Origin of the sequence: Embleya sp. NPDC008237, from assembly GCF_042956465.1 — a bacterium.
Classification (GTDB): domain Bacteria; phylum Actinomycetota; class Actinomycetes; order Streptomycetales; family Streptomycetaceae; genus Embleya.
Window position 1 is genome coordinate 175,809 of sequence record NZ_JBIBGL010000002.1, and the last position, 57,671, is coordinate 233,479.

34 protein-coding genes, 3 tRNA genes and 2 pseudogenes (1 of these 39 only partly in view) are annotated in these 57,671 nt (G+C 67.9%); 20 read left to right on the forward strand and 19 right to left on the reverse strand.

All coding sequences use genetic code 11. The features are described from left to right. Positions 1–147 precede the first annotated feature (147 nt). Complete coding sequence (locus tag ACFZBU_RS04070; protein WP_391581909.1) at positions 148–621, reverse strand: carboxymuconolactone decarboxylase family protein; 474 nt, start codon at positions 619–621, stop codon at positions 148–150. A gap of 866 nt (positions 622–1,487) precedes the next feature. On the opposite strand from ACFZBU_RS04070, the gene ACFZBU_RS04075 reads away from it, so the two are divergent. From ACFZBU_RS04075 to ACFZBU_RS04085, 3 genes are all read left to right on the forward strand, one after another. Continuing rightward, positions 1,488–1,667: a hypothetical protein gene (locus ACFZBU_RS04075; RefSeq protein WP_391581910.1), complete on the forward strand. Its 180-nt coding sequence runs from the start codon at positions 1,488–1,490 to the stop codon at positions 1,665–1,667. Then, positions 1,664–3,463, forward strand: coding sequence for a ferritin-like domain-containing protein (locus ACFZBU_RS04080; RefSeq protein ID WP_391581911.1), 1,800 nt, complete (start codon positions 1,664–1,666; stop codon positions 3,461–3,463). Before ACFZBU_RS04075 ends, ACFZBU_RS04080 begins: the two co-directional genes overlap by 4 nt. A gap of 916 nt (positions 3,464–4,379) precedes the next feature. After that, a complete protein-coding gene (locus ACFZBU_RS04085) occupies positions 4,380–5,294 on the forward strand; it encodes an MBL fold metallo-hydrolase (RefSeq protein WP_391581912.1) in 915 nt (304 codons plus the stop codon). Between the two features lie 118 nt (positions 5,295–5,412). Here ACFZBU_RS04085 and ACFZBU_RS04090 read toward each other — a convergent pair. Together ACFZBU_RS04090 and ACFZBU_RS04095 are read right to left on the reverse strand one after the other, a co-directional pair. Beyond that, positions 5,413–5,850 (reverse strand): annotated as a pseudogene (locus ACFZBU_RS04090) (transporter substrate-binding domain-containing protein); the annotation flags it as partial. A 48-nt stretch (positions 5,851–5,898) separates the two neighbouring features. Continuing rightward, positions 5,899–6,402, reverse strand: a complete 504-nt coding sequence (locus tag ACFZBU_RS04095) for a hypothetical protein (protein ID WP_391581913.1) — start codon at positions 6,400–6,402, stop codon at positions 5,899–5,901. Between the two features lie 1,174 nt (positions 6,403–7,576). On the opposite strand from ACFZBU_RS04095, the gene ACFZBU_RS04100 reads away from it, so the two are divergent. The 5 genes from ACFZBU_RS04100 (at position 7,577) to ACFZBU_RS04120 (ending at position 13,468) form a co-directional block, all read left to right on the forward strand. Then, positions 7,577–8,257: an HNH endonuclease gene (locus tag ACFZBU_RS04100; RefSeq protein WP_391581914.1), complete on the forward strand. Its 681-nt coding sequence runs from the start codon at positions 7,577–7,579 to the stop codon at positions 8,255–8,257. Positions 8,258–9,128: 871 nt separating this feature from the next. Next, the gene (locus ACFZBU_RS04105; RefSeq protein WP_391581915.1) at positions 9,129–10,343 is read left to right on the forward strand and encodes an ABC-three component system protein; all 1,215 of its coding nucleotides are present in this window, start codon (positions 9,129–9,131) and stop codon (positions 10,341–10,343) included. Next, positions 10,340–10,825 (forward strand): three component ABC system middle component, encoded by a 486-nt coding sequence (locus ACFZBU_RS04110; RefSeq protein WP_391581916.1) that lies wholly within the window; start codon positions 10,340–10,342, stop codon positions 10,823–10,825. Before ACFZBU_RS04105 ends, ACFZBU_RS04110 begins: the two co-directional genes overlap by 4 nt. Continuing rightward, positions 10,822–12,765, forward strand: coding sequence for a DUF3732 domain-containing protein (locus ACFZBU_RS04115; RefSeq protein WP_391581917.1), 1,944 nt, complete (start codon positions 10,822–10,824; stop codon positions 12,763–12,765). Before ACFZBU_RS04110 ends, ACFZBU_RS04115 begins: the two co-directional genes overlap by 4 nt. Positions 12,766–12,934: 169 nt before the next feature. Next, positions 12,935–13,468, forward strand: a complete 534-nt coding sequence (locus ACFZBU_RS04120; RefSeq protein WP_391581919.1) for a tyrosine-type recombinase/integrase — start codon at positions 12,935–12,937, stop codon at positions 13,466–13,468. A 253-nt stretch (positions 13,469–13,721) separates the two neighbouring features. Here ACFZBU_RS04120 and ACFZBU_RS04125 read toward each other — a convergent pair whose 3' ends face one another. After that, positions 13,722–14,849: an ATP-binding protein gene (locus tag ACFZBU_RS04125; protein ID WP_391581921.1), complete on the reverse strand. Its 1,128-nt coding sequence runs from the start codon at positions 14,847–14,849 to the stop codon at positions 13,722–13,724. Between the two features lie 176 nt (positions 14,850–15,025). On the opposite strand from ACFZBU_RS04125, the gene ACFZBU_RS04130 reads away from it, so the two are divergent. Further along, positions 15,026–17,110: a DUF262 domain-containing protein gene (locus ACFZBU_RS04130; RefSeq protein ID WP_391581922.1), complete on the forward strand. Its 2,085-nt coding sequence runs from the start codon at positions 15,026–15,028 to the stop codon at positions 17,108–17,110. Positions 17,111–18,794: 1,684 nt separating this feature from the next. On the opposite strand, the pseudogene ACFZBU_RS04135 reads toward ACFZBU_RS04130, so the two are convergent. The 7 genes and pseudogenes from ACFZBU_RS04135 to ACFZBU_RS04165 all read right to left on the reverse strand — a co-directional run. Continuing rightward, positions 18,795–19,507, reverse strand: a pseudogene (locus ACFZBU_RS04135) (IS5 family transposase); the annotation flags it as partial. Between the two features lie 383 nt (positions 19,508–19,890). Beyond that, positions 19,891–21,036 (reverse strand): hypothetical protein, encoded by a 1,146-nt coding sequence (locus tag ACFZBU_RS04140; RefSeq protein ID WP_391581923.1) that lies wholly within the window; start codon positions 21,034–21,036, stop codon positions 19,891–19,893. Positions 21,037–21,383: 347 nt separating this feature from the next. After that, on the reverse strand, positions 21,384–21,683 hold the full coding sequence (locus ACFZBU_RS04145) for a hypothetical protein (RefSeq protein ID WP_391581924.1): 300 nt from the start codon (positions 21,681–21,683) through the stop codon (positions 21,384–21,386). 570 nt (positions 21,684–22,253) lie between these two features. After that, positions 22,254–25,667 (reverse strand): HelD family protein, encoded by a 3,414-nt coding sequence (locus ACFZBU_RS04150; protein WP_391581925.1) that lies wholly within the window; start codon positions 25,665–25,667, stop codon positions 22,254–22,256. 93 nt (positions 25,668–25,760) lie between these two features. Continuing rightward, positions 25,761–26,132 carry a hypothetical protein gene (locus tag ACFZBU_RS04155; protein WP_391581926.1) on the reverse strand — a complete coding sequence of 124 codons (372 nt, stop codon included), beginning with the start codon at positions 26,130–26,132 and terminating at the stop codon, positions 25,761–25,763. Then, positions 26,129–27,094, reverse strand: a complete 966-nt coding sequence (locus ACFZBU_RS04160) for an AAA family ATPase (protein WP_391581927.1) — start codon at positions 27,092–27,094, stop codon at positions 26,129–26,131. Before ACFZBU_RS04160 ends, ACFZBU_RS04155 begins: the two co-directional genes overlap by 4 nt. Positions 27,095–27,196: 102 nt before the next feature. Beyond that, the gene (locus ACFZBU_RS04165; protein ID WP_391581928.1) at positions 27,197–28,510 is read right to left on the reverse strand and encodes an AAA family ATPase; all 1,314 of its coding nucleotides are present in this window, start codon (positions 28,508–28,510) and stop codon (positions 27,197–27,199) included. A gap of 445 nt (positions 28,511–28,955) precedes the next feature. Between ACFZBU_RS04165 and ACFZBU_RS04170 the strand changes: the two genes are divergently transcribed. The 7 genes from ACFZBU_RS04170 to xerC all read left to right on the forward strand — a co-directional run bounded on the left by ACFZBU_RS04170 (position 28,956) and on the right by xerC (position 42,543). After that, positions 28,956–31,175, forward strand: a complete 2,220-nt coding sequence (locus ACFZBU_RS04170) for an N-6 DNA methylase (RefSeq protein WP_391581929.1) — start codon at positions 28,956–28,958, stop codon at positions 31,173–31,175. Between the two features lie 90 nt (positions 31,176–31,265). Next, positions 31,266–33,275 carry an N-6 DNA methylase gene (locus ACFZBU_RS04175; RefSeq protein WP_391581930.1) on the forward strand — a complete coding sequence of 670 codons (2,010 nt, stop codon included), beginning with the start codon at positions 31,266–31,268 and terminating at the stop codon, positions 33,273–33,275. Further along, positions 33,272–34,561, forward strand: a complete 1,290-nt coding sequence (locus ACFZBU_RS04180) for a restriction endonuclease subunit S (RefSeq protein WP_391581931.1) — start codon at positions 33,272–33,274, stop codon at positions 34,559–34,561. Before ACFZBU_RS04175 ends, ACFZBU_RS04180 begins: the two co-directional genes overlap by 4 nt. A gap of 2 nt (positions 34,562–34,563) precedes the next feature. Further along, entirely contained in the window at positions 34,564–37,764 is a 3,201-nt protein-coding gene (locus ACFZBU_RS04185; RefSeq protein ID WP_391581932.1) for a type I restriction endonuclease subunit R, read from the forward strand. A 292-nt stretch (positions 37,765–38,056) separates the two neighbouring features. Next, the gene (locus ACFZBU_RS04190) at positions 38,057–38,671 is read left to right on the forward strand and encodes a hypothetical protein (RefSeq protein WP_391581933.1); all 615 of its coding nucleotides are present in this window, start codon (positions 38,057–38,059) and stop codon (positions 38,669–38,671) included. 251 nt (positions 38,672–38,922) lie between these two features. After that, positions 38,923–40,512, forward strand: coding sequence for a protein kinase (locus tag ACFZBU_RS04195; protein ID WP_391581934.1), 1,590 nt, complete (start codon positions 38,923–38,925; stop codon positions 40,510–40,512). 867 nt (positions 40,513–41,379) lie between these two features. Further along, the gene (gene xerC, locus ACFZBU_RS04200) at positions 41,380–42,543 is read left to right on the forward strand and encodes a tyrosine recombinase XerC (protein ID WP_391581935.1); all 1,164 of its coding nucleotides are present in this window, start codon (positions 41,380–41,382) and stop codon (positions 42,541–42,543) included. Here the strand turns inward: xerC and ACFZBU_RS04205 are convergent. Continuing rightward, a tRNA-Pro gene (locus ACFZBU_RS04205) sits at positions 42,522–42,598 on the reverse strand. The genes xerC and ACFZBU_RS04205 overlap by 22 nt on opposite strands. A gap of 113 nt (positions 42,599–42,711) precedes the next feature. On the opposite strand from ACFZBU_RS04205, the gene ACFZBU_RS04210 reads away from it, so the two are divergent. The 4 genes from ACFZBU_RS04210 (at position 42,712) to ACFZBU_RS04225 (ending at position 47,617) form a co-directional block, all read left to right on the forward strand. Beyond that, positions 42,712–43,686, forward strand: coding sequence for a hypothetical protein (locus tag ACFZBU_RS04210; RefSeq protein ID WP_391581936.1), 975 nt, complete (start codon positions 42,712–42,714; stop codon positions 43,684–43,686). A 211-nt stretch (positions 43,687–43,897) separates the two neighbouring features. Next, positions 43,898–44,683 (forward strand): helix-turn-helix domain-containing protein, encoded by a 786-nt coding sequence (locus ACFZBU_RS04215; protein ID WP_391581937.1) that lies wholly within the window; start codon positions 43,898–43,900, stop codon positions 44,681–44,683. 37 nt (positions 44,684–44,720) lie between these two features. After that, complete coding sequence (locus ACFZBU_RS04220; RefSeq protein ID WP_391581938.1) at positions 44,721–45,641, forward strand: DMT family transporter; 921 nt, start codon at positions 44,721–44,723, stop codon at positions 45,639–45,641. Positions 45,642–46,333: 692 nt separating this feature from the next. After that, entirely contained in the window at positions 46,334–47,617 is a 1,284-nt protein-coding gene (locus tag ACFZBU_RS04225; RefSeq protein ID WP_391581939.1) for a M28 family peptidase, read from the forward strand. Between the two features lie 241 nt (positions 47,618–47,858). On the opposite strand, the gene ACFZBU_RS04230 is transcribed toward ACFZBU_RS04225, so the two are convergent. The 7 genes from ACFZBU_RS04230 to ACFZBU_RS04260 all read right to left on the reverse strand — a co-directional run. Next, complete coding sequence (locus tag ACFZBU_RS04230; protein ID WP_391581940.1) at positions 47,859–50,300, reverse strand: endonuclease/exonuclease/phosphatase family protein; 2,442 nt, start codon at positions 50,298–50,300, stop codon at positions 47,859–47,861. 326 nt (positions 50,301–50,626) lie between these two features. Beyond that, positions 50,627–50,697, reverse strand: a tRNA-Cys gene (locus ACFZBU_RS04235). A 92-nt stretch (positions 50,698–50,789) separates the two neighbouring features. After that, positions 50,790–50,860 (reverse strand) — tRNA-Cys (locus ACFZBU_RS04240). Between the two features lie 220 nt (positions 50,861–51,080). Beyond that, positions 51,081–51,980 carry a glutathione S-transferase C-terminal domain-containing protein gene (locus ACFZBU_RS04245; protein WP_391581941.1) on the reverse strand — a complete coding sequence of 300 codons (900 nt, stop codon included), beginning with the start codon at positions 51,978–51,980 and terminating at the stop codon, positions 51,081–51,083. After that, a complete protein-coding gene (locus tag ACFZBU_RS04250) occupies positions 51,977–53,875 on the reverse strand; it encodes an FAD/NAD(P)-binding protein (protein WP_391581942.1) in 1,899 nt (632 codons plus the stop codon). The genes ACFZBU_RS04245 and ACFZBU_RS04250 overlap by 4 nt, the downstream gene beginning before the upstream one ends. A gap of 568 nt (positions 53,876–54,443) precedes the next feature. Next, positions 54,444–54,626: a hypothetical protein gene (locus ACFZBU_RS04255; RefSeq protein ID WP_391581943.1), complete on the reverse strand. Its 183-nt coding sequence runs from the start codon at positions 54,624–54,626 to the stop codon at positions 54,444–54,446. Positions 54,627–54,800: 174 nt separating this feature from the next. After that, positions 54,801–57,671, reverse strand: the final stretch of a protein-coding gene (locus tag ACFZBU_RS04260) for an RHS repeat-associated core domain-containing protein (protein WP_391581944.1). The gene runs 3,450 nt beyond the window's last position; 2,871 of the gene's 6,321 nt are visible here — the last part of the coding sequence; the start codon falls outside the window, past its right edge; its stop codon occupies positions 54,801–54,803.

Here is a 57,671-nt window from a genome sequence, read left to right on the forward strand (position 1 = left end):
GCGGGGCCGGGGGCGGGCGGGGGCGGGCGCGCCCCCCCCACCCCCCGCCCCCCCCCGCCGGCGCCCGGCGTCCCGCGCCGGGGGGCGCCGGGGCCCCCCCCCCCCCCCCCCCACCTCTCGGCTACCGCCACTCGTGTGCCGGACGGATCAGCCGAACTGGCCGGGCTGGTAGTCCCCGGCGGGCTGCTGGTTGATGATGTTGATGCGGTTGTAGGCGTTGATGACGGCGATGAGCGAGATCAGTGCGACGAGCTGGTCCTCGTCGAAGTGCTTGGCGGCATTCGCCCAGGCCTCGTCCGTGACACCGCCGGCCGCGTCCGCGATCCGGGTACCCTGCTCCGCCAGCTCCAGCGCGGCGCGCTCGGCGTCGGTGAAGACCGTGGCCTCCCGCCAGGCGGCCACCAGGTTCAGCCGCTGCCCGGTCTCTCCCGCGTGGGCGGCGTCCTTGGTGTGCATGTCGGTGCAGAAACCGCAGCCGTTGATCTGGCTGGCACGAATCTTCACCAACTCCTGCGTCGTGCCGGGCAATGTCGAGTCCAACAGCACCTTGTTGGCCGAGTTGACATGCTTCAGCACCTTGCCGCCGAGAGAATTGCCGAAGTAGTCGAGACGTGCATTCATGGGGAGATCTCCTTGCCGGTTTTCGGTTACGTGCTACTGACCGGGCGACCCGGGCATCTGTGACATCCCCTCGTGGGTGTGTGTCTCGGTCGGTGTGCACGGACACGGTTCAGCGGTGTCCATGCGTCGGGTGGGCGGATCCAGGCGCCGGGCCGACCACATGGGGTGTGCGGCAAGCGGTTCCTCGCTGCGGGCGTCTCCGGCTGCCGGCGCATGCCGCTGCCACTCGCACTGACCGGGCAGCCGGCGAAGCTGTGCACATACGCACCCGCTGCGGGCCGAGCGTGCGCCGCAGGCCCGACGAGTCGGTGTGAACGAAAGGACGAGGCGACGTTCGCGAGGGTGAGTCACAACATCTGCGACTGTTCGGTCCAGCCGACAAGCCGAGACTGCCCTCGGCGTGCGCCGAGCGGCCGACCCGGAGAACGCCGGGACGTCTACCGTGCGTTGGCCGAGGCGACCGATCCCGGGTTCGACCTGGACCGGATTCCCGACGCGCGTGAGCAACTGCGCTCCGCGTACGAAATGTTGCATGTCAGGGTCGTGATTCGGGCTCGCGAGTCGGGGTCGTGATTCGGGCTCGCGAGTCGGGCTCGCGAGTCGGGCTCGTGATTCGGGCTCGCGAGTCGGGCTCGCGAGTCGGGGTCGTGATTCGGGTTTGCGAGTCGGGCTCGCGAAGCCGGTTGCCGACAGGAAAGAAGCGGGTGGCCCGCACGGATGTGACGCGGGTGCCGGCGGTCCGACCCCGGACAAGATGACGCATCCCGACTTGTCACATCGGTACGGGCTGCCCGGTCTTATCTCTCGTCCGGGTGGCGACGAAGTCCCCGGGAACAGGGAGGATCCGGCATGAAGATCGTGGTCACATGACCCCCGTCACCGGCAACGACGAAGACGACGAGTTCGACCTGGGAACGAGGATGGCACTCGGTGGCCTGATCGGCGCACTCTTCGACGACGGGGAGGCAGCGCCGGACCGGCGTTCACCCGAGCCGACCTCACCGGAGGAAACCGACCCGACGACCCGCGAAACGAGGGATCTGTGAACCACACGGCGCGGCGGCGACCCGACGACGTCTGCGCGGCGCCGCAGATCGCCACACTCGCGGATCTACGTGAACACCTGCAGTGGGCAATCGAGTTGGAGCATGCGACCTTGCCGCAGTACCTGTGTGCGCTGTACTCGCTGGAACGGGAACGAAACCCCGATGCCGTCCGGGCCGTGACCGGGGTCTTCGTCGAAGAGATGCTGCACCTGGCATTGGTCGCCAACCTGCTCAACGCGGTGGGCGGCCGGCCGGAGCTGGACACGCCGCGGATGTTGCCGCGGCACCCGCGACGGTTGCCGCACGGCGACCCGTCGCTGGAACTGTCGTTGCTTCCCTTCGGGCCCGCGGCGCTCGACCGGTTCCTCCGGCTGGAGCAGCCCGCGCCGCCGGACGCACCGGCGCAATCGGACCGATACGCGACGATCGGTCAGTTCTATGCCGCGATCGAGGACGGGCTGCGCGAACTGTGCGCCCGGCTCGGCGAAGAGGAGGTCTTCCGCGGCGATCGCGCCCGTCAGGTGCGGGAGTGCCATTTCCGGTACACCGCCGGCCGACTGGTCGAAGTCACCGACCTGGCCTCGGCATCGGCCGCATTGCAAGAGATCGTCGACCAGGGCGAAGGCCTGCTGCGTGGCCAGGTATGGGACGGTGACCAAGAGGTTCACCACCCCGAGCGGGAAGAGGTGGCGCACTACTACCGCTTCCAGGAGCTCCGGATCGGCCGCCGCTACCGGCGCGGCGACACGCCGCAATCCGGGCCGACCGGCGAACCGCTGCACGTGGACCCCGAAGGCATCCGCCGGATGCGGCCCAACCCGCGCCTTGACGACCACCCGCCGGGCAGCCCGATCCGTGCGGCGCAGGACGAGTTCAACCGCACGTACTGCGCCCTCCTGCATCAACTGGAGGAGGCGTTCGACGGCAGCCCGCAGCTGTTCCCGGTCGCCACGGGCACCATGTACCGCCTGCGGACGCAAGCCGAAATCCTGATGGCGATGCCGGACGGAGCGGGCACGACGGCCGGACCGACGTTCGACTACGTCCCGCCCGAGCTGCGCGGCGGACCGCCGAGCCAGGGACGGAGAGTCGTCGTGCTTCCCGACGGCCCGTACCTCGTCCACGGCGGCACCGCGCTGCGCCGCAAGACCAAGATCGTCTCCCCGGAGAACCAGGACGCGTTGACCTGGAAGACGGGCCCCGACCTGGAGACCGAGCCCACATACGCCCTGTGCCGGTGCGGCCACTCCCACACGAAGCCGTTCTGCGACGGAACCCACGCCCACATCGGGTTCGACGGGACCGAGAACGCCGTCGTCACGCCCTACCGCGAACTTCGGCACGTCCACGACGGCATCGGCATCTCGCTACAGCGTGTCGGCGAACTGTGCGTCCACGCCGCGTTCTGCGTCGGTGCCAAGCGGCCGATCGCCAAGATGCTCGACGACACCGACGACCCCGATGTGCGCTCCGACATCATGGGGCGGGTCGACCACTGCCCCTCCGGTTCCTACACGTACGCCCTGGAGCGCGATGGCGAAACCATCGAGGTCGACCTGCCGCAGGCCGTCTCGGTCCTCGAAGAAGAGGAAGGCCTGGCCGGCCCGCTGTGGGTCACGGGGGGAGTTCCGGTGCTTCGCGCGGACGGCAAGTACCTGGAAACCCGCAACCGGACGACCCTGTGCCGGTGCGGCCACTCCTCGACCAAACCGCTGTGCGACGGCACCCATCGCACGATCGGCTTTCGCGAGGAACCGAACGCCGCACACACCCCGAAGGAAGGGAAGACGCCGTGACCGACCACATCCTCGAACCTGCGCCCCGGTAGATCGCCCGACACCACGGCCAAGGCCCCTTCCGCTACGAGCCGGGGCCGGAGGGGGCCGCACGGTGCCGGACGGGCCCGCACGGTGCCGGACGGGGCCAGCAAAGTGCTGGACGGGGCCCGCACCGTGCCGGACGACATCCGGTCCCATCCGGTGGTCAAACCCGACGTCGACGACAAGTGGCCCACCGTGCCGGTCGATGTCGGCGCTGCACATGTGCGGATTGTCCAGCCCGTCGGGACGGCGGAGGGGTTCCTGCCGATCATCCTGTACGTGCACGGCGGAGGCTGGGTGCCCGGCAACGCGGACACCCGTGACCGGCCGGCCCGCGAGTTCGCCGTCGGCGCGTACCCGCCGTGGCGTTGGTGGAACACGACCGCTCGCCCGAGGTCCGCTACTCGGTCGCGATCGAGCAAGCGTACGCCGTCACGCGCCTCCTGGCCGCGGATGGTGCCGGAGGACGTTCGTGCGCCAGTAGCCATATGACCCCGTCACGGATTCCGCCCAAGTCACCGCCAACCACCGCGAGTTCGCCGACAGATCCATCCGACCGCGAAGGCCGTGGCCTGGTTCCGGTGGGGTTCCGGTGGGGGCTCGACGAGGCACCCCGACGCCGAAGTGCGCGCGGTGGCTCGTGACTTCATATCGGACCCCCGAAACCGGTGAAGCCCCTGCTCGGCCGGGCCCTCGCATCGTCTGCTATGGGCCGCATCCTCCCACCCCTAGGTGAAGCCGGGCACCCGGAGCCACGTGAGCCGGGAAAAGGCCGACCACGGCCTGCGGGTGTCACAAACCCGGGTGCCGTCCGGTCCTAAGGGACGACTGGACGTTGTGCCCCACGGCGCCGTCGATGTCTTCGATTCACACGCTTGCAGAGGAGAACACCATGAGCCAAGTCCACCTCGCACACTCTCATGCACCGGGGCATGACGACCTGGTTCCCTCGCGCTACCCGCTGAAGGTCGGCGACATCGATGTGACGGTGATCAGCGACGGCGTGCTGCCGATCACCACCACGACGCTGGCCACCAACGCCGCCGAGGAGGAACTTGCGGCCTGGCTCGGTGACATGTTCCTGCCGCCGGAGGTGTGCAACTGGCCGCTGAACGTCGCCGTGGTGCGCAGCGGTGACCGGACCATCCTCGTCGACGCCGGTCTGGGGACGGAGTTCCCGGGCTTCCCACGCGCCGGACAACTGGCCATGCGACTGGACGCCGCCGGGATCGATCCCGCGTCCGTGACCGACGTGGTGCTCACCCACCTGCACATGGACCACATCGGCGGGCTGCTCGTCGAGGGGCTGAGGGGCCGGCTGCGCCAGGACCTGCACGTCCACCTGGCGGCGGCCGAGGCCGAGTTCTGGGACGAGCCCGACTTCTCCCGCACCGTCATGCCGACACCGGTGCCGGGTGTGCTGCGAAAGACCGCCGCGCAGTTCCTGGACGTGTACCGCAGCCAGTTGCGGCCGTTCGAGACGGAGTACGAGGTGGCGCCGGGAGTGGTGATGCAGCGCACCGGCGGGCACACCCCCGGCCACAGCATCATCCGCCTGGAGTCCGGCGGCGACCGACTGACGTTCGCCGGCGACGCCGTGTTCCAGACCGGGTTCGACAAGCCCGACTGGCACAACGGCTTCGACCACGACCCCGAGAAAGCGGCCCGCGTCCGGTTCGCTCTCCTGACGGAGCTGGCGGCGAACGGCGGGCAACTGCTGGCCGCCCACCTGCCGTTCCCGTCCGCCTGCCACGTGGCGGTCGCCGGCAACGCCTTCCGTTTCGTACCGACCGTCTGGGACTACTGACCGCACTTCGGTCGGCGCCGACACGTGAGCAGCGCACGAGAGGCCGGCAGGCACGATGGACACGGTGCTTTGCGGGAGGTCCTGTGAGAGTGTCGTGAAGGCCGAACTGCCCGCTGCCGTGCACACCTTGCGGCCGGCCATCGAAGCGCAGAAGCCGGTGAGCGTCGAAGCCGGTGATCGCCCGGTCGTCGGTCTTGATCAGGAGTCCCTGCCCGCTGAGGAGATACGGGCCGGCGATCCCGACACTGTTCTTGCGTTCGTCGGCGATGACGTACAGGCAGACGTAGTAGTCGACTTCGCCCTTGATGATCGCGCTCAGTCGGTCCGGGCCGTCCACCGGTTCGAACCGGAAACGGTCCGGGCCGAACCCGAGACAGGCCGCGACAATCTCGGCGACCTCGATGTCGAAGCCCGCGTATTGCCCGGTCGCACCGTCCTTCGGATGCTCGATCAGGACCACTACACCGTGGACCCGGGTAACACCTGGTTCAGGGCGTGCGACCCGAGCCGGACGGAACTCCTCTGCACGATGGCAAAGCCCTGACCGACAGCTCACGGTCGGGCCGCCCTGCGCCTCGTGAACACGAGGCGTAGGGCCCGATGCTCAGTGAATCGGGGTCCAGTGCGCGAAGGCGTCCAGCATTCCGGGACGCTCGGGGTTGTCCCAGATCAGGCAACCCCATACGAGTCCGGGCACATCGTCGCGCATCAGGTTCGCGGGGCCGTCCGTCAGGGTGCGCAGAACGGCTTCGAGGTAGGCGGAGATCGACGGGCAGACCGCCTCCGTCACCGGCTGCTCCACGATCGACCAGTCTCCGACGCCGACGTCGCCGGCATAGCGACCCTGCTCGGGTCCGGCTTCGTCCCGGGTGAGCCAGGGGAGTACGCGGGCTCCGCCCCACATGTCGCCCGGCGCGCTCCGCCCGAGCATGGCGAGCCTCAAGTCCACAGCCTGCGCCAGGGAGAACATCACTCCGTGGGGCAGGAAAGCCCCGGAGCCGACCTCACCCTGCTCGTCATTCTCGATGTACTGGTGTTCCGTGCCACCGCACAGTCGCCAAAGCGCGTCCAGTTCCACGGGCAGGCCGAACCCGAGGTGCTGCTTCATCCGAGAGTCCGCAGCGGCGATCTCCTCGTCGGTCGCGGGCGGCAGAATCGAGGCATACGAGAGGGGAGCATGCTCGGCAAGCCACGCGGTAAGGGCCCGCCAAGCCACTGTGACCCGCTCGGCTTCGTCACTTGACCGAACCGACATTCGGCAACGCTACAAGGAGTCACATCGGCTTCACCACAGCCGAGGCTGGAGCCACCGCGAAAGGGGCGGGGTGGCGCCTTCGGTGACCTGCGTATCGACCGCGAGCGCACAATGCGCCGGTGTGCCTCCGATCGTCCCTGCCGTGCGGTCTCGGCCCAGGCGCGCACGCGCGGGCAACGCTTCCGGGGTCGGAGGGGACGAGCATGGTGAGCGCGTTCCGACCACCCACGTCGACGGCGAACCGGTTGAACTCCTGGACACGTCGGGGGATCCGCGCCGGCTGCCCGACGAGGCCCACGTGCCGAATTCGAGGACGCCACCGAGCCCGACGAGACAGGCATGGCGATCCGGCGGTCGAACAGCCCGGCTGGGAGCAACGTCCCGAACCAGAGCGAACTGCTCGGCTGAACAAGATCAACAAGGAATGTGAGAAATTGTGAGACGGTCGCCCCTGGAAATGACCAAGGACCCTGCCTCATCGAGGTGAAACAGGGCCCTGACCTGCGCCGGAGCGCGCAAACACCGTCGGGACGACAGGATTTGAACCTGCGACCCCTTGACCCCCAGTCAAGGAGACGGGGCATTTCCGCAGGTCAGGGGCACTTTACTGCTCAACGCGACGTTCGATTTCCAGTATATCGTGCCGTTTCGTGCATGGCGTGTGGTCCACAACTGGTCCACAGCGTCCGAGCGTTGGTGCCGTGCGTTCGTCTGGGTGCAGCGGTTTCGCATCGGAGTTCGACGACCCGAGCGACCAAGTCCTCCGGATCGTTGCTGGGTTCCTCGACCGGCAAAGGCATCCAACTTTTGGCAGCCCCGGCGGCGAGCAGTCGATTCTCGTTGTAGATGTAGTACTCGCGCATTTGTACGACCCGAACCACGCGTCCGGGTGGTTGTCCAGGCGCCGACAGATCAGCCGCCCACCGCCGAGCAGCCTCCATCCGCCCATGTCGAGTCGATGGCACACGCTCTGCATGTCAGTGCTTCCTCCTACGATCCCCGCGACCGAGTCACGGGAAGGATGCGGGTGGACAAGATCCGTCGTGGTGAGCGAGGTAAGCAGAAGACCTGGGAATGGCTCATGGTCCTGACAGCGCAGCGCGGACTCTGTACTTACTGTGGGCGGTCGCCTGCTACGACACTCGACCACGAGAAGCCCATCACAGATGGAGGACCCGATATCTGGTGGAACTTCGTTCCGGCCTGCGATGACTGCAATCGCTGGAAGAAGGGTCGCACCGCCAAGAGTTGGGTGGCGAACCTGGACCTGCACCACAGGTATCCGAAGGCGGGCTTCGCAACGCGAGCCATGCGTCCCGAGGTCTACGCCGGCATCACGAGGCGCGTTGAGCGCGTGCAGCGGGAGATAGCAGACACGGATCGCCGTGAGTGGTTCCGGTTGCACTACGGGACCGAACGGCATCAGAACAAGACGGAGTTGTCCAAGATCCTTGAGAGCTGCAAGGAAGAGTTGCGGGGCTATCCGCATCATCCCTGGCGAACGCCGAACCTCGGCACCTCTCGAAAAGTTTGTACTCGCCTGATGTGCTGTGGCTACCACCACCCGAAGGCGAAGTGGATGACTGCCTTCCTGGAGGGTGAGGAGTACGACGGCTTTCGGCGAGCTGTCTTCAACGAGCGCGCCCATGAGGGCGACGTACTGGGACGCCTCGTCAGGGAGTATCTCGCCGATAAGGATCGTGATTGAGGCGACGGAGCAGCGTAGTTGCGGCGGGAAGGCAGCATCCTGCCGGGTGCCGTCGGGACGCACCGAGAGGTCGGCAGGCTGGGCCCGCGGAGTCGAAGCTGGGTGCTCTGAACACTCCGGGTGTGGCTGCCTCGGGTAGGCCCAGGCTGCGGATGGGATAACCATGGGCAGCTTCGTAGTCCGAGTTGCCGGCGGGCCCGCACTCGACCATCACCGCTTACGGGAACTCGGTCACAGCGGAGCGGATTTCGTGAGTATCCACCTGCCGATGCTTCTCCACTCGTGTTGGCCACCCGAAACAGGTCTCGACGACACGACACTCGTTGCCTTCGCCCTCCGACCGATCCTCGTTTAACACCAGACGAACGGACAACACCGCACCCGACATCGCAATCGTCAACTCGCACAGCTTGCTCGGCATCGTCGTTGCCGCAATCGCTCCGGGTGATACGGCGAACCTGGATCCGACCTGCGTTGGAGACGCGACCCTGGCCCGTGTCTGAGTTGGCCCGGCGAACGCGCTGACGACGCCCACTCGTGTCAGCGCCGCTCTGGACGGTGCTCCCGCGGATCGAGCGCAGGCGGGCACCCATGTGCTTGTCCCGGCGGGTCTGCTGCCGCGCCCCGGTGCGCCGCGCGGCATCACCGACGCCCAGGCCGAGGAGATGGTGGTCCGCACCCTGTATGACGGTGCCGGGACCACGACATCATGATCACCGCTTACCGAACGGTTTGTCCGGGCCAGGGTCCCGCGCACCGGCCGGCGATGCCGCGTTGGGAATCGATTCGTCTTCCGATTTCCACAACCGGACGCTGTGCTGCCGATACGCTCTCGTGACGCAGGGTATGCCGGGTCGGGGGCGGGGATGCAATGAGCGGCAAGTCCGATCCCTTCGAGGCTTCTGCGGCGGCGCTCGGCTATCTGTATCAGTTGCGCATGGCCCTACTGGTGTGCGTCGAGCATCTCCAAACAGGTCTGGACTGGACAGTTGCCGTCGAGGCCGGCGACGACATCGAAACGGTCAGCGACACGGCCACAAACTGGTGGCAGCTCAAGCACCGCGCGCCTGGCACACGGATGACCGATGCCAGTAGCGACCTCTGGAAGACACTGCGCATCTGGGCCACGGCGGTCTCCGAGCAGCAGGTGGACCTGGAGCGGACGAACCTGTTTCTGCTGACGACTGGGATTGTGCCGACGGGATCCGCCGGTTCCTTCCTGGTGCCCAATCGGCCGGGCGGAGCGAGAGACGAAGCCGAAGCGCTCAAGCTGCTCAACACGGCGCGTGCAAACTCCGCTGCCAAGAGTTCGGCAGCCAAGGCCAACTTCGCTGCCTGGGACGCCTTGGACGCGAACCAGCGGTTGAGCCTGCTCAAACGTATCCAGGTGCTCGACGAGGCCAACGACATCACGAAGGCCGGCGAACAGCTGCAGGGCCGGGCCGCGCTGGTTGTCGGGCATATCCACGCATCGGCCTTCCTACAGCGGTTGGAAGGATGGTTTCTCCAGCGCTGCATCGCCCACCTGGCAGGCACAGGATCCGGGCCGGTCACAGGCGTTGAATTCGATGACATCTTCGACCAGCGGCGCAATCAGTTCCGCCCCGACAACCTCCCCATCGATGTCGACGTCGTCGACCTTCACGGCGAGGCGGCCGAGCACACGGAAAAGACCTTCGTACGTCAACTGACACTTGCCGGCATCGGCAACGCGCGCATCCGGATGGCCGTGAGGGACTACGTCCGCGCGTATGAACAGCGCTCTCGGTGGTCCAATGAGAACCTCCTCCGCCCCGGGGAACTCGGCGAGTATGAGAGACGCCTGGTCGAAGAATGGCAGAGACGTTTCAACGTGATGATCGACGACCTCGGCGAAGACGCAGCCGAATCAGAGATGCGCAGGGAGGCAAAGAAGATCTACGCCTGGGTCGAACAGGACGCCCGGTACAGAATCCGGCCCGGATGCGACGAAGCGTTCGTGACCACCGGCTCCTACCAAATGCTTGCGGACGAGGAACGGGTCGGCTGGCACCCGGACTTCGAAGCCAGGCTCATGGCCCTACTGGAGCCGGCGGAAAGCCGGTGAGCAGATCTGTGGACCTCAGTCGCGAGGAACGGGCCCTGTTCAACCCGGCATTCATGGCCCTCGTCAGCTGCCGTGTGGTGCAGGGCCACCAGAAGACGGGACCTTGCCCGCTGCCGGTCGCCATTACGTCAGCAGTGATGGCTCTGCAGCCGGCGATCCGGGGGCTCTTGCCGGGGACCACCGCGGCCAGCGTGGCAAAGTGGGTCGAGGAGAACCAGGCCATCCGTGTCGTCATGGCGGCCAACGCGCCGGGGCTGGCCAACATGGTCCGCCCTGGCATCCTTTTCGCGCTCCAGACTCAGCTGCTCAGCCTCGACGAGAGGGCACGCCTGACCCTGCGCCACCGTGCGATACCAACCGCGATCACCGGAACCTCCGATACGGTCATCGCGATTCAAAAGACCGCTCAGATGCTCGGCCGCTGGCTACCCACCGGCGGGAGTACGGCTACGGTCCTGACTCTGCTCGGAGTGCGCCTATGACCTACCAGATCAAATCATTGGCCCTGTACGGGCACCGTCCCGAGCAGCTGCGCATCCTTGCGTTGAACCCAGGCCGCCTCAACATCATCACCGGAGACTCCCGCACCGGGAAAACGTCAATCTGGACCATCACCGACTACTGCATGGGCAGCACCGACTACCCCGTCCGCGCCGGCAAAGTCCGTGATTACACCAGCGTCTTCGCCCTGCAACTTGTGCGCGGCGAACAGCAGTTGTTCATCGCTCGTCCGGCTCCCGAGAACAGCACCAGCCCAGCTCCGCGACTGTGTCTGCAGTTCCAAAACGCGGGGGCCCCGCCGCCGCCCCGCGACGGCATCGACTTCACCTTTCCTCTCGAGGCAGCCCGACGTCTACTCAGCGAGTTCTGCGGCATCGACCGGACCGTCCGCATCCCAGCGGCGCGCGGCACCACCATGTCGCCGTCAATTCGTCATGCCTTGTTCTTTTGCCTCCAAGCACAGAACGAAATCGCCAATCCTGACCATCTCTTCCACTCCCAGGGACACGAGTGGCGACCACAGGCCATCCGCGACACACTGCCATACTTCTTGGGAGCGGTCGAACCCGAACAAGCGGTGCGTCGTGCTCGACTCAAGCAGCTACGCGCCGAACTGAAGAACGTAGAGCGCCAAATTGCCCAGGCTATCCAGGCCGCTCCCGCGCCTGGGCAGGCCCGCGGACTGATAGCCGAGGCGGAGAGCGCGGGCCTCTTGTCCGAGCCGGTCGACGACATCGTCGGCTTCGACGAAGCACTGCGGATTCTTGCCTCCGCTCTCACCCGCACACTCGGTGAACTCGAGTATCCCGACTCCACCGACCACCGCGCCGTCCTGGACCGCGAGCGGCGGGAACTCCGCTCTCGGCATCAGCAGATCAGGTCGCGCATCACCGACCTTCGCCAAACATTGACCGAGGAGAACGACTACCTGGTTCAGGCCCGTGATCAGCGCGAACGACTCGCCTCGCTCGGCCTATTGCGGACCGCAGTCGACGCCACGAGCCCGCACTGTCCGGTGTGCGACAGTGTGGTTTCCTCGGCGCAGGAAACCACGCTGAGAATCCGTGAGGACCTGGAACGTCTGGATTCCGATGTTGCCTTCGTCAGCGACGACGCCCCTCTCATCCAAGGCATGATTGCTGTCGAGGAAGAGCGACTTCAGGAACTGCGTGCAGAGCTGGTCCGCAACCGCGAACATCGCGAAGCGCTTGACGCCGGCCTGCGTGAGGCCGCCCGCTTCCGCAGCCAGTCCCTACGCGCGGCGTCCGCCCAAGGCAGGATCAGTCTCTTCCTCGAAAACGCGGCCCGTGCCGAACACGCTCCGCCCGTCACCGACACACGCGAGGAACTGAAGCGGGAAATCGCCGACCTTGAGGAAGTACTCGGCTCGGACATGCAGGCCGATCGGCTAGCCAGCTGCCTCTCGTTGATCAACCACAAGATCACCACGAAAGCACGCATGTTGGGCTTGGAACACTCCGAATACCCGGTGCGACTGGACCTCCGCCGGCTCAGCGTCGTGGCGGACACGCCGCGGGGCCCGGTGCCGCTGAGCGACATGGGCAGCGGGGAGAACTGGCTGGGCTATCACATCGCCGCCTTGCTCAGCCTGCATGAGTGGTTTGACGAGCAAGGACGTCCCCTACCCCGAGTTCTGGTCCTCGACCAGCCTTCTCAGGTGTACTTCCCTTCCGACTACGACGGGCCTCAAGTGGATCTCGCGGGAGAGGACCGCGCCTCACTCCTACGGGTCTACCAGGCCATTACCGACACGGTGAGTCGTCTCGGCGGGAGGTTCCAGGTGATCGTGATGGAGCACGCGGACCTGGGGGACGACAGCTTCCGGGCTGGAGTCGTCGAACGATGGCGCGGCGGACAGGCGGCTCTCATCCCACCTAACTGGATTCTCCAAGACGACTGAGCCGACATCGCACCCGATGCCCGTGCGCGTGGCTGAGCAAAACAAGGGGGGCGGGCGGGACTCACCGGGATGAGGGTCGAGTACCGTGCGCGTGGCAGCCACCCTTCGTGGGCGTGCTCACCCGAGCGGCTCGCGCCGTGTGGACCCTGCCGATTCGTTCACCGGTCTCGTGTTCACGCGTGACGACGGTCGGCCGTTGCGGCCGCAGACCCTGCTGGACCGCTTCCGCCACTGGTTCGCCCAGGCGGGGGTTTTGCGGATCACGATGCACGACCTGCGGCACCTCGCGGCGACGCTGACGATCACCGCGGGCGTGCCGTTGACGGTGGTGTCCAAGACGTTGCGGCACTCGACGTTGTCGACCACGGCGAACATCTACGCCCACCCGACCCGTCAGGCCGCCCACGGCGCCGTCGACGCCATCGAGGAGGCCCTCGCCGGTGCCGAGGGAGTGGACGTGGCGAGGCACCCGCCGAATCGGTTGCGACCACATCGCGACCACCCGGCCCGGCTCCGAGATCTGTTCAAACCGCTCTACACGGCGGCGGTGGCGGGCCGATCGCTCGTGAGCCCCAAGGCCGAGCGCCGGTCGTGCGACCACACTGCGACCACCACGCCCCGAGAAGCGGAAAAGGCAGTCCTCCCATCTCTGAGAAGACGACCTCCGACCTGCGTAGACGCTGGTCGGGACGACAGGATTTGAACCTGCGACCCCTTGACGGGGTAAGGGGACCTTTCATGCTTGATACGACGTGCGTTTTCTTTTGCATCGTGCCGCTTCGCGCATGGCGTGTGGTCCACAACTGGTCCACGGAAGAGCCGAGTTTGCGGAGCTGGCGCAGCATGACGGCCTCGGGCACGAGGTGGTGCCACGCGGTGGACGTCAGACGTTGGGTCGGCACCTGTATTCGGTTGTCGAACCTGGCTACGGCGCGGATTCGCGATCGGCTTGGTGCTCAGCTGCGCCAGGCGGCGATCACGTCGTCGGGCCCCCAGTTCAGGCCGATCGGGTCGGTGGGCACGTCGAGAGCGAGGCCGGACAGCGAGACGACCGCCAAGGTGGTGACACCGAGTTCGAATCCGGGGACCTGTGGAGCCGCCCCGGCCAGATCTGCCATGTCATGCCGGTCGAATGGGTTGGCCAGCCACTTGACGGATCCGACCAGGCGCACGTGGCGCGCTACAGGCGCGCGGTCGACGGCCACCAGGTCCACTTCGGGGTCGAAGGTCCGGTTCCACCAACCGCTAACTGCCCCGATGTCGTCCCAGCCCAATGCGCCTTCCCCTGCGGCGAGTTCGAGTGCCTCGCGCACCAGTGGCTCGACGGCTCGTCCGCGCCACGTCGACCAGCGGCGTTCGACGAGGCGGAACGCGCTGGCGGGGCGGCCTCGTCGGACCTGTTCCTGTGCTCCGCGCAGGATCGCGAGGTACAGCCGTAGGTTGCTGTCGTCGACGCGGTACAGGGCGGGTTTGCCCGGTCGGGTCGACAGCGGCTGGTCCATCGCCAGGACCCGTTTCTCCTCGACCAATTTGCGTAGCAGTGGCGACAACGAGCCCGACGGGATAGCCCCGCTGCGGCCCCCGGCAGTCGAGGCGATGTTCGCGTGGGTGCGGTCGCCCCCACCGACCGCCTCGAGGACGCGCCGAGCTTGATCCGGCGCGGGGAACTCGGCCAGGAGGGAGGACTCGGGGATGCCGAAGACCGGCGAAGCTGGGTCGGCGCACTCGGCTTCCAGGAACGCCAACGCCGGGGTGGCGTGCGGCCATGCGCGAAGGACGCCGGGCAGGCCGCCGCACACCAGATGCGCGTCTATGGCGTCGGCCGCGTCCAGTCCCAGCGCGTCCGCGGTCTCGGCGGGGTTGAGCGGGCCGAGTACGAGGTTGTCGGCGCGCCCGTAGAAGGGTCGGTCGTACGCGGTGAGCCGCTCCATCATGTGCAGATCGCTGCCGAGCAGGAGAAGCAGTACCGGGCGGCGCGACAACAACCGATCCCAGGCGGTCTGCAATGCGCCGTCGAACACGGAATCCTGCTCCGCGAGCCACGGCACCTCGTCGATCACCACGACAGCGGGACGGTCCGGCAAGGCAGCGTAGGTACATGGCGTCGGGATGCCCGTGTGGAGTCCAGGGGTGCCCGTGCCGTTTCCGGGTCCCCGCGAAGTCGAGTAATCTCACATGATTCGTGACAGTCGGTCACCGGTTGCACAGCCCGAACGAGCGTGGACTGCGCCGGTCATCGACAATCGGGGGAGGCCTGAAGATGGCTCGAACGCTCTACAAGGACACGACGGGTGGGGTGGATCATCTCGTTGCCGAGATCCGCCGAGGTGACATCGCGCTACCGGAACTCCAACGCCCATTCGTATGGAAGGCGACCCAGGTCCGCGACCTGTTCGACTCGATGTACAAGGGATTCCCTGTCGGTTCCCTGCTGTTCTGGCTGACCGGCGCCGAACCCGGCGCACGGCAGATCGGAACCAACATCAAGGACCACGCGCCTCGTGCGCTGGTCGTCGACGGGCAGCAACGGCTCACCGCGCTGTACGCCGTGCTGACGGGCGAACCCGTCCTTCGCGGCGACTACAGCACCGGGCGCATCCGCATCGCCTTCCGGCCGGCCGATGCCACCTTCGCCGTCACCGATGCCGCGATCGAGAAGGACCCGGAATACCTGGCCGACGTCAGCACGCTGTGGCAACCCGGCAATCGCAAGCCCACGATCCGCCGCTTCATCGACGGGTTGACCGAGAAGAGGGAACTCGACCAGGACGAACGCGACCGTTTGGAAACCGCGCTCGAAGAGCTTCACGACCTGAACAAGTCCACCTTCAAGGTGGTCGAACTCGACGCCGACATCGACGAGGAGCAGGTCGCCGAGATCTTCGTCCGGATCAACAGCGAGGGCGTCAAGCTCAATCAGGCCGACTTCATCCTCACGCTGATGTCGGTCTACTGGCCCGCCGGACGCGTCGAGCTGGAGCGGTTCTGCCGCGATGCCCGTGAACCGGTGCTCACCGGTGCGTCGCCGTTCAACTGGTACATCAGGCCCGAGGCGGATCAGCTGCTGCGTGTCACCACGACGCTCGCGCTGCGTCGGGCAGTGCTCAAACAGGTGTATACGATCCTGCGAGGGCGCGACCCCGAGACGGGCAAGCCGTCCGCAGACCTCAGGAAGGTGCGGTTCGCCGGGCTCCAAGCAGCCCAAAAGCGCGTACTCGACCTGACCAACTGGCACGAATTCCTTCAGTGTCTGGAACGCGCCGGGTACCGCGGTAGCAAGATGATCTCGTCGGACAACGCCGTGCTCTTCAGTTACCTCATGTGGCTCATCGGGCGCGTCGACCATCAGGTTCCGCTGGATCGACTGCGAGAGAGCATCGCGCGGTGGTTCTTCATGGCCCAACTGACGAGCCGCTACTCGGGATCCTTCGAGACTCGGGTGGAACAGGATCTCAATCGGCTGCACGCCGTACCCAGCGGTGACGCCGCCGCATATCTGGCGGTTCTGGACCGAACCGTCGAGGCCACGTTCACCCCGGACTTCTGGAGCATCACACTGCCCAACAGTCTGGAGGCATCCGGCGCGAAGTCACCCGCGCAACTCGCCTACGTCGCAGCGCTCAACGTGCTGGACGCCGAGCCGTTGCTGTCCACGACGAGGGTGCGCAGCCGCATGGACCCGGCGGTGCTCACCAAGAAGGGCATCGAGCGCCATCACCTCTTTCCGAGGAACCACCTGAAGAAGACCGGCGTCAACGACACCCAGCGGATCAACCAGGTCGCCAACATGGCACTCGTCGAATGGCACGACAACATCGAGATCTCCGATCGTCCGCCGGCCGACTACTGGCCGAGCGAACTCGCCTCGACAGCGATGACGTCGGAGCGCTTGGCGCGCCACATGTACTGGCACGCCCTGCCACAAGGGTGGGAGTCGATGAGCTACGACGATTTCCTGCCGGCTCGTCGGACGCTGATCGCCGAGGTCGTACGCGACGCGTACGCGCGACTGCGCGAACCGAACTACGCCCCCACCTATCCGACGGTATCGGCGACGAACCCTCCACAGGAGAGGTGGATTCGCCTCGGCGACCTGATCGACGCGGGACTGCTCACACCACCGACGAGGCTCACGCCCGCACGTGACGGCCAGGGCGTCGAAGCGGTGGTTGACGCCCGCGGCCGGATCGCCCTCGACGGCGAGGAGTTCGACTCCCCGTCACCGGCCGCCTCGCGGAGCGCCGGCGTCAGCACGAACGGGTGGCTCTACTGGAACGCACACCTGGACGACGGACCGGTACTGCTCGACGAACTGCGCAGCGAGTACCGACGCAAGCGGTCCTGACGGGTCGAAGTCCGGCCGTCCCGATGTAAAAGTCGTCGCAATGGTGGTATCGCCCGAGAAGCTGGCCATGGCTGACACGATCAGCTGGCGAAACGTCACCGGGCCCGCGTCGGCACGTTTGGGTGGCGGGTCTCGATGAGACCGGGGACGTGCCGGTGGTTGTTGTGCTGGGGGAGCGTGGAAGCGGCAAGACCGTTGCCTTGGAGCAGGAACGAGACCGTCTGGATGCTGCCGGGGTGCCGAACGCCTACGTCCATTTGGGCAGGGACGCATTCGACTGAGGTGCCCTTGACCTTCCCGAGGACGGTTCGTGTCCGGATGCTGGAGCAGCACGCGATGTCGGTCGTTTTCGGAGCCACGCATGGTGAACGTGCCCACCGGAGTAGAAGCCTCGGAGCCGTGGATCATCGGCGCTCCGCGGTGCCGGCGCGCATCCGAGATGCCTGATGCTCGTGGAGGAGCCGAAGGCGTCGCGTGGACCCTGTGCGATGTCGTGGCGCACTTGACCGGCGGATGGCTTACCGCGAGACAGCTCTTTGAAGGCGAACAGTGATGAAGTATGACCGGAAGGTGTCGGTTCCGAGTCTCTTATGCGATCAAAGCGGGCATTCGTGTCGCCGTGAAATTCGGCCGGAGGTTCGCCGGGGTCGCAATTGGTCCACGGATGGTCCATGGCGACCCGGGATCAACCCGTGCGCTCGTGTGGTGGCCTGAACCAGCAAGAGGCGTTGACCTGGGCTTTTGCCCCTGTCAACGCCTCTTGAACACCGTCGGGACGACAGGATTTGAACCTGCGACCCCTTGACCCCCAGTTGGGCGAGAGGAGCGTTTTCGCAGGTCAGGGGCATGGTGCCACTCGACGTGACGTTGGTTCGGTAGTATTTCGTGCTGTTTCGTGCATGGCGTGTGGTCCACAACTGGTCCACGCGCCACGGGGCCTTCGGTGCCTCTCTTGGCATACTCGGGGCTGGACCCTCGCATGCGGTATGCGGATGTCCGGCCGTACACGGTGCCGGACGTCTTCGCGGAGTTGGCCGGTCTGGCCGAGGGCGTCGTCGTGTTGCCCACATTCCTGGACTGGACTCCCAAGCGGTCCTACGACCTGGCGGACGACGCCGATGTGTGGCTGCTGTACGAGACGGTGCTTCGTGAGGCGATGCACATCGAGGAACTCGGTCGCCACGTGAACCGCGAAATGCTGTCTCACGTGTGGCCTCGGCTGTGGTTGCCGCTGTGCCTGAGGGTGATGTGGGAAGGTTCCCCGACCTGGGACATGGATCCCCTGCACGCCAGGCTCGCCCGCGTCAGTCTCGTTGCTGCGGCCTCCCACGGTTTCGTCCTGGCGGGCGGCTACGCGGTCCAGGCCCACGGTTTTCTCCAACGCATCTCGGACGACGTCGCCCCGTTTACCGACGTCGCCGACCCTGTGGCGTTCGCCGAGGCAGTGGATCGTGTGGCCGAGGCCTATCGGGCCGACGGCTTCACGATCGACGTCGAACTCCTCCTGGGTGGTACCGAGCTCCGCGTATCACCGGACGAGGATCTGCGGAGGCTGCCAGACCTGAGGCCGACCGCGTCGGCGAGGATGTCCATCGCCCATGGCGGACATCCATCCGTGGGCGCTTTCAGCGGTCCCAACAAAAGGCGCTCAACGAACCGATGGGTGATGAGGCAGGCGGCGGGCCATGAAGGCTTCGTGGATGTCGTCACGTCGTTTCCACCGGATACGGAGACAGCGGAAGCCATGGAGCCACGAAAGGGTGCGTTCCACGACCCAACGGACTTGTCCCAGACCGGATCCGTGGGGATGCCCGCGTCGGGCGATCATCGGTTTGACACCGCGCGCCCACATGAGGCGACGGTATTTGTCTTGGTCGTAGCCGCAGTCACCGAAGAGGATGTCGCGCCGATGTCGTGGACGTCCCACCCGTCCGCAGACGGGGGGACCTTGGCGAACAGGGGCGGAAGTTCGGTGACGTCGTTGCGGTTCCCGCTGGTCAGGGACAGTGCGAGCGGGATCCCTCGCTTTTCGACCAGGACATGGCGCTTGCTGCCCGATCGTGCTCGGGCCGCTTTCGGGCCCCGCCGAGCGGCCCGGACGTGACTGGAGTCGATCACCGCCCGCGACCAGTCGAGCTGTTTCGCGGCCTCGCGAGAAGGATTGCGTGGAGCCGATCCCACACCCCGGCCTCGTTTCACGCCGCGAGACGCCGCCAACACGTCATTCCTGACCCGAGGCCCAACTCCTGCGGCAGGAACTCCCACTGGATCCCGGTGCGCAGGACGAAAGGGATCCCGCACAGTGCCCGCCGATCCGGCACCTGAGGACGCCCGGGTGTCAGCTTTGAGGCGGGCCAGCAACGGCTCGATCAGGGACCACAGTTCGTCCGAAACGATCCACGGACGCGACTCACCTCGGCGCACAACCGAATCAACGACCCAAGGAGCCGGCAGTCACGTCAAACCCGCCATTTGTTAGGACCTCTCAGAGCGCGGCAGTTTGGGCGGGATGCCGCTCAAGTCTGGGCGGTGGAAACCTAGTGCCGCGCCCGGCAACGTTCACCCCGTCGCGGCGCCCGGCACGGCACCTCGCCGCCCCGCCGAAACGTCCGAGTACTCCAGTACGAGAACGTTCCGGCGGCACGCCGATGCACCGCACCGAACACCGCGACGGGGCAAACGTTGCCGGGCGCGGCACTAGCCGTGGACGAAAGCACCGCGACGGCGCTTGGCGCGGATCCCCGTCGAGAACGAGGCGTGTACGAGTGCGGGGAGTCCCTTCATCGCTGCGTAGGCCATCCGATGTTCAATCCCAAGAATTGCTTGATGACGGAATTCAAGGCCTCGGTTTCATCCGGATCCATGAACGTCTGTGCGGGCAAATGGTCGAGCTCAAGGGGCCCGACTCCGCTCACGATATCGTCATATGCCGAAGCAATAGCGGCTCCGATGAAAAGGTCTGTGGCTTCATCCATCGTGAGCTTGCTTTTCGGCCACGCCAGCACCCCACTGTCAACGACGCGAAGGGGGGCGAAAAACCACCAAGGATGGTCGTCGGCTTCGGAATCCAATAGGCGAACGCCGTCAGGGTCGACCATCAGAGAGCCGAAGTGGCTGATGGACCTGACATCTCTGACGCGCTCACGGTTGAGTAGCGAGGAGAAGAGAAGTGTCATTCTCGCGATTCTTTCTGCAAAGTGCCGCCCGGGGCTCGCCGTATCGCGCAGAGTGGAGTCTGCAGAGAGATTGGAGTCGATTGAACCTACGCGTATGTCAGTGTGACGGGTGATCGCGCTGAAGAAGTCGGTGACCTGTTGCGGCGTCGGACGGACCGATTCTTGCTCGGAGTGCTCATATGTCCGGCGCTCCCGAAGAGTTATAGCTGCGAACATGAAGCGGTATGGGGGGTAGAGTTCGCGCCAGTCGATGGTATCGAGGTCGGAATGCAGGCCAGGAAGGGGTGGATTTAGGGCGAAGTCGATGAGGGCCAGTACGTCGGAGTGTGAAAGTCTCCTGCCCGCTAGTTTCTCGGCAAGACGATATGGCGCGCCATATTCGCCCCGCAGGTTGATTTCCCACATTCTGGAGAGGCTGCGATCCATCATCCGCGGATATGGCCCACGGAAGTGGTAATGTTCATCGAGTAGCCCTGCGCACTCAAATAGCAGCAGGGTTGTGATGGGCTCATCTCCCCCCAGTAGCGGCCCGAAGCCGTGCATGCGTGTGAAGTCATCGGGTTTTCGCGTCAGCATCCCTTGGCCTTGCCACTGGCCCCAGACCGTGTCCAGCGCCAAAGAAATCGAAGCCTGCTCCCGGGCGGTATCCATGTCGCGCCAGTAGAGAGGCTCCGTGCCCAGGATGAGTGCATAGGTACGGTGCAGAACGAGCCACAGTCGAGCGTGTTCGGCCACTGCGGGTCCGAACATGCGGGATTCCCGTGAGTTCCTGCTAAAAAGCCGCTGCCCGCGAGATCGAAAGTTTTCCAGCGCGGATAAATCTCTCGTGTCCATGCTCCTGAGGGCATAGTCGGCCAGGGAGTCCCTCGTGCTTCTCAACAAGTTCAGCAGGATTCCGATCGTGGAACCCTGAAAGCGCACCCAGTGGCTTGTCTCATGCGTGTGACGCAAGTTCCACGACATGACGGATGCCAGGAGATCGTGAGGGTTGTCTCGTGGGCGTTCCAGGAAGAGAAGCTGGCTCCGCAGGTGTAACTGGGCACCCATGGTGCTGTGTAGAACAGGCCTTGGATTGGCTACTGAAGGACTGCGATGATTCAACGCTCCTGCTCCTGCTCTTCGTCATTTGGATTGGTGGGCTCGATCGGTTGGATGGGCCCGCGGTCGCGAGCGCGATTTACAAGGGTTCGAACCAGGTCGTAAATTCCATTTGTTGCCACCCCGGCAGCGATGCTGATTGCGATCTCAACAATTTGCCCATGGTGGAGTGAAGCGGCGTCATCGGTTTTTTCGATCAGGGTGACGGTGCAGTGGTCCGCGAGCCGAGGGTCTTCGCGGATTTCCTCTTCCAGGAGTCGAAGATTTGCGGTTTCACCCAGGTATGCCAGCGTATTCATGATCGGATCATATGCGTCGAGGTAGGATGGCGTCGGTGTTTTCGCTCATCCCGACCGGTTGCATCGAGGGGGATCGACATCCGCAACGCGGCCCCGACGCGGTGCGACATCGCGTCGGCGGGTCTGCGCCGGTATGTGGGTGCTCGTGACTGAGCGGGCAGCTGATCACCACCTCCCGCACAACGGGGGAAGTGCAGAGCGCCTTACACGTTGGCACGAGGTACGGCGAGGTGCCCAAGGCCCGGGTAGGTGTGGCTGTGTGTGGCATCCGGTTCAATCGGGGCCAGGGGCATCAGTCGTGAGTATTGACCTTGAGAGGCGATCCCTACGGTTCCTGTCGGGCCGCCGCGTTGCTTTGCGACGTGGAGGTCCGCTTCGCTGGCGCGCGGCGAGAGTATGTCGTGGGCGTCGTCGTGGTGAAGGAGGATGACGTTGGCCTCGTCCAGGGGGGAGGGTCCGAGGTCGGACAGACGGGGCGTCAGAACTGTTCGCCTTCACTCCCAAACCACGCGGCATCACCGGCGCCTGCTTCGCCTGCTTCCGCGGGCGAAAGAGGGAACTGATCGACGACTATTGGTGATTACTCACCCCGGAGGAGCCAAAGGCGGTGTCCGCGTTCTCGCCGCCCCAGCCGGTCGGGCTGCGCCAGATGACGTTGACGCGGAAGACGTCACGCACCGTTTCCACGGACCAGTCCTCGACGGGTGGTTCGGGGAGGACGAGGTAGAGACCATCCGCCGGCGTGGGCAGCGTGTGGTTGATCTCGAGCAGGCGGGTCGCGCCCGATCGCAGGTCTGCGTAGGTGGAGCCGCCTGCGCCCAGGGCCTCGTAGAGGAAGAGACCGTGCCGGGTGGCGCAGCTGACGTCGACGACCGGGGAGTCGGCCGGCTGGAGGTCCGCCCAGAGAAGTGTCGCCTTCAGGGCATGGCGGACCGCCTCGTGCTTCCTGCAGGTACGGTCGGCCCGGGCAGCCGCTTCGAGCGCGCGGAGGAAACCATCCTTTGTGGTCGCGGCCGGTGTTGAGGCGGTGGCGTCCGCGGTGGTCATGTGTGCGTCTTCCTTCTGCTCGGGTTGTGTCGGGGCGACGGGGAGCGCGTCGTCGGAGTTCGGCGTCGTCGCCGTGTCGAAGCGCTCCCGAAGCTCTCGCCGTGCTTCGGCGAGGGGCCCGGCCCAGCCGGAAGCGTCCAGCCCTTCCGCGAGCCGACCCGCGTCGAAGGTGCCCTCCTTGAGCGCACGGTTGGTCGTGGCGGCGAGGTCGCGAAGAACTTCGAGTCGTTCTCTGCCCGGATCACCGAACAGGTGCAGCACGTCGACCCAGTCGGCCTGGTCCCGGCGAAGGATGCGGTTGGCCATGCCCTGGAGCTCGGAGAGGCGGTTGCGGGCCTCGGGAACGTCGCCGTCGCTGCCGGTCAGCTCTCCCAGCACGTTCAGCGCCGCGATGTAGCGCCCCGCCATTCGTTCCGAGACGGGCGACCGGCCACGCTGTTCGGCGGTGAGCACCGTCTGGCTCGTGTCGTTCGCGAACACCCAGCAGTCCAGCTCGTCACCCCGGCGTGGGGGAACCGAGCCCTGCCGTACGGTGAGCACGAGCGGCCGACCGATCACCGGGGACAGCGGCCTGACCTTGTACCGCCCGCCGGAGATGGGGCCCACGACCTGGACCCGGACATCGCTGCCGATCCGGGGAAGACTTTCCGCCGCGCCCGCCGGTCGGGTGTCTGATGTCGAGGGTTCGATGCCATCCGCATCCGCAGAGGCGGTGAGCGCCGTTGGCAGTGGGGCGGTGTGCAGGACTGTGAGGCTCTGGGTGCTGCGGGTGAGGGCTACGTACAACTGGCGCAGGCCTGCGGGGCCGCGCCCGGCGATGGTGGCGGGCTCGACGACCAGGACGTGGTCGTACTCCATTCCCTTGGCCTGGGCGGCGGCCAGTACGGACACGGCCTCGCGATGCTGCTCGCCGACGGCGTCGCCCTCGTCGATCCCGCGGCTGATCGCCTCCAGCCAGTCCGAGTCGTCGGGAACGATGACGGCCACGGAGCGGGGGGTGCTGCCATCGCTGGTGTCGACGAGCCGGGCCACGTGGGCGACGGTGTCGTCGAGCAGTTTCCAGGGTTCGGTCGCCACGGTGCGTACGGCGTCCGCTCCCGCCTCCCGGACGGCCTGGGGGTAGGGCAGGGTCGGAGCGATCGCGTGTGCGAGCGGGGCGACGAACTCCATGATTTCGGCGGGGACACGGTAGCTTGTGGTGAGTTGGGCCACGCTCCAGTCGCCGTGGTCGGAGAGGAGCGCGCCGAGCAGATCCCAGCTCGTCGGGATGTGGGCACCGGTCGCCTGCGCGAGGTCGCCCAGAACGGTCATGGAGCCGCCCACGGCACAGCGCCGCCGCAGGGAGCGGGCCTGCATGGGGGTGAGGTCCTGGGCCTCGTCGACGACGATGTGGCCGTATCGCGGTGGGGTGTCGCCGCTGATCAGCACGCGGAGCTCTTCGAGGCAGACATGGTCGTCGAGGGTCCACGGTTCGGCGCCGGCGCCGGCGGCACGGGCTCGCAGCAGGACCGCCCGCTCGTGCTCGTCGAGGATGCCGTCGGCGCAGTCCCGCAGGAGGTCGGACGAGTCGTAGAGGCTGCGTAGGGCCTCTCGGGGGCCGGGAGACGGCCAGACGCGTTCGACGAGGCGCTCGACCCGACGGTTGCGCTCCAAGTCGCGGCGAATCGTGCCGGCCTGCCCACGGCGCGGCGCGATGTCGGCGAGCTCCTGCAGGAGCCGGTCGACGAAGAGGCCCCGGAAACGATCGCGCCGATTCCGGAACGGCCCGTCACCGGCGTGGGCCCGGTCGAGGAGGGCGAGGACTTCGGACTTCGGCACGCGAAGGGTCGTGCTGCCGGCGGTGACGACGATCGCGGGCTCGTCACCCTCGAAGGAGGGATCGACGGTGAGGCCGTCGAGAGCCTCGGGGCGGTAGTCGCTTTCGACGCGACGCCGCAGCACGGCTGCCATGCGGTCGTCCGACTTCACGACGCGCGCCTTCGGCGGGTCGGCGCCGAGGATCTCGCCCTCCCACAACCGGTCCAGCTGGACTGCGTTGACGTCCCGGGTGCCGAGGGTGGGGAGGACCTGGCCGACGTAGTCGAGGAACCGCTGGTGGGGGCCGATGACGAGGATGTCCCGGGCCTTGAAGTGCTCGTTGTTGACGAGCCAGGTCACCCGGTGGAGACCGACCGCCGACTTGCCGGTACCGGGACCGCCCTGCACGACGAGGATGTCCGACGGCGAACCCGTGACCAGCTCCATCTGGTCGCGGCGAATGGTCTCGACGATGTCCCGCATCCGGGCGCCGCGCGACCTCTGGAGTTCGCGCAGGAGGAAGTCGTCCGGCTGGAGCCCCTTCCGCCGCCGCTGTGGCACGACGTCCCCCGGAGTGGGGGCCGGAGTACGTACCGGAGTGGGGGCCGCATCCGCCGTATCGTCGTCGGCGGCCCGGCGGGGCTCCGGTACGGCGACGGGCTCGGGTGTCGGTACGGCCGAGGGAACGGGAACGGGTGTCGGCAGGACGATCTCGTCGAAGTAGCCCTCGACGACCCGCTGCACACAGCGGAGCTGCCGGCGCAGGACCACCTCGTCCGGCTTCTCGGGCCGGGTCTCGATCCACTTCTTCGCCAGGGGGCTGGTCCACAGCAGGACCACCGGCTCGTGCGAGGCGTCGTGCACGCCGCGCCGCCCGATGTACCACGGCCGGGGCTCTCCCCCCGGGTCCTCCGGCGCATCGACGCGGGCGAAGACCAGGGCTTCGGCACCGAGCCCTCCGTACGCCTCGGCCCGCGCCGTGGTTTCGGCCCGGTTGGCGATCCCGTCCTTGCCGCTCGCCGAGGCGGTGGCGGCCGAAGTGCCGCTCAGTTCGGCCAGTTTCGTGGTGTAGCAGTCGTACGCGTGGTCCACCGCCCGCTGCTCGCCGGCGAGGATCTCGTCCCGAGTGGTGGTGCTCATGTGCGTCCTCCCTGCGGTGCCGGGGGACACCGCCACGGGCATGTGCCCGTACCCCGCTGAAACAACTATCAGAAACCGAACGGCGACGAACAGTCAGTGGATCAGTTCTCGGATGAGGTCGTCGGCCTCGGTTCGCCAACCCCGTACTTGGTCGTACGTGGGCCCGAGCTCGTACAGGTGGTAGTGGCACCCCAGGCTCAGCCGGGACCAGAGGGACTTCGCCCGTCGGGCCGTCTCCGTCGACGCGACGGAGTGCAGGAGGAGCAACTTGGCCCGCCCCGTGGTGCGAGACAGGCCGGGCGTCGCGGCTTCCAGCGCTCGGTCGACGCAGAGCTCCAGCCCGGTCCGCAGTGCGAGGCAGGCGCCACGGTACCGGCCGGCGGTCGTGGCGTCGGCGAATTCGCCGTCGAGGAGGCGGTCGGCCGTGAACAGCAGACCTTCCACGGAAGCGGAGGGAGGAGTCATGCGGTCACCTCCGGCTTGCAGATCTTCTGCGCCAGATTCTCGACGTCCGTGACGAAGCGGTGGGGGTCGGGGATCGAGGTGCCGTCGGGATGGGCTCCCTTTTGGCACCGCTGGATCAGGGAGCACGCCAAGCTTCCGTAGCGGCGGCGCACCTCCTCCTTGACGTCGTTACCGCGCCTCACGTCGCCGAAGAGGGCGAAGGCCGCGACCTCCTGAAACCTTTCCGCGCTGTCGATCGCGGCCTGGAGGTCGTGTTCCGATCCGCCGGTGCGATGGTGGCGGATCCACGCGGCCTCCAGGAAGGCGTTCTCCAGGGCGATGCGGCACAGGCCGGGCAGGACATGGCTGTACGTCTCCGAGGGAAGGCCCGGGGTGGCGGCGATGGCCCGGGCGTCGCCGATGGCCTGCGCGATCGGGTCTTCGACGCAGGCGACCTTCACGCGGGACCTCCCGCCACGCGTCACCTGGAAGACCGTGACCGGCATCTCCTGATCGGTGAACGCCTTCTGCAGGCGGGGGTCGTGAGTGAAGACGACGATCTGCCGGTGCCTGCCGATCTCGTGCAGCACTTGGGCGAGTCCGTGCACCTTGGTCGGGTCCATGGACTGCACCGGATCGTCGATGACGAGGAAGCCGAACGGGCTGTCGGTGGATGCGGCCCGAGGCAGGAGCAGGGACAGCGCGAGGGAGTGTTGCTCGCCCTGGCTCATGACGCTCAGGGCCGAGGCATCCCGACCGTCGACGGTAACTTCCATGACGAGCTTGCGGACAGTGGCCTTTTCGCTGCCCTTCAGATTCACGGCCTTGAGATCGATGTTGCTCTCCTGGCGGAGCCACTCCCAGATCCGCTGCGACTGGTTGGCGAAGCCTTCCATACGCTGTTCCCTCAACTCCGCGGCCAGCGCCCTGATCCAGGTGCTCGCCCTCTGGATGTCCCGTAGCCGAGACCTGTCCGCCGCCACGGCACGAGCCCTCCGCGCCCAGTCCGCCAGGCGAGTGACGAGCCCGCGCCAGCGACCGTCGCGCCTTTCCAGCTCCGCGATGGCGTTCTCCTTGAGCGCAGCTCAGGCATCGGCCAGGCTCGCGGCGGCCCCGTGAGCGCGGCGGGCGAGTTCGCCGGGATCGGTGATCGTCCGGCAAGCGGTCCAGGCGCACCACGGGTCGGTGAGGGCGGTGGGAATCCACCGAGGCGTATGAACGAGGTCCTGCACGGCCCGTGCGGCCGACCGAAGTTCGCTGCGCGCGGCCGCGGCTGCCTCTGCCTCTCGTCGCAGTGTGGCGATCCGGGTGATGGCGTCCGCGGCCCATGTCTCGTCCAGCATTCCGTCGGTTCCACATACGGGGCAGGAGGCCACGTCGGGGTGGCGGTCGTTGTGCGCCACACCCCGTTCGAGAATTTCCGCGTGCCACAGAGCGTCCTCGACCCCTGTGACGCGCAGATCCTCGACATCGGCGAGGGCATTGCGCAGGCGGTCCACGGCCGTGCGGACCTGCGTCATCTCGGGTCCCTGAACGTCGGCCTCGGCGAGCAGCGCGGCGAGCAGGCCATCGTCCGTGTCGGTGGGCAGATCGGCGACCAGGGCTTCGACGGTCGCGAAGTCGGGTGTTCCCGCCGTATCGACGGCGACGAGTGCCTGGACCGCGCGGTCGTCGTCCTCCAACTCGTACAGCTCCTCCTTGAGGCCGGACAGCTCCGCCTTCACCGCTTTCTCCATCTCCTCGAGCGCTCTGGCCTCTTGGCGAAGCCGGCCGGCGGCTGCGCCGAGCTGCCCCAAGCCGAGGACGGTGGCAATGGAGTCGTACATCTCGGAGGGCTTGCCACCGATCATGCGGTCGAGATCCACGTATGAAAGGAAGGGCCGGAAGTCCCCCAGGGCCTGCTTCCAATTCACCTGTTCGAGGGGTACGCGGCCGTGGCCGGGCCGCCTGAGCTCGGCCCGGGATTCGCCGAAGCCGTCGCCCTCCCAGGTGCGGGTGAGCGTGCTGCGGCCGGTGTCGCCCTCGATGGCGAGCCTGACCTCGATCTCCGGCCTGCCGTCGGCGTCGTGGAGGTTGCGCCAGTTGCTGCCGCGCACCGTGAGCTGCCCCTGCCACCGCATGTTCACGCCGGTAAAGGCCGTCTCGATGCCCTCGGCGATGCTGGACTTGCCGGAGCCGTTGCGCCCCACGACCAGGTTCACACCGGGGCGGGGGCTGAGCTTGAGGAAGGCGCGCGGCCCGATGCCGCGGAACCGGGCGATGGCGACGGACTCGAGGTATATCCGGCCGCCCGGGGAGGTTTCACGGGTCTCGCTCTCGTCCAGTGCCTGCTTCACAAGCGCCTTCACGGGCTCGGTGAGTGCTGCCTCGCCCAGACGGGTTCGCACCAGATCGGCCACTGGCAGGGGTGGGTCGGCGAGGTTCGGCCGAGCGGGATCGGGGGGTTCGTCCGCGTTCCGCTGGGACTGTTCCGTGATGGTCATGGGTTGTCTCCCGGGGCCGGGCGCTGGTTCGGAGGATGGGGCGGACACCGGCACGCGGTTGGTGGATGGCGCCCTCGGCGTTCGGGTCGGGGTGGCGGTGGGGGCGCACCCCGACAGAAGCGTGTGCGCGGTGGGTGGCGACTTCGGTGCGGAACAGATCCGGCGTGGGCGCGGGCCTCGCTTCATGCTTGCACCCGGAATCATGGATAGGTAAGCATAGAGCTGAAAGCTCCGTCAAACGGCTTGATGAACTTGACGGCCGTTGTAGTGTGTTAGCCATTCCTTGGCGATCGGCCTGAGAGGAGCGGAAACCCACGCCATGCCCCAGCAGCCATCAGCCCGAACGGCACCCTCAGCGCATGTGACGGCCGCCGAGATCTCCCGTATCGCAGGGGTCACGCGCGCCACCGTCAGCAACTGGCGCCGCCGCCACGACGACTTCCCGGCTCCCAGCGCAGGCACGGAAACCAGCCCGCTCTACGACCTGCCGGCCGTCCAGACATGGCTGCGGGGACGCGGGCACACCTCCACCGCCTCGCCGACCGAGCAACTGCGTACGGCGCTCCGACTGCTGGGACCCGGCTCGGGAGTGGCCGCGCGACTGTTCCCGCTGGTGGTAGCCGCGTCCCGCCGCACACCGGAGGAACTGGCCGAACTCGCCGCCGTGCCCGGCGACCAGTTGATCGCCCGAGCGGAGAAGTTCGTGGGCGAGCTTCCGGCCACCGTGCCCGAGACCGAGCCGGTCCGCTATGGTCCGGACGACGTGGGCGCGGTCCGCGCGCTGCTGGATTGCGTCCGTGAGGCGGGGGCACAGGCCGCCGTCGACGTCCTCGCCGAGCGCGAGCTGGACGAGGGCGCCGCCGGCGGCGTTTACCAGACCCCGGAGGGTTTGGCCCTGCTCATGGCACGGCTCCTGCCCGCCGGCGCGTCCCGCGTCCTGGACCCCGCCTGCGGCAGCGGCACGCTCCTGGCTGCCGCCGCACGGCGGGGCGCGAGGGAGCTGTTCGCGCAGGACTCGCTCCCCGTCCAGGGCCGGCGCACCGCAGTCCGGCTGCTGCTCGCCGCACCCGACGCCGAGACGGTGATTCGCGTCGGCGACAGCCTGCGCGACGACGCCTTTTCCGACGTCACCGTGGACGCCGTCCTGTGCAACCCGCCGTTCGCCGACCGGGACTGGGGGCACGACGAGCTGGCCTACGACCCAAGGTGGGCGTACGGGGTCCCGCCGCGCTTCGAGTCCGAACTGGCATGGGTACAACACGCCCTCGCGCACCTGGGGCCCGGCGGCTACACGGTCATGCTGCTGCCACCCGGGGTTGCCTTCCGCTCCTCCGGCCGCCGCGTCCGCGCGGAACTCATCCGCGGCGGGGCCCTACGCGCCGTCGTCTCGCTTCCGGCGGGTGCCGCGTATCCGCTCCACATCGGTCTGCAGATCTGGGTGTTCCAACGCCCCGAGCCGGGTGGTACGGACCGCACGACGGTGCTGTTCGTCGACGGAGAGGGCGAGCAGCGGGACGGCGCCCCGGACACGGCGTCCGCCACCGACACGGCCACGGTCGACGCCGGCACCCGTGGCGGCTCACGCTCCCGCCGGTCCGGCTCGCCCTCTTCCACTTCCGCCGCCTCTTTCGACTGGGTGGGGCTGACCGACCGGGTCCTCGGCCAATGGGCCGCGTTCACCACCGCGCCCGACACCTACGCCGACGAGCCCGGAGTCGCCCGCGCGGTGCCGCTCGTCGACCTCCTCGACGAAGTCGTCGACGTCACCCCGGCCCGCCATGTCCGGGCGACCGCAGGCGACATCGACCCGGCCGCCCTGGCCCGCCGCGTTGACGACCTGCACGACCAACTGGCCGAGGAGGTCACCGCGCTGGCGGCCTCCGCTGCCTCCGGCGGGTGGCGGCCGTCCGGGGCCTCGGCCCGCGAATGGCGTACGGCGACCGTCTCCGACCTGGCACGCGGCGGAGCCCTGACCGTGCTGCGGGCGGTGCCGTCCGGCACACGAGGTTCCAAGGGCTCCGGCACCCCCACCGCGGAGCGGCCGGTCCTCGCCGCCCGCGACATCGCGGCCGGAAGTCCGCCGTCCGGCACGGCTGCTGACATCCACACGGACGCCGCGCAAACCGTCGCCGCCGGGGACGTCCTCGTACGCGCCGTCGCGGGCGGCGACACGGCCACGATGACCCGGGTGGCGGACGACCGGGACGCCGGAGCCCTGCTCGGTCAGCACATCCACCTCCTGCGCCCCGACCCCGCCCGCCTCGACCCGTGGTTCCTGGCCGGGTTCCTCGGCGCCGAGGACAACATCGCCGCCGCGTCGACCGGCAGCAGCCTCGTGCACGTCACACCGGGCCGCCTGCGCGTACCGCTGTTGCCCTTGGAGGAACAGCGGCGCTATGGGGAGGCCTTCCGCCGCGTGCACGAACTGCGCGCGGCCGTCCGCCGAACCGCCGACCTCGCCGCCGACACCGCGGCCACCCTCACTACCGGCCTGACCGCCGGCGTGCTGCTGCCGGCGGATTCCCCAGGCACCTCGGACTCCCCGAAGACCCCCGACGCGCCGGACAGTGGTTCCGCCTGAAACGCCCCACGCGCCCCATCGCACACGACCACACTGGATCCCTGCCGTCCCCCGCCCGGACGGCGCTCTTCGGAAGGAAGCCGGGACCTCTTGAACAGCAGCAAGCACACGGAGCTGGCGAACCACGCCTGGTCCGTCGCCGATCTTCTGCGCGGCGATTACAAGCAGTCCGACTACGGCAAGGTCATCCTGCCGTTCACCGTGCTGCGCCGCCTGGAATGCGTTCTGGAGCCGACGCGCGAGAAGGTCGTCGAGACCGTCGCAAGGTTCGCGGACCAGGACATCGACACCGGCCACTTCCTGCGCAGGGCCTCGGGCCACTCCTTCTACAACAAGAGCGACCTCACGCTGCGCAAGATCGCAGCCGACCCGCAGAACGCCGCGAAGAATCTGCAGATCTACGTCGGGGCCTTCTCCGACAACGCCCGTGAGGTCCTCGACAAGTACGAGTTCGGCCGGCAGGTCAAAAAGCTCGACGGCGCGAACCTGCTTTACCAGGTCATCGGCAGGTTCACCGACCTCGATCTGCACCCCGATGTCGTTTCCAACCACAACATGGGCTACATCTTCGAGGAGTTGATCCGTCGCTTCGCCGAGCAGTCGAACGAGACGGCGGGTGAGCACTTCACCCCGCGCGAGGTCATCAAGCTGATGGTCAACCTGCTGGTGGCGCCCGACGCGGACGCCCTCAGCCTGCCGGGTGTCGTCCGCACGGTCATGGACCCGGCCTGCGGCACGGGCGGCATGCTCAGCGCCGCCGACGACCGCATCAAGGCCCTCAACCCGGACGCGACGGTCGAGGTGTACGGGCAGGAGCTCAACCCCGAGTCCTGGGCGATCTGCCGGTCCGACCTCATGATCAAGGGCCAGGACCCGGAGAACATCCGCTTCGGCAACTCCTTCTCCGACGACGGCCACGCCCGCCGCAAGTTCGACTACATCCTGGCCAACCCGCCGTTCGGCGTGGAGTGGAAGAAGGTCAGGGAGGAGGTCGAGTACGAGCACAGCTCATTGGGCGACGCCGGTCGGTTCGGCGCGGGCCTGCCGCGCATCAACGATGGCTCGCTGCTCTTTCTCCAGCACATGATCTCGAAGATGAAGCCGGTGGACGTGAACGGTGGCGGCGGCTCCCGCATCGCCATCGTCTTCAACGGCTCCCCGCTCTTCACCGGTGCGGCTGATTCCGGCGAGTCCAAGATTCGCCGCTGGATCCTGGAGAACGACTGGCTGGAGGCCATCGTCGCCCTTCCGGATCAGCTCTTCTACAACACCGGCATCTCGACGTATTTCTGGATCCTCACCAACCGCAAGGACGCCGACCACAAGGGCAAGGTCGTCCTGCTCGACGCGCGTGACCAGTGGGTGAAGATGCGCAAGTCGCTCGGTGACAAGCGCAAGGAGCTGGGCGACGGGACGAACGGCCGCCCCGACCACATCGGCGACATCACCCGGCTGTACGCGGAGGCCCTCCAGGTCGCCAAGGACCCCGAGCACCCGCTGTACGGCAAGGTTAAGGTCTTCGCCAACGAGGACTTCGGCTACCAGCGCATCACCGTCGAGCGGCCGCTGAAGCTCCGCTTCGAGGTCACGGAGGAGACCCTGTCCGCGCTCGCGGAGGCCAAGCCGGTGGCCAAGCTGGAGCGGAGCGAGGAGTTCGTGGCGGCGGTGCGTACCCTGCTCGGCTCGTCCTGGGCGACGAAGTCCGAGGCGTTCATGGCCCTCAAGGACGCGGTGGTCGTGGCTGGCCTGATGTGGCCGTCGGGAGCGCCGTTCGTGAAGGCGGTACGGGGGACGATCGGTGTCCGGGACCCGGAGGGCGACGTCCAGAAGGTCAAAGGCGAGCCGGAGCCGGATGCGGAGCTGCGGGACTACGAGAACGTGCCGCTCGGCGAGGATGTCGAGGACTACCTCAAGCGCGAGGTGCTGCCGCACGTTCCGGATGCCTGGATCGACCACACGAAGACCAAGATCGGCTACGAGATCCCCTTCACGCGGCACTTCTACGTGTACAAGCCACCGAGGCCGCTGGCAGAGATCGACGCGGAGCTGAAGTCGCTGGAGGCAGAGATTCAGGTGCTGTTGGGGGAGGTTACGGCATGACGGACACGAATATTGCTCCGTGGCTCGCGCAGTCCCGTTGGCCGACAGTACCAATCCGCCTTGTCGCTCGTCTCGGATCTGGTCACACGCCGAGCCGAAGTGTTCCTGAATACTGGGAAAACTGTACGGTTCCTTGGATCACCTTGGCTGACGTTTGGCAACTCAGGAGAGGGAACATCAGCTTTATCTCCGAAACCAAGGAAAAGATCAGCCCAATTGGCCTCGCCCACTCTGCTGCTGTTAAGCATCCGGCAGGAACTGTCATCCTTTCTCGTACGGCCTCAGTCGGATTTTCAGCCATCATGGGTACCGACATGGCGACAAGTCAGGACTTTGCAACCTGGACTTGCGGACCACGCTTGGAGCCGCGATTCTTGCTGCACGCGCTCAGAGGCATGGCTCCAGACTTGACGCGCGTCGCCACGGGATCAACGCATAAAACCATTTACATGCCGGATATTGAGCAGCTCAGGGTTCCCCTTCCCTCGCTGGAGGAGCAGCGCCGCATCGCCGACTTCCTCGACGCCGAGACCGACCGTATTGATCAGCTTGTGCGCCTCCGAAGTAAGCAGTCATCATTGATTAGCGAGGGTCTCGCGGCTGAAGCAGTCGGCTTGACCGGCCGTCCCCAAATTAGGGGGGGCGGCTGCGCGACTGAAAGCTTGATTCAGCTGAGACGCGCCATCATTTCTACTCAGACTGGAAGCACGCCCGAAAATCTGTATGATCTGCCGGATGGGGGCGTATCGGAAGGTGACGTTCCTTGGTACACGCCTGCCGCTATTGATTCCTGGATGTCCATCGCAACTGCCGAGAAGGCTACTCGTCGAAATGGCGCCCCCATTTTCCCCTTCGGCAGCGTGGTCATCACTGGCATCGGTGAATCCCTAGGCAAGGTTGCTTACCTGGGCCATGTCGCAACCGGAAATCAGCAGCTCACAGCCATCACCCCTGCGGTCGGGGTGAATGGAAAGTTTATGGCTTGGCAACTTTGGGCTGCTGAGCAGGAAATTCGGGAATGGGCACAGTATTCGCGTATTCGCATCATCAACAATGACTCACTAAAATCCTTCCCGATCTACCTTCCATCGCGTGCTGAACAAGACACAGTGGTGCGCAAGCTCGATTCCCACATGGTAAGGGCTCGACAGGTTACAGACGCGTTCCTAAGATTTCGGAGGCTAGCGGATGAGCGCCGCCAAGCCCTTATCACCGCCGCCGTAACCGGTCAGTTCGACGTCTCCACCGCGAGCGGGCGCAACGTAACGGACGGAGTCACTGCCTAGTCATGAGCCCCATCCATACGGAGTCCGCCTTCGGTGAAGCCATCGTCGGCGCCATGGTCGCACGCGGCTGGCGCGAAGCGCGCCCGCGGGACTACCGGGCCGATCTCGGCCTGGACACGAACGAGTTGTTCACCTTCATCGGGGCGACCCAGCCCGACGAGTGGAGTGAGCTGCTCGCCGTCTACGGCGGTGACCCGAACGAGGCTCAGCGCGGGTTCGCCGCCCGCCTTGACCAGGCCATCGCCACCAACGGGCTCCTCGACGTCCTCCGCAACGGCGTCAAGGACCGAGGGGTCCTCCTCCGTGTCGCCTACTTCAAGCCCAACCTCGTCGCCCACGACTCCGTGCTCGACGGCTACCGGGCCAATTGCCTCACCGTCGTCCGCGAACTCGAGTACGCGACCAAGCAGGCCGACTGGGGCAACCGGCTCGACCTCACCCTGTTCCTCAACGGAATCCCCGTCGCCACGGCCGAGTTGAAGAACCCGCTGACCAAGCAGGGGGTGGAGCAGGCCAAGGAGCAGTACCGCATTGACCGCGACCCCACCGAGCTGATCTTCACGCGCCGCGTCGTCGCGAACTTCGCCGTCGACCCGGACCTGGTCTTCGTCACCACCCGGCTCAAGGGCAAGAACACCCGCTTCCTGCCGTTCAACACCGGATCCAACGGCCCCGGCCGGCCCGGCGGGGCCGGTAACCCGGCCCCCACCGCCTACGGAACGTACGCGACCTCGTACCTCTGGGAGCAGGTGTGGCAGCCGGACAACTGGCTGGACCTGCTTCAGCGGTTCGTGCACCTGCACAAGAGCAAGACGCCCGGCGGCGGCACCACGAAGACGATGGTCTTCCCCCGATTCCAGCAGTGGGACGCGGTCAAGAGGCTCACCGCGCACGCCGCAACACACGGTGCGGGCCACGACTACCTGGTCATGGCCTCGGCCGGTTCGGGCAAGTCGAACACCATCGGCTGGCTCGCGCACCGCCTCAGCGACCTGCACACCCCCACCGACCCCCGCGAGCTCGACCCCGAGGCCATCGCCAAGGGCCTCAAGCCGGGAGTGCCGGTCTTCGACAAGGTCATCGTCATCACCGACCGCCGCAACCTGGACGCGCAACTCCGGGAAACAGTCGGCAATTTCGAGCAGACGGCAGGCCTCGTCGTGAAGATCGACGAGAAGCACGGGGCGAAGGGCGAACAGCTCGCCAAGGCCCTCTCCCGCGACACCGGGAAGATCGTCACCGTCACCCTGCACTCCTTCCCGGCGCTGCTGGACTACCTCCAGCGCAACCCGATGGAGATCCAGGGCAGCCGCTTCGCGATCATCGTGGACGAGGCGCACTCATCGCAGTCCGGCGACGCCGCCACCGCCGTACGGTCGGCCCTGCGCGACCTCGGCCTGGACTCCGACTCGGACGACGCGGGCGCGACCACGGTCGAGGCCCCGGCCGCCGCAACCCTCGACGAGCAACTCAAGAAGAGGGCCGCGGAGCGTTCCCGCGCCGCGAACCTCTCCTACTTCGCGTTCACCGCCACGCCGAAGGCCAAGACCCTCGAACTCTTCGGCACGCTCCAGGACATTGAGGGCAAAGCCGTCTACCGGCCCTTCCACACCTATTCCATGCGGCAGGCGATCGAGGAGGGCTTCATCCTCGACCCGCTGCGGAACTACGTCACGTACAACACGTACTGGAAGCTGGTGAACAAGAACCCCGACGAGCGGGAGGTCGACCCGTCGAAGGCGAACAGCCTGCTCGCCCGGTACGTGCTGACCCACGACTCGACGGTCGCCCAGCACGCCCAGGTGATCGTGGAGCACTTCGTGACGCACAGCCGGGGCCGTCTCGGCGGGCGGGCCAAATCCATGGTGGTAACCGCCTCGCGCCAGTCCGCCGTGCAGATGGCGCGTGCGATCAAGAGCTACATCAAGGACCGGGACTACGACACCAAGTACCCCGACCTCGGCGTCCTCGTCGCGTTCTCCGGCTCGCTCACCGTCGACGGCGAGGAGACCACCGAGCCGAAGGAGAACGGCGGGCTGTCGGAGAGCGCGCTCCCGAAAGCGTTCGCGTACACGCGTGCCGACGACAAGGCCGCCCGGGCCGGCGGTGCGGGCCGGCGCGAGTACCGCATCCTGGTCGTGGCGGAGAAGTACCAGACCGGCTTCGACCAGCCGCTGCTGACGACGATGTACGTCAACAAGTCACTGACCGGCATCTCCGCCGTCCAGACCCTGTCCCGGCTGAACCGGACCGCCGAGCGCAAGACCCAGGCGGACCTGGCAGTCCTGGACTTCGTCAACGACGCCAACGACATCCAGGACGCCTTTCGCCCCTACTTCGAGGAGGCGAACACCCTCCCCTCCGACCCCAACCTGCTCTACACCGCGCAGAGTCGGGTCATGCGGGCGGAGATCCTGTCCGGGCAGGAGATGGACGAGTTCGCCGCCGCGTACTTCGCCGCCAAGGAGAAGGCCGCGGGCTCGCAGTCCAGGTGGGAGAAGCTGCACGCCGAGCTGTACCGGCTGCTTGCCCCCGCCGTCGCCCGCTTCACCGTTCGACTCGAAAGCGGGGACACGGACGAGCAGGAGACTGCGGAGGGCTTCCGTGCCGACCTCAACGACTACGTCAGGAAGTACGGCTTCCTCGCGCAGATCGTCCCTTACCGGGACGCCGAGTTGGAGCGGCTGCATCTCTATGGCCGCTACCTCCTCAACCGGCTGCCGCGCCGGGCGGACGGCGGCGTGGACGTAGGCGAGGTCGATCTCAGCCACATGCGGGTGGAGAAGACCGGCGAGTACGACGTGTCCCTCACCGCTGAGGGGCCGACGACGATGCAGGGCTTCGGCGACGGCTCGGGCGGTGCCAAGGAAGCGGAGAAGTCGCTGCTCTCGCAGTTGATCGACAAGTTCAACGAGCGCTTCGGCACCGAGTTCACCGAGCAGGACGTGATTCGGCCGTTCGAGGAAGCCAAGGCCGACCCGAAGGTGCGGGCGGCGGCCGTCGTGAATGACGAGGACAATTTCGGCCTCGTTTTCGACAACGTCTTCGCGGACAAGATGGCCGACCATATCGACACCATTGCGGGGATGGGACGTCAGTACTTCGGCCCCGACAAGGGCTTCAAGTCCAGTCTGGACCGCAGCGCCCGCAAGGCCGCCTGGCGGATGATCCGCCGCGAGGAGGGCCTGGACGACGACGTCTGATGGGTACGCCCCGGCCGGAAGTGCCGGCCGGGGCGACCTGCCAGAGCGGCGCAACGCTCCTCGACGATATGGCAAGGGCCCCGGCCGCGGCTGTGTCTCGCTCGGCTCGCCGCGAGGTCGAACTCGTGAAAGTCGGGGCTCTGGAATCGGTTGTTCATGCCACTGGATTTCGGCCTACCAGACTGTGTGCAGTGCGAGTTGCCCTCTTCGTGAGGCGCAACGGATCGAGAGGGAAACTGTGAGCCACACGGGGGACGAGCTCGAAGAGTCTCGACTTCAGAAGGCCGTCGAGATGATCGCCATTACGCCGGGGGCGGCCGCCGAGCTCGTAGACGGGTATCGCGCGACTTTCGAGGACAAGTTCAAGCGGAAGCCCGAGAGCCTGGAAGACAAGCGCCGGATCGCGGCCAGGATAGTCGGCCGGTACTCCAAACTTTCGGCAGTCGCCGGCGCGGTCACCGCAGCCCCGAGTGTGATTCCAGGGGTCGGGACGGCGGTCGCAGTCCTGGGCGGCGGTATCACCGATCTCGCGGCGGCCCTCAAGCTCCAGATCGACATGTGCATGTGCCTGGTCGAGGTGTACGAGACCGAGCTGAGCGATGAGGACAAGAAGCACCTGGCTTTCGTGCTCGCGTTGGCCGGTTCGGTGGAGCAGATGGCGTCAAAGGGCGGCAAGGCCGCGGTCATGAAGATCGCCGAGAAGATGGTCTATCAGTACCTGCGAGGGCCGGCCTTGATCACGATCAAGCAGCTGTTCAAGCGGGTGTCGATCACCTTCACCCAGAAGGCGATGGCCAAGGCGATACCCGCCGGTGTAGGCGTCGCTTTCAGTAGCTCGACCAACTACGTACTGACGACAGTGGTGGGCAGGGTCGCCGTCGCCGTCCTGGCCAAAGATGTGAAGTAGCAACGCTGCATCGGGTTTGGCCGCCGCCGACTCGTATCGCAGTCGCACCTTGCGATCCGACGAGGCGCCAGGTCTTGCGATGACGTCGGATCACGGCAAGGGCCGACGGGGCCGACCGGCCGCCGTACTCTCCCACCCGTGGGTATCCGTGGCGACCAAGCTCACCTCGCACCACACCGCTGGACGGCCTATCAGCGCAATGGCCACACTGAATTCGACCGTGACCGTTCATCACGCATACCGGGGGCAAGGTGCCGCAGGAGACGATCTCCGACCGTTACGAACTCCTGGAGGAGCTCAGCCACGGTGGCATGGGCGATGTGTGGCGCGGCTACGACGCCGTGCTCGACCGGCCCGTCGCCGTGAAGCTCATCCGGCAGGCGTCGATCACCTCGCCGCAACTGGCCGACGAGTTCGCCAAGCGCTTCCGCCGCGAGGCCCGCATCACCGCGCGTATCCAGCACCCCGGCGTGCCACAGGTGTACGACGCGGTGCTCGACGCGTCGTACGAGCGGCTGTTCCTGGTGATGGAACTCGTCGACGGCGTACCGCTGTCCGCCTACATCGTCCCCGACCGGCCGCTGCCGGTCAGCTGGGCGGTAGCCGTCGCCGCGCAGGTCGCGACCGTGCTGTCGTACGCGCACAACGTTCCGGTGATCCATCGAGACCTCAAGCCGGGCAACATCCTCATCGCACGCGACGGCACCGTGAAGGTCCTCGACTTCGGCATCGCTGCCATCCTGCGCACCGACGTCACCAAGCTGACCGCCACCGGTAGCCCCATCGGTACCCACCAGTACATGTCGCCCGAACAGGTCCGCGGCGGACGCGTCACCCCGCAGACGGACCTGTACGCACTGGGCTGCGTGCTGCACGAACTCCTCAGCGGCAGACCTACGTTCCAGGCGGAAGGCGAGTTCCAGCTGATGTACCAGCACGTCAACGTGGCCCCCACGCCGCTGCGACAACTGCGGCCCGATGTCCCCGAGGCGCTGGAGGAACTGGTCCTGCACCTGCTGCGCAAGGCGCCCGAGGTGCGGCCCGCCGACACGCAGGAGGTGTACGCGCGGTTGCTGCCGTTCCTCCCACTTCCGGGCCAGGGACCCGGCACGGCCGAGGCCGGGCCGGCCGGCGCGCCCGACCCGACGGGCGTGTTCCGTCGCCCTTTCGCGCCCCGCGCTCGCGTCCAGGCGCCCGCATCTGATGGTTTGCCGCCCACGGCCGTTCTTCCGAAGGCCCGGCCGGTGCCCGTTCCCGCTCAACTGCGCGAGGACATCGAGGAGGCGTACGCCCACTCCGACGCTCTGCTGGGGGAAGAGCGGTTCGCTCAGGCCGCCGAGGTGCTCGGCGAGGTCATCGAACCCGCTGCCCTCGCCCTCGGCTCCGAGAGCAAGCCCGTTCTCGCGCTGCGCCGCCGGCGAGCGGCGATTCGCCTCCTCGGCGGCGACTACCGGACCGCCTTGCCCGAGTTCGAGTCCCTCGCCGATGCCTACGCCCGAATCGCGGGACCCAACGGCGAGCAGTCCCGCGCATGCCGTGCCCAGGCGGCCCGGTGCCGCGCCGAACTGGGCCAGGTCACCGAAGCGCTCGCCGTGCTCCAGGACGTGCTGAACGTCGTGCGGGCCGTCGACAGTGACGTGAGCGAGGAAGCGGTGGAGCTGCGTCACAACATCGGGATGCTACTGCTCGCCCAGGGCCGAACCGCCGAAGCCCGGCGGGTGCTCGAACCTCTCCATCAGGACATGTGCATGGTGTTTGGCCCCGACGACGAGATGACCGTCGAGATTGCTGCGGCGCTGGCCCTGATCCGCCTGGACCTCGACGGCGACGCTGCCGGGTAACCCGCTCGTATACCTCGCAGGGCTTGGCTGGAGTCACTGAAGCCAGGCCTGGCCAGGGGCCGGTTGCTTTTGCTGAGCCTGCATGCACGACGTCGGAGCTCCGCCGGTCGACCGGCGGGAGATGTGAAGCGCCCCCGCGATGAGATCATCTCTGGCAACTTACGCATGTTGGCCGAGGCCGAGCGAGGGATCATGGCTTGGGCGAGGGAGATTTGCTCTACGCACTGGTAGCCGGTCAAGACAACCACTGTCGGGGCGCCCTCAGGGTCTTGCTGCGGGCGGGGCTGTCCGGCGAGCCAACGGGCATGGTCGGCATGGTTGCACGCTGTCAACCGAGCCGCCGACCAACTCACGGCGTCCAGGATCCGGTGACTGCACTGTGCTGTGTAGCAGGACGGGCCGAATCGCGCGGAAATGGCTCGGGTGACGCTCTGTGTTTGGCCCCTGACGACCTGTAGCCGGCACTTGCCGCACGACAAGGGATGTCTGCTGGTCGGGGTGGGTCGGTTCCGGGTTGTGGTCGTGTGGTGGGCGCGCAGGCTTGAGGTAGGTGTCCCTTCGCCGTTTGGAAGCGATCACGATGCGTTCTTCAGCCTGTAAAGGCCGTGTCTATCGTCGGTGTGGTTGTCGTGATCGGGGGCGCAGGCAGCTCGGTGCTCGTTGTCCGGGGCTGGTCGCTGATCCCGGGCACGGTACGTGGACGTTCGCGGTGGATCTGCCTGCGCCGTCCGGGTCTCGGGTGACGGTTCGGCGTGGCGGCTTCGACAGTGACGAGGCGGCTGCGGCGGCGTTGCGGCGTTTGTTGGAGGGGGCGGTCGGTGGGTTCGATGCGGATCCGAATCAGACGGTGGCCGAGTACCTGACGGAGTGTTGCAGGCCAAGGCGCTGACGCTGAAGCCGACCACGTTGGCTCGCTATCGGGACTACGTGGTCAACGATCTGGTGCCGCATCTCGGTGGGATCCGGTTGGACGAGCTCGGCCGTCGTCATCTGGTGGGGTTCGCTCGGGCACAGCTCGCGGCTGGGCGGGGGAGGGTGACGGTTCATCGGTGCATGGCGACGTTGTCGAGTGCGTTGGGGGATGCGGTGCGGCAGCATCGGCTGCAGTACAACCCGGCGCGGCCGACGATCGTGCCTCGGCCGCGGGCGGCGGAGCGGGTGGTGTGGTCGGCTCGTGAGGCGGTGCGGTTCCTGCGGTGCTGTCACGAAGGTGATCCGCTGTTGGCGGACCTGTGTGAGGTGTTGATCGGTACCGGGATGCGCAAGGGCGAGGCGCTGGGCCTGCATTGGGCCGACGTGCACCTGGACGAGGGTGTTCTCTATGTGCGCTACACGCTCTCGGCCATCGACAACAACCGATTGGCGATCACCGCGCCCAAGACACGCAGCAGTAGGAGTTGGGTCGCGATCTCGCCCCGGGTCGCGGCGGCGTTGCGGCGGCGCGCTCGTGCGAGCGGTTCCGGTCGGGTCGATCCGGCGGATCCGTTCACGGGCCTTGTTTTCACTCGGGCGAATGGCCGGCCGTTGCGGCCGCAGACGTTGCTGGATCGTTTCCGCCACTGGTCCGCCGAGGCCGGGGTGCCCCGGATCACGATGCACGACCTGCGGCACCTGGCCGCGACGCTGACGATCACCGCGGGCGTGCCGCTGACGGTGGTGTCCAAGACCTTGCGGCACTCGACGTTGTCGACGACCGCGAACATCTACGCTCATCTGACCCGGCAGGCCGCGCACGATGCAGTGGACGCCATCGAGGAGGCCCTCGTCGGCGCCGAAGGCGAGGACGCGAGGATCGACCTGCCGAGCCGGGTGCGACCACACCGCGACCACCCGGCCCGGCTCCGCGACCTGTTCAAACCGCTCTACACCGCTGCGGTCGCGGGTCGTTCGATGACGTGGCTCGGGGTCGGCCGACAACCGTGCGACCACACTGCGACCACCACGCCCCGAGACGTGGAAAAGGCCGCCTTCCCATTTCTGAGAAGACGGCCTCCGACCTGCGTAAACGCTGGTCGGGACGACAGGATTTGAACCTGCGACCCCTTGACCCCCAGTCAAGTGCGCTACCAAGCTGCGCCACGTCCCGGTGTTCGGCTGGCCGAACACGGAAACCATATCGCACTTTGGGGGGTGGTCCGCCACGTGGTTGTTCGGTGGTGTCGGGCGTGGGGAGGGGGGTGGGTCCGGGAAGATCTTGGGGTGGCTTATCCGGTGAATGTCGATGTCGTGCCGCTCGAGACCTATCCCGATCTGGATGAACTCCAGCGGCTCGGGGTCGGGGCGTTGCTGAGTGATGGGCTCGAGTCCGTGGAGGGGTTCGAGGAGGCGGATGGGGTCGGGGTGGACCTGGTGGACTATCGGGTCACGCCTCGGTCGGATGGGGCTGCGGTGTTGATGTCGGTGGATGCGCCGACGTTGGAGGCGGCCGAGCGGACGGCGCGGCAGATGGTGCTGGCGGTGCTGGAGGCCAGCGTGTTGCTCGCGGATTGGCGGGTGGTGCGCAGCGAGGTGCAGTTGCATGAGGAGTTGGTGTACGAGAGTTTGCTGGCGGCGGACGGGCCGGACGCTCCGGCGGGGGATCCCGCGTTGCGGGCGCGGCGGCCGATGCCCGAGGAGCGGTTGCGGATCGAGCGGCAGGCCGCGGGAGTGCGGGCGTTCGGGCTGGATGCGTTCGGGTGTGAGCCGGACACCGCGCAGCCGGACGTGCCCGAGGAGAAGGCCCGGCTGGCGGCGGGGGCCGTGGCGAGCTCGGTCGGGGTGCTCGTGGATCTGCTGTTCACGGATCTGGTGAATCTTCGTGAGGCGGACGGGGCCTCGTTGTTCGTGTTGGATGCGTTGCCGATTCTGGAGGAGGGGTTCGTCCGGCGGTTCGTGGTGGCTGCCGTCACGGTCACCGGGCGGCTCGGTGGGAACGAGTGGGCGCCGCCCGCGTGTTTTGCGGAGGAGATGGCCTTGCGGTTGTTGGTGGATCAGGCGGCGTCGCTGTTGGAGCGGCACGGGTTGTACGACGACGATGTCGAGGCGGCGTTCGTGACGTTCAGCGATGCGGCGTCGGACGATCCGGAGTCGGTGGAGTTGCGGTTGTCGGACCCCGGGCCGGAGGAGTGGTTCGAGCCGATCGTGCCGGGGCGGCCGGTGCATGGTTATTTGAGAGCGCATCGACATGAGTGGTGAGATTGCGCCGGGTGGCGCGGGTGCCTTGGGTGGCACGGGCGCGGTGGGTGGCAGGAGTGGCGCATGTGGCCCAGCCGGCGCAAGTGGTCCAGGTGGGTCGAGTGGGCGTCAAGCCCCCCGCGCCGACCTGCGGGCGCGGCCCGATCGTGGGCGTGGTGAGTCCGCTGTGTGGACGCGCGTGTATGGGGTCGAGGACACGCCTCTCGATTTGATGACCGCGCGGTTTCGGCGGCATCGGTATGCGCCGCACGCGCACGAGGAGTACGCGATCGGGGTGTGTGTCGAGGGGGTCGAGCAGATCGGCTACCGCGGCGCGGTGCATCGGTCCGGACCCGGGACGATCGTGGTCGCCGAGCCGGGCGAGACGCACACCGGCGGGCCCGGAATCCCCGAGGGGTACGCCTACCGGGTCTTCTACCCGTCCGCCGCCCTGGTCGGCGAGGACCTGCCCGGTCCCGCCCCGCACTTCCCGTCGCTGCTCGTGGCCGACCCGGGGCTCGCCGCCGAGATGGTCGCCGTACACATGCACCTGACCACGGGCGGCGACGCGTTCGAGGGCGAGTCCCGTGTCGTGGAGGTGCTGCGGGCGCTCGTCGGGCGGTACGCGGTACGGGCCAGGGCCGATCGGCACGGCTCGCCGGACGCAGCCCGGGTGGCCCGGGCGGTTCGCGAACGGCTCGCCGACCAACTCGTGAGCCCGCCCTCGCTGAGCGAGTTGTCGGCCGGGATCGGGCTGTCCCGCTACCAGACGCTGCGCGCGTTCCGCGACGCGGTCGGGCTGCCCCCGTACGCCTGGCTCGCCCAGTACCGGGTCGCCCGCGCCAAGGTGCTGCTCGCCGCGGGGATGACGCCGGCCGAGGCGGCGCTCGCGGTCGGGTTCGCGGATCAGGCGCATCTGGGGCGATGGTTTCGCCGCGTGCTGGGAGTGACCCCCGCCGGCTACCGCAGCAGCGTGCTGCGCAACAACGTTCTAGACCGATCGGCCTCGCGTGACTGATCATCCTCTTCGATCAAGAGATTGAGGGGACACGGCCGTGAGTCGTCGTGGGGCGTTGTTGTTCGCGTGCATGTGTGTGATCTGGGGGATCCCGTACCTGCTGATCAAGGTCGCGGTGGACGAGGTGTCGCCGGGCGTGCTGGTGTTCGTGCGTACCGGGCTCGGCGCCCTGCTGCTGTTGCCGTTCGCGTTGCGGGGCGCGGGCCTGCGCGGGTTGCGGCCGTACAAATGGCCGCTGCTGGTGTTCGCGGTGACCGAGTTCGTGGGGCCGTGGTGGATGCTCTCGGATGCCGAGCGGCGGTTGTCGAGTTCGACGACGGGGTTGTTGATCGCGTCGGTGCCGATCTTCGGGGCGGTGCTGGTGTACCTGACCGGCGGTACCGAGCGCATGGGTGCGGTGCGCTGGGCCGGGCTCGCGATCGGGTTCGGCGGAGTTGCGGTACTGGCCGGGCCCACGCTCGGTGGTGGCGATCCGTGGGCGGCGCTGGAGGTGCTCGCGACGGCCCTGTGCTACGCGGGGGCGGCGTTGGTGGCGGAGCGCAGGCTCAAGGACGTGCCGAGTCTGCCGATGACGGTGGTGTGTCTGGGCTTCACGGCGCTGGTGTACATACCGTTGGCCGCCGTGCAGTGGCCTTCGCACGTGCCGGGCGGGAAGGCACTCGGTGCGATGGGTGTTCTGGCGCTGGTGTGCACCGCGATCGCGATGGTGATCTTCTTCGAGTTGGTGCGCGAGGTGGGTGCGGCGCGGGCGACGGTGATCACGTACGTCAACCCGGCGGTCGCGGTGGCGGCGGGGGTGTTGATCCTGGACGAGAAGTTCACGCTCGCGATCGGGGCGTCGTTCGTACTGATCCTGGGCGGCGCGGTACTGGCCACGCGCAGGAACGCGACCCCGGTCGCGGTGGCCGAGGAGGCCACGGACCTGCCGGGGGCGGTCGACGCGCCCGAGCGTTGCTAGAGCTGTCTTCAATCCCGCACCGAGTACCGCGACACTCGGCTCCGCACTGCGATGCCCGGCTCCGCACTGCGACGCCCGGCTCCGCACTGCGACGCCCGGCTCCGCACTGCGACGCCCGGCTCCGCACTGCGACGCCCGGCACTGCACCGCGACGCCCGGCTCCGCACTGCGACGCCCGGCTCCGCACTGCGACGCCCGGCACTGCACCGCGACGCCCGGCTCCGCACCTCGCCGCCCCGGGCGAACCACCCGAAGAGCACCACTATGCGAGTGTTCTTCCGGTACGCCGATGCACGGCACCGGACGCCGCTGAGCCCGACGCGGGATCGAAGCCAGGAGGCCTGGAGGCTGCGCCCGGCCCCAGCCCGCGACGCGCCGAGCCCTGCGTGCCCCGACCCTGCGTGCCCCGGGCCGACCGCGCCCCCGGGCCGACCGTGGCTCCAACTCACGCGCGCGCCAAGCCCAGCGAGCCCCGAGGCCAGGGCGCCACACCGCGCCCCCGGCCCACCGCCACGAGACCACAGCCTCGACCCACCACCCCGGCCCACCACCCCGGCCCACCACCCCGGCCCACCACCCCGGCCCGTCGCCCAAGCCCGACGCCCAACCCCGACACCCGACCCGACCACGCCGTTAAACAAACGTGCGCGGCAGGGCGGACACGGTGCCGGTGGGCGTGGCATCGTGGCGAGATGACGAGTCGCGGGGGACACGGCGCACACGACGACACACACGACGACGCGCATCGGGGGAGCGGCCGCAGGAAGCGGTCGCGCCGACCGTCCGAGGCCGAACTGCGAGCCGTGATCGAGCCGTTGGCCCGGATCGAGCGGCTGCCCACCTCGGCCGGCGAGCGCGAGGCGGCGCAGCGGATCGCGGAGATGTTGCGCGAACTCGGGGCCAAGGACGCCGTGGTCGAAGAGGAGCCGGCGTATGCCTCGTACGCCCGTCCGATCGGTACGCTCACCGCGATCGCGACGGTGGCCGGCCTGCTCGCCAAGCGTTCGCGGGTGGCGGCAACGCTCGTCGCCACCGCCGCCACCCTCGGCATCGCCGACGACATCTCCTATCGCGGCCAGTACGCCCGCCGCGCGTTCGGCGGCCGGCGGCGCAGCGCGTACAACGTGGTCGCCTCCGTCGGCGACCCGGACGCGGCTCGCACCCTCGTGGTGACGGCGCATCACGACGCGGCGCCCACGGGGGTGGTGTTCGACGAGCGGGCCGCGCGCCGGCTGGCCACCCGCTATCCGCATCTGCTGGACAAGGCGAGCGAGAACCCGCCGCTGTGGTGGCCGGTGGTCGCCGGCCCCGCCCTGATCGCACTCGGCGCGGCCACCGGGTCCAAGGGCCTGCGCCGCGCCGGGATCGGCCTCGCCGCGGTGAGTACGGCCGCGTTCACCCAGATCGGTCGCAGCCGCGCGGTCCCGGGCGCCAACGACAACCTGTCCGGGGTCGCCGTGCTGGTCGCGCTCGCCACCACCCTGCGCGACGAACCCGTGGACGGTGTGCGGGTTTTGCTCGTCTCGGCCGGCGCCGAGGAGGCGCTCCAGGAGGGCATTCGGGGCTTCGCCCGTCGCCACTTCCCCGAACTCGACCGCGAACGCACGTGGTTCCTCAACGTGGACACGGTCGGATCCGGCAATCTGGTCCTGTTGGAGGCCGAGGGGCCGCTGCGCATGGAGCCCTATGACGTCCCGTTCAACAACCTGCTCTCCGAGTGCGCCACCCGCAACGACATCGCGGTGCTGACCGGACTGCGCTCTCGCAGCTCCACCGACGGCGTGGTACCCAACCGGCACGGCTACCCGACGGCGACCCTGGTCTCGATCGACGACCAGAAGCTGATCCCGCACTACCACCTGCACACCGACCTGCCCGAACACGTCGACTACGACTGCGTCGCCGACGCCTGCGCCCTCGCCGAGGCCGCCGCACGGGCCCTGGCCCAGGCCGAACGACCCACTGCCAAGGGGTAGTTCGCAGCGAGGAACCAGTCCGACCAACCCGACCCGACCCGGCCCGGCCAACCCGACCCGGCCCCACCCAAACTGCCCGAACGACCTTCGCGCCCGACACCGAATCCGATGCCGGGCGCGAAGTGACGCTACGTCAAAACCGAGTCCGAGCCGAGACCGAAGCCAGGGCCGAGACAGAAGTCCGAGCCGAGACCGAAGCCAAGGCCGAGACCGAAGTCAAGGCCCAGACCGAAGTTCCCCCTCAGGCCCGCTCCATCAACTCCTCCCACAGCCGCTCCAGCAGATCCAGGAAGTCGTTGCCCGTGCTCGGGTGCACGCGCAGCACCTGCGGATCGTGATCGCTCGCCTGGTCCGCGAAGGCCGCGTTCACGTGCACGATGTCGTACTCGAAACGGCTGATCCGCGGGCTGGTCAGGATGTGGTCGAGCATCTGGCTGTTGCCGTTGAACACGTACCCCCAACGCTCGTTCGCGGGCAGCGTGTCGACCATCGTGCGCAGCGCCCCGCCGTCGGTGAGCGTCTTGAGCGTCGGCGAGAACGCGAAGTCGTTCAGGTCGCCGAGCACCACCAGGTTCGCCCTCGGGTCGGACTTCAGCAGTTCGTCCACGAAAGCGCGCAGCACCTTGGCCTGCGCCAGCCGCTGCACCTCCGAACCACGCGTCGGCGGCTGGAATCGGCTGTCCAGCGCCTGGTCGCCGCCCTTGGAGGCGAAGTGGTTCGCGATCACGAACACCGTCTTGCCGCGGAAGCGGAACTCCGCCGCGAGCGGCTTGCGGCTGTTCTCCCACGCCGGGTCCGCGGGGGAGACCCGGCCCGGGGACTGGGTCAGTCGGGTACGCCCCAGCCAGTCCTTGCGTACACCCACCGCGCTGGTGGGACCGCCGCCGGGACGGTCCACGAACTCGACGCGCGTAGCGTCGAACAGGAACGCGTTACGGATATTGCCGCCCGGCTGACCGCCGTCCTTGCCGTCGACCGGCTCGATCGAGCGCCACGAATAGGCCGGTCCGCCGGCCGCCTTGATCGCCGCGACCAATGTGTCCAGCGTCTGATCGGCCGCGACCACACCGTCGTTGGTCGGTCCGCTGTTGTCCTGGATCTCCTCCAGGGCCACCACGTCCGGCGTGGACAGGCTGGTGACGATGCCCTTCGCGAGCCGGTCGAACTTGGCCTGGGTGTCCTTGGGGGAGAGGTTCTCCACGTTGTACGTGGCGACGGCGAGTTCGCTGTTCTTCTGGTCCCGCGTCGTCTCCGGGGTCAGCGTGCCCTTGACCACCTTGCCCAGCGTGGTCGCGGCCAGCGAGTACCCGCCGAACTGGTCGTACGTGAGCGGGCCGACGGTCTCGCCGGTGAGCGTGTCGCCGACGTTCGCCTGCGGGAACGGCTCCTGGGAGAACGGGATCAGCGACGCGACCTTGAGCCGGCCGCCGTTCTGCGCGTCGTACCCGCTGTACAGCGTGCCGCCCTGGGCGGTCGGGTTCTGCGTCGGCTCCAGGGTGACCCACAACTCGCCGTGCGAGGTGCTCGGACCGACCACGCGCGATTCGCCTACGCGCGTCAACTGGCCTTCGAGCGACTCGTACAGGTCCAGCGCATACTTCGTCGGCTCCAGCGCGAGCGCCTCGATCGACGGTGTCCCGGTGGGCGCGTACGCGTCCGGCAGGGTGGCCGCGTCGAGCAACACCGGTGCGGGCAGCGCCTGGCCGGATGCTTCGATCACCCACGTGGCGCCGGTGACCTGGGTCAGCGACTGCCCGCCGATGGTCTCGCCGCCCGGGTAGAACTCCTCGACCTTGCCGGTCACCTTGACCGCGTCACCGACCGCGACCTGCGGGGTGACCGTGCCGGTGAACACGAACAGCCCCTCGGACGTGCGGGGATCATCGTCCGGACGGCTGTCCTGGAACCAGAAGCCGCGTGCGCTGCCGAAGCTGCGCACACCGGTCACCACACCCGGCACGCCGGTCACCCGGGTGCCGTTCTTCGGTGATATCCGAGTGCTGCCCTGGATGTCGTGGATGCGCGCGTTGGTCGGCTCCGGCTCGCCCGGACCCGGGTCGGTCGGACCCTGTCCACGCGCGTTGAGCGGCGTCGGCGCGCCCGCCGCGAAGTCCGCGGCGTTGTCGTCGGTGTCCGCGAGCGACGAAAGCCGGGCCACCGACGCCGAGTTCGACGCGCCGGACGCCGGGCTGCCCTCGCGGACCACCGCGTCGCCGTAACCCGCGACGTCCACGACGCGACCGTCGGCCAGGCAGTCCGCCGCGCTCAGGCACGTGAGCGGCGCGGTGCCGCGGACCAGTGCGACGGTGCCGCCGGTGCCGGACATGTTGATCGCACCCTGCGCGTCCGGTGCGGGCAGCGCGAGGGTGCCGCCGGCGCCCTTGGCCTCGCCGATCAGGTACCGGCCGCCGGGCGCCACCGCGCCGGTCAGCGCGGTGACCTGCCAGGCCGAGGTCGGCTTGGGCGCGGCCGGGAGGTACTGCACGCTCCAACCGTCGACCGCGACGGCGGCCGAACCCTTGTTCGCCAACTCGATGAAGTCGTTGGTCAGGCTCGCGCCGCTGTTGCCGCCGCCGCCGTACACCTCGGCGAGCAACACGTCCACGGCGGGCGCCGCGACGGCGGGAGCGGGTGCGATGACGAGCGCGCCGCCGGCGAGGGCGCCGGCCACGGTCGTGGCCACGACACCGATCCGTCGCCGCCGCGTACTCGGCACGGATCGTCGTCGAGACGATTGCTGACGGAATGTCACCCAGGGCCTCCGAAAAGCGAAAGGGACAGGTTCGGGACATTCTCGGGACTACGGGTGAACGGCGTCCATCCTTTGGGCGGCCCGAAGGGGACCAAGGTTCACCCGGCGCCCGAATCTTTTCCCGGGCACCCCCACGCATCCCGCGCCCACACACCGCCGCGCCCACACATCCCCGCGCCCACGCGCAAGCGCCCCAGCGGGCGGGCGCGTACGGCCGGCATCGCCATACGCGCCCGCCCTGCCCTGCACCAACTCGGAGATGGAGGCGGGATTCGAACCCGCGTACACGGTTTTGCGGACCGCTGCCTCGCCTCTCGGCCACTCCATCGCATCCCACCACCCGCATCCCGCCCGCCGATCGACTCGGAGTCGGGAACTCCGAGCCACCGGCCAACGGTTCGCGCCGCGCGTCCCCCTTCGAGGTGGAGACGGGATTCGAACCCGCGTGAACGGCTTTGCAGGCCGTTGCCTCGCCTCTCGGCCACTCCACCAAGCCGGGCCGCAAGCCCGGTCGGTCCATCCATCCGCTCGTGTTCGGCGGTACGTCCCTGTCCCCGCGGGGATGCGCCGCGGGCCCCCTCCGCCCGGCGGCGCACCCCCCTCTCCGGTCCCGCACCCCGGGATCCCCGGCGCACGCACGCGTCCCAACGTGCGGCGCATCCCGCAGGACCGACGCCGACCCGACCCCGCGTCGGATCGGCGGGCCGAGGATCAGCCGAGCGCCGCCCGGTCCTGCGGCGCCGCCCACTGCTCTGCGGTCGGGGAGGCCGGCGACTCGGGGAACCGACGCAGCCCGTTCTCCGCCTGCACCGCGAGATCGGTGGTCTCGCGGAACTCCGGCCGCGAGTACAGGTCTCGCGCGTACGCCCACAGGTTGGGGTAGTCCACCAGAGTGCGACCGTCCTGGGTGATCGCGGCCCGGTAGATCTGCGGGAAACGCAGCAGCTTCACCCAGAACCGGATGTCCGAGATGGTCAGCCGATCCCCGAACAGGTAGCGCTTGTCGGCCAGATGCGCATCCGAGCGCTCCAGCGTATTGATCGTCTCGCCCTCCTCCGACGTCCACAGGCCGCCCTTGCGCGCGGCGGTCGCGAAGTCCGTGTCGGTGATGTCGATCGCCTCGCGCAGGTCCTCGGGATACAGGTCCGGTGCGTGCTCGCCGACCGCTTCGGCAAAGCTCGTGGCCAAATTGTTCGCGATGGCGTCGAACGCGTTCGACACGATGCGACCGCCGGAGCGATCCCACAGGGTCGGCACCGAAATGTGCCCCGCATACCCCGGCTTCGTCGCCTCGTACGCCTCCCGCAGCAGGGTGAACCCGTTCACCGGGTCCGGGCCGAACCGCTCCCGGAACGCCCAACCCCGGGCGTCGCGTTCCTCGTCCACATACGACGCGCCGACGATGTCGGTGAGACCGCGCGCATGTCGCACGATCGCCGTGATGTGCGCCCACGGGCAGCCGTGCGACAGATACAGGTGGTATCGCCCGGCCTCCTCCGGGAATTCGGGGTCACCGATCAGACCGGTGAACGGATACTGCGGATCGGTGACGGCATACGGACCGTACGTGTCGACGTCGACGGGGCTCGCGTAGCCGAGCTGAATGGTCACCGGGTGGCTCCTGTCACAAGTTCCGGCCGATCGAGAGCACGATCGGCAGCGGGTGCAATGTCCCGCAGATGATTCAGCACGCCCCGAACCAACGCATCGTTGACCCGGAACGCGGGCGCGTCGAAGCGGGGCCGGGAGAACCCCGCGCTCCCGGCGCCGCCCGCCACACCGTGGCCGACCGCGAACCGGCTCGGATGCGCCGCGCCGTGCACGTCCAGCACCCGACGGTCGCCCGGACGCGAGTTCAGGCGTCCCGCCGAATCCGTGCCCGCCTCGCCGCGCGCGGCCAGCCGGCGCAACAGCGCGTCCCGGGTGCGTTCCAGCGACGGATCGGGCAGCCGGGCCTCCACCAGCGCGCGGGCACGTACCCGTACGCCCGGCAGACTCGGACTGCTCGCCCGCCAGTCGCCCGCGTCCTCGTCGCCGACTATCTCGACGTCCTCACCGAGGAACCGGATCACCCCGGCCCGGGCCAACGCGAGCAACTCCTCCAGGCGCGGCCCCGGCGGCCCACTGGCCAGGTAGCTGAAGAAGCCCAGCAGCCGGGCCGGGTCCGGAACCGGATCACCCGCGTCCTGAAGCCGAAGCACCACCCCGTACACGCTCAACAGCGCGTGTATCACCGCCAGATCCTGGCTGTACGCGGGATCGTGCCGGCGAGTGAGGTCGGCCTCGATGTGGGCGTGCATCCACTCCTGGAGCGCCTCCTGGTCGGCGAACGGCCGCCCCTGCACCGGCCGGTCCAACAGCGCCCGATCGAACCGGTCGGCCGGATCCGGCACCGCGCGTGCGACCAACTCGCTCGGATCCGCGGCTGCCGCGAACTCCGCGTCGAACTCGGCCCATTCCATAGTGGTGCGCTCGCGGTGCGCGGTGAACAGCCGGTGATAGTGCGCACCGGCCAACTCCTTGCCGATCAACGGCCAGACATCCACCGCCGCACGCGCCGCCTCGACCGTGAAGTGCCTTGGCAGCGGCGGCCGTTCACCCGTCCACGGGTACCCCGTCTTGGAGCGGTAGGGCACACCGCGCCGCGAGGCCGCCAGCAGCAGCGGCTCACGCCCGGAGGCCCGATAGCGCAGCACCCCCGCCGCGTCCCGCTCGAACGTGCCCCCGCGACCGTGGCTCAACCGCACCATCAGGTCGACGAACGCCAACCCGATACCGCGCACCAGCACCGGCTCTCCAGGGCGCAGCACATCCAGATCCAGGTCTGCGGTGTACCCGGTCGGGATGTACGCGAGCCCGTGCCGGCGGGCGAACCTGATCTGCTCGCGTTCCTTCGGTGTCGGCTCGGCGTCCAGGTGCCCCTGGGCCAGAATCACCGCGTCCACCTGGAGCGGTGGCCGCCGCCCGGCCAACTGCACCCGCTGCCGGCGCGGTCCGTCGGAGATGTCCACGACCGTCGTCTGATGCACGATCACCCGCACGTTGGCCGGCGCCCCTTCGACGGCGGCGCGGAAGAACCAGGCCAGATAGGCGCTGAGTAACGGCCGGGACGGGAACGAGGTCGGCCCACACGCGGCCAACTCCGCCGCAAACGGCTCCAGTTCCGCGCCGCCCCGACCCTCGCGCAGCTCGTCGGCGCGCGCCGCGGCCCACTGGGCCAGCGAGGGCCCCGGCCGGATCGGCCCCTCGATCGTGGACACCTCGTCGGTGAACAGCGTGATGTCGGCGGCCGAGGAGTTGGCCCACAGCAGCGACGACTGGGCCCGCCGCCACACCCGACCCGCACCCGGCGGGTAGGGGTCGACGACGTGTACGTGCAGCGGACGGTCACCGAGCAACTCGGGCACGTTGGCCAGGAGGCGTTCGAGGACGGACGCGCCGCCGGGTCCCGCGCCGACGATGCAGACGGCGACGGGGCGGAGGCGGCCGGACGGACGGTCGGGCATGGCTCTCCCCTCGTGGGGGTACGGCGGAAGACGCGAACCGATCACCCGGCGTCCGGATACGCATTCGCATTCACATGCGGACACGTACACAGATACGCCGAGATGGTGGTTCAACGGGTGGAAAGGGCCTTACGCCACAAGGCCGGGTGCGCGATCCGGACGGAAGTCCGGGATTCCCCGGTGCGCGGGTCGACGCGGAAAACCGGATCGACGTGCGGAAGCGGGGGGCGCGGCGGCGAGATCAGCCGCGGGTACGACACAGCCCGCCGGCCACACGACACAGGTCGATGGGGCGGCACGACACGAGGAAGAGGTCGGGGCTCACGACGTCGACGCTACGGAGCCGCCTGACGAGTTGTCAACGTCGAATGACCGCACAGGGCTTCGACTCCCGGCTCGGACCCTCGCGCCGGGGCGGACGTCGACCCGCCCCGATCACGATCGGCACCGCCGCCATCCGACGCGAACGGCCACCTGTGCCCGCCGGGCGGCTCGAGCCGCCCGAGACCTCGCGACGGACCGGAACACGTGGCCGCGACAGAACCGGAGCACCCGTCCGCGGGACGGATCAGAACACGTAGTCGTACACCCGGAACACGGTCAACGTGGCCAACTTCGCGGAGCATCCGAACGTATGTCCCGAAACGAGTCGCCAGATCAGCGACAACAATTCCAGGAGCACCATCAGACCGAGGAATCCGCCCGCCGGAATCGGGCCGAACAACGCGGCGATGCCCACCGTCACAATCACGCTGACGACGATTCCGTAGATCGAATCCCGGAAGACACCGGACCACCGGACCGCCCCCGGTTCGAGCCCTTTCTTCCGGGCATATTCAAGCCCGATGTGGTCCGATGTGGAGCATTTTTCCTTATCCACGTTCGAGCCTTTCGCGCGCACCGACCCCGGCATGGCCATGCCATCCTAAGACCACAGGCTCTTGATCGCGCCAGTGACCGTGCTCCGCCATTCGCCGCGCGGAACACCACTCAGGATCGGTGGCTTGCCGCCCCACCTCGCGGCTCGGGGAACCCATTTCTCCTGCGGACCCCTGACGAATCCGCCGATCAGACCGCGTCCGAACAAGGTGCCGCCGATGATTCCCTTGGCCTCGGCCTTGGCCGTTCCCAGCATGAAGGGAACCGGCCCCGCTTTTCGTTCCTCGGGGGTGGCAACCGCCATGTGCGCCTCCAGTCCCATGACATAGAGATAGCTCGCCCCGACCACGAACAGCCCCACGCCGCAGAATGCCGCGGCAATACATGCGGCGGTACCGGTCGCGGCCAAAATCCCGACGCCCAGGTTGACGAGCTTGTGTTTCCACTCGTCCTTCCACTCCTGGACCTCGGACTTCACCTTGTCGGAGACCTTGTCGATCGCCTTGGACGCCTTGCAGGCGAGATCGAACCGTCCGCACTTCTTCGGTTTCGGCGGCTTGGGCGCGGCGGGCGGCGCGGGCGGCTCGGCGGCAGGGCGCGGGCGGTACTTCACCGTGCTCGCCTTGCGGGGAATACCGAGCGCGTCCTCCTGGCGCCTGTGGTTCTCCACGGTCGCGACCGCTTCGTCGTGCGTTTCGTACCGCAGCGTCGCGATCACGTTCGGGTCGTAGTGGTTGCACTCGCTGCTGGGGCAGTAGTCCAGGCCGGTCGGGTCGCTGTTGGTGGCGGGGTTGCCGCCCGCGTACAGGTATCCGTGCATCTGTTGACTGCGGGACAGGTCCATCACCGGGTCTACGCTGAGGAAGCGGCCCGTGCCCGGGTCGTACTCGCGGGCGCCGAGGTGGGTCAGTCCGGTCGCCGAGTCGGCGGTTCCGCCGACGAATCCCTTGTCGCCGGCCCAGGTTCCGGGCGCGGGGGCGGTGCCCCGCGGTTCGCCGAAGGGCTTCAGGTCGCGCCGGGCGGTGGCGAGGGTGGCGGCGTCGAGGCTGGTGGTCCCCGTACCGTGCTCGTCCACGGCCTGGTAGGAGATTTTGCCCCCCTCGCGGACGACGACCGGACCGCCGTCCGGCGTGGCGTAGCTGCGCAGGCCGGTGACCTTGTTGTCGGCGATGGTCAGGGTGATCTCGTCGGAGCCGAGATACAGGGTGGTCCTGCCGGGGTCACGACGGATGAGGCGGTTGCCTTCGGAGTCGTAGACGTAGCTGCTGGTCTTGGCCGGCCCGCCGACCGTGGTGGAGTCGCTCGCCAGGTGACCTTCCGCGTCCCACGTGAGTGCCTGGGTGCCGGCGTCGAGAGCGGGACGGGAGATGGTGTTGCCGGCGGCGTCGTAGGTCCAAGTCCGGGTGCTGCTGCCGGCCGGCCCGGTGATGCCGGCAGAGCCGACGGTGTGCGGCTTGGCCTGGCCCGCGGTCGGGCTCTGATAGGTCGTCACCGTACCGGCCGCGCCGGTCGGGTCGTGCTCGACGAGCCTGGCGCGGTTACCGGTGCCGTCGTACTCGAAGTCCTGCCAATAGGGCACCGGGCCGCCGACGTTCGCGCCCGTCGGCGTCGTGGTGGAGCAGCCCCCGATGCCGGGGACGGAGGGGCCGGGCCGGGTGGTGACGATCCCCGTGTCGGTCCATGCCTGGGTCAGTCGCTGCAGGTGATCGTAGTTGAAGCACTGTCGGTCGACGCTGCCGTCCTCGCGCGAGGTGGAGATGGACGTGACATCGCCGGACGGCTTGTAGGTGTACGTCGTGGCGTCCACCGACGTCGTCGTGGCGGTCTGCTTGTCCAGCAGACTGCGCAACACCCGCCCGGTGGCGTCGTCGTAGACCCGGGTGAAGGCGACCTGCTTTGGCACGTCGCCGTAGGTGATGCGCCGCGGTCGACCGAACGGGTCGTATTCCGTCCAGTTGACGTAGTCCGCCAGGCCGCCGACGGACACCAGGTCGCCGCCACCGTTGTGCGCGTAATAGACCGTCTCGGCGGAGAGGTCGCCGATCGCGGGACGGGTCGACGAGTAGGGCAGGCCCTCGATCGGTTCGAAGACCGAGGACGCGTCGTAGGTGCCGGCCAACGCGCCCTCGACCGCGGGGATGGTCACCCGGGTGCCGGTGGGCCGGTATCCGGCGTCGAACGACGTGGTCTCCGTGGCGTACTTGGAGCCGTTCGCCCCGCCGACGTAGCGCACCGATCCGTCCGGCACTCCCTTCAGGAGCCGGTCGTAGGACCAGGACGCGAGCTGGTTCGCGGGGGCCGCGGCGCCCGCGAACACGGCGGTCTTGCGACCGATCTCGTCGTAGGCGTACGTCAGCGTCGAGCCGCGTGCGTCGGTGACCGAGGTGACCGCCCCCACGGCGTTGTAGGTGGTGTCGGTGACGCCCTTGTCCGGGTCCACCGCGTGCGTCTGATGCCCCATCAGGTCGTAGTCGTACGACCAGGTGTTGCCCGCGTGGTCCTTGGCCGTGTCGAGTTGGCCCCGGGCGTCGTAGGTGTACCACGTCGACTCGTAGGCGCCGGTGGCGGCCGGTGTGGTGTCCTGGTACCGGCGCAACTCGCGGATCCTGCCCCGGGGATCGCCGATCGCGCTGGTGGCCGTGCCGCCCTTGGGCGGGACGACGTCGGTGCGATCCGCTCCCGGATACGTGGTCGTGGTGCGCCACTGCTCGATCCCCTTGGAGGAGAACGTCTCCGCGGTCCGGCGGCCCTGGCCGTCGTAGAACAACCCCCTCTGGCCGGGGACTTCGTCGTCATTGGCGATGTAGCGGGTGGTGGACGGCGATCCGCCGGTGTAGTAGGGCTGATTGGTCTTGGCGGTACGCCCGAGCGAGTCGTAGAAGGTGTCGGTGATCACACGTCCGGCGCCGCCGTTCCT

Bases quoted from the DNA above. Each gene is read 5' to 3' on its own strand.
- ACFZBU_RS04105 (WP_391581915.1), top strand. From the start codon at position 9,129: ATGAGCGGCAAGTCCGATCCCTTCGAGGCTTCTGCGGCGGCGCTCGGC.
- ACFZBU_RS04140 (WP_391581923.1), bottom strand. From the start codon at position 21,036: ATGTTCGGACCCGCAGTGGCCGAACACGCTCGACTGTGGCTCGTTCTG.
- ACFZBU_RS04130 (WP_391581922.1), top strand. From the start codon at position 15,026: ATGGCTCGAACGCTCTACAAGGACACGACGGGTGGGGTGGATCATCTC.
- ACFZBU_RS04225 (WP_391581939.1), top strand. From the start codon at position 46,334: ATGACGAGTCGCGGGGGACACGGCGCACACGACGACACACACGACGAC.
- ACFZBU_RS04180 (WP_391581931.1), top strand. From the start codon at position 33,272: ATGACGGACACGAATATTGCTCCGTGGCTCGCGCAGTCCCGTTGGCCG.
- ACFZBU_RS04095 (WP_391581913.1), bottom strand. From the start codon at position 6,402: ATGAAGCAGCACCTCGGGTTCGGCCTGCCCGTGGAACTGGACGCGCTT.
- ACFZBU_RS04075 (WP_391581910.1), top strand. From the start codon at position 1,488: ATGACCCCCGTCACCGGCAACGACGAAGACGACGAGTTCGACCTGGGA.
- ACFZBU_RS04085 (WP_391581912.1), top strand. From the start codon at position 4,380: ATGAGCCAAGTCCACCTCGCACACTCTCATGCACCGGGGCATGACGAC.
- ACFZBU_RS04250 (WP_391581942.1), bottom strand. From the start codon at position 53,875: ATGCCCGACCGTCCGTCCGGCCGCCTCCGCCCCGTCGCCGTCTGCATC.
- ACFZBU_RS04185 (WP_391581932.1), top strand. From the start codon at position 34,564: ATGAGCCCCATCCATACGGAGTCCGCCTTCGGTGAAGCCATCGTCGGC.
- ACFZBU_RS04070 (WP_391581909.1), bottom strand. From the start codon at position 621: ATGAATGCACGTCTCGACTACTTCGGCAATTCTCTCGGCGGCAAGGTG.
- ACFZBU_RS04155 (WP_391581926.1), bottom strand. From the start codon at position 26,132: ATGACTCCTCCCTCCGCTTCCGTGGAAGGTCTGCTGTTCACGGCCGAC.
- ACFZBU_RS04215 (WP_391581937.1), top strand. From the start codon at position 43,898: ATGACCGCGCGGTTTCGGCGGCATCGGTATGCGCCGCACGCGCACGAG.
- ACFZBU_RS04145 (WP_391581924.1), bottom strand. From the start codon at position 21,683: ATGAATACGCTGGCATACCTGGGTGAAACCGCAAATCTTCGACTCCTG.
- ACFZBU_RS04190 (WP_391581933.1), top strand. From the start codon at position 38,057: ATGATCGCCATTACGCCGGGGGCGGCCGCCGAGCTCGTAGACGGGTAT.
- ACFZBU_RS04150 (WP_391581925.1), bottom strand. From the start codon at position 25,667: ATGAGCACCACCACTCGGGACGAGATCCTCGCCGGCGAGCAGCGGGCG.
- ACFZBU_RS04115 (WP_391581917.1), top strand. From the start codon at position 10,822: ATGACCTACCAGATCAAATCATTGGCCCTGTACGGGCACCGTCCCGAG.